This is a genomic window from Hydrosulfovibrio ferrireducens, from assembly GCF_046883345.1.
Taxonomy (GTDB): domain Bacteria; phylum Desulfobacterota; class Desulfobulbia; order Desulfobulbales; family Desulfurivibrionaceae; genus Thiovibrio; species Thiovibrio ferrireducens.
In genome coordinates, this window is record NZ_JALKCW010000020.1 from 55,146 (window position 1) to 112,341 (window position 57,196).

The 57,196-nt window shown below is 57.9% G+C and carries 48 protein-coding genes and 1 tRNA gene (2 of these 49 only partly in view); 33 read left to right on the forward strand and 16 right to left on the reverse strand.

Annotation, left to right across the window (positions count from 1 at the left end; all coding sequences use genetic code 11):
• From MWR57_RS09340 to MWR57_RS09400, 13 genes are all read left to right on the forward strand, one after another.
• Positions 1–262: the 3' portion of an N-acetyltransferase gene (locus MWR57_RS09340; RefSeq protein ID WP_423124544.1), read on the forward strand. 206 nt of this gene lie to the left of the window's left edge; only the last 262 of its 468 coding nucleotides appear in the window; the start codon falls outside the window, past its left edge; the stop codon is at positions 260–262.
• A 119-nt stretch (positions 263–381) separates the two neighbouring features.
• Positions 382–2,931, forward strand: a complete 2,550-nt coding sequence (gene secA / locus MWR57_RS09345; protein ID WP_423124545.1) for a preprotein translocase subunit SecA — start codon at positions 382–384, stop codon at positions 2,929–2,931.
• A gap of 1 nt (position 2,932) precedes the next feature.
• Positions 2,933–4,132, forward strand: a complete 1,200-nt coding sequence (gene argJ, locus MWR57_RS09350; protein ID WP_423124546.1) for a bifunctional glutamate N-acetyltransferase/amino-acid acetyltransferase ArgJ — start codon at positions 2,933–2,935, stop codon at positions 4,130–4,132.
• Between the two features lie 78 nt (positions 4,133–4,210).
• Positions 4,211–5,362: a sensor histidine kinase gene (locus MWR57_RS09355; RefSeq protein ID WP_423124547.1), complete on the forward strand. Its 1,152-nt coding sequence runs from the start codon at positions 4,211–4,213 to the stop codon at positions 5,360–5,362.
• A gap of 16 nt (positions 5,363–5,378) precedes the next feature.
• Complete coding sequence (locus MWR57_RS09360) at positions 5,379–6,722, forward strand: sigma-54-dependent transcriptional regulator (protein ID WP_423124548.1); 1,344 nt, start codon at positions 5,379–5,381, stop codon at positions 6,720–6,722.
• A gap of 191 nt (positions 6,723–6,913) precedes the next feature.
• The gene (locus MWR57_RS09365) at positions 6,914–7,213 is read left to right on the forward strand and encodes a hypothetical protein (protein WP_423124549.1); all 300 of its coding nucleotides are present in this window, start codon (positions 6,914–6,916) and stop codon (positions 7,211–7,213) included.
• Positions 7,210–7,674: a Fe-S-containing protein gene (locus MWR57_RS09370; protein ID WP_423124550.1), complete on the forward strand. Its 465-nt coding sequence runs from the start codon at positions 7,210–7,212 to the stop codon at positions 7,672–7,674. The genes MWR57_RS09365 and MWR57_RS09370 overlap by 4 nt, the downstream gene beginning before the upstream one ends.
• Positions 7,675–7,689: 15 nt before the next feature.
• Positions 7,690–8,130, forward strand: coding sequence for a hypothetical protein (locus MWR57_RS09375; RefSeq protein ID WP_423124551.1), 441 nt, complete (start codon positions 7,690–7,692; stop codon positions 8,128–8,130).
• 31 nt (positions 8,131–8,161) lie between these two features.
• On the forward strand, positions 8,162–9,319 hold the full coding sequence (locus tag MWR57_RS09380; protein WP_423124552.1) for an ABC transporter permease: 1,158 nt from the start codon (positions 8,162–8,164) through the stop codon (positions 9,317–9,319).
• A gap of 148 nt (positions 9,320–9,467) precedes the next feature.
• A complete protein-coding gene (locus MWR57_RS09385; protein ID WP_423124553.1) occupies positions 9,468–10,163 on the forward strand; it encodes an ABC transporter ATP-binding protein in 696 nt (231 codons plus the stop codon).
• Positions 10,164–10,374: 211 nt separating this feature from the next.
• Positions 10,375–11,268 (forward strand): phosphate/phosphite/phosphonate ABC transporter substrate-binding protein, encoded by an 894-nt coding sequence (locus MWR57_RS09390; RefSeq protein ID WP_423124554.1) that lies wholly within the window; start codon positions 10,375–10,377, stop codon positions 11,266–11,268.
• Positions 11,269–11,393: 125 nt separating this feature from the next.
• A complete protein-coding gene (phnD, locus tag MWR57_RS09395; RefSeq protein WP_423124555.1) occupies positions 11,394–12,224 on the forward strand; it encodes a phosphate/phosphite/phosphonate ABC transporter substrate-binding protein in 831 nt (276 codons plus the stop codon).
• 42 nt (positions 12,225–12,266) lie between these two features.
• Positions 12,267–13,883 carry a methyl-accepting chemotaxis protein gene (locus MWR57_RS09400; RefSeq protein ID WP_423124556.1) on the forward strand — a complete coding sequence of 539 codons (1,617 nt, stop codon included), beginning with the start codon at positions 12,267–12,269 and terminating at the stop codon, positions 13,881–13,883.
• A 52-nt stretch (positions 13,884–13,935) separates the two neighbouring features.
• Here the strand turns inward: MWR57_RS09400 and MWR57_RS09405 are convergent, their stop codons facing one another.
• Positions 13,936–14,910: a bifunctional riboflavin kinase/FAD synthetase gene (locus MWR57_RS09405; protein WP_423124557.1), complete on the reverse strand. Its 975-nt coding sequence runs from the start codon at positions 14,908–14,910 to the stop codon at positions 13,936–13,938.
• Positions 14,911–15,060: 150 nt separating this feature from the next.
• Between MWR57_RS09405 and MWR57_RS09410 the strand changes: the two genes are divergently transcribed.
• From MWR57_RS09410 to hflC, 6 genes are all read left to right on the forward strand, one after another.
• Positions 15,061–15,147, forward strand: a tRNA-Leu gene (locus MWR57_RS09410).
• 209 nt (positions 15,148–15,356) lie between these two features.
• Entirely contained in the window at positions 15,357–16,139 is a 783-nt protein-coding gene (locus MWR57_RS09415) for a flagellar motor protein (RefSeq protein WP_423124558.1), read from the forward strand.
• Positions 16,140–16,192: 53 nt separating this feature from the next.
• Complete coding sequence (locus MWR57_RS09420; RefSeq protein ID WP_423124559.1) at positions 16,193–16,987, forward strand: flagellar motor protein MotB; 795 nt, start codon at positions 16,193–16,195, stop codon at positions 16,985–16,987.
• 30 nt (positions 16,988–17,017) lie between these two features.
• Positions 17,018–17,944 carry a rhomboid family intramembrane serine protease gene (locus MWR57_RS09425; protein WP_423124560.1) on the forward strand — a complete coding sequence of 309 codons (927 nt, stop codon included), beginning with the start codon at positions 17,018–17,020 and terminating at the stop codon, positions 17,942–17,944.
• Positions 17,945–18,023: 79 nt separating this feature from the next.
• Positions 18,024–19,139: an FtsH protease activity modulator HflK gene (gene hflK, locus MWR57_RS09430; protein ID WP_423124561.1), complete on the forward strand. Its 1,116-nt coding sequence runs from the start codon at positions 18,024–18,026 to the stop codon at positions 19,137–19,139.
• A 61-nt stretch (positions 19,140–19,200) separates the two neighbouring features.
• Positions 19,201–20,127, forward strand: coding sequence for a protease modulator HflC (hflC, locus tag MWR57_RS09435; protein WP_423124562.1), 927 nt, complete (start codon positions 19,201–19,203; stop codon positions 20,125–20,127).
• On the opposite strand, the gene MWR57_RS09440 is transcribed toward hflC, so the two are convergent.
• A complete protein-coding gene (locus MWR57_RS09440; RefSeq protein ID WP_423124563.1) occupies positions 20,120–20,800 on the reverse strand; it encodes a hypothetical protein in 681 nt (226 codons plus the stop codon). The two genes, hflC and MWR57_RS09440, sit on opposite strands and share 8 nt — an antisense overlap.
• A 2-nt stretch (positions 20,801–20,802) precedes the next feature.
• Entirely contained in the window at positions 20,803–21,492 is a 690-nt protein-coding gene (gene thiE, locus MWR57_RS09445) for a thiamine phosphate synthase (RefSeq protein WP_423124564.1), read from the reverse strand.
• Between the two features lie 162 nt (positions 21,493–21,654).
• Between thiE and MWR57_RS09450 the strand changes: the two genes are divergently transcribed.
• Complete coding sequence (locus MWR57_RS09450; RefSeq protein WP_423124565.1) at positions 21,655–22,959, forward strand: citrate synthase; 1,305 nt, start codon at positions 21,655–21,657, stop codon at positions 22,957–22,959.
• 33 nt (positions 22,960–22,992) lie between these two features.
• Here the strand turns inward: MWR57_RS09450 and MWR57_RS09455 are convergent, their stop codons facing one another.
• The gene (locus MWR57_RS09455) at positions 22,993–23,196 is read right to left on the reverse strand and encodes a hypothetical protein (protein WP_423124566.1); all 204 of its coding nucleotides are present in this window, start codon (positions 23,194–23,196) and stop codon (positions 22,993–22,995) included.
• A gap of 253 nt (positions 23,197–23,449) precedes the next feature.
• On the opposite strand from MWR57_RS09455, the gene MWR57_RS09460 reads away from it, so the two are divergent.
• Entirely contained in the window at positions 23,450–24,754 is a 1,305-nt protein-coding gene (locus MWR57_RS09460; RefSeq protein ID WP_423124567.1) for a pyridoxal phosphate-dependent aminotransferase, read from the forward strand.
• 85 nt (positions 24,755–24,839) lie between these two features.
• Here MWR57_RS09460 and MWR57_RS09465 read toward each other — a convergent pair whose 3' ends face one another.
• Positions 24,840–25,619 carry a hypothetical protein gene (locus MWR57_RS09465; RefSeq protein ID WP_423124568.1) on the reverse strand — a complete coding sequence of 260 codons (780 nt, stop codon included), beginning with the start codon at positions 25,617–25,619 and terminating at the stop codon, positions 24,840–24,842.
• A gap of 271 nt (positions 25,620–25,890) precedes the next feature.
• On the opposite strand from MWR57_RS09465, the gene trpS reads away from it, so the two are divergent.
• Positions 25,891–26,856: a tryptophan--tRNA ligase gene (gene trpS / locus MWR57_RS09470; protein ID WP_423124569.1), complete on the forward strand. Its 966-nt coding sequence runs from the start codon at positions 25,891–25,893 to the stop codon at positions 26,854–26,856.
• Between the two features lie 60 nt (positions 26,857–26,916).
• On the opposite strand, the gene MWR57_RS09475 is transcribed toward trpS, so the two are convergent.
• Both MWR57_RS09475 and dinB read right to left on the reverse strand, forming a co-directional pair.
• Entirely contained in the window at positions 26,917–29,982 is a 3,066-nt protein-coding gene (locus MWR57_RS09475) for a hybrid sensor histidine kinase/response regulator (protein WP_423124570.1), read from the reverse strand.
• Between the two features lie 140 nt (positions 29,983–30,122).
• Positions 30,123–31,301 carry a DNA polymerase IV gene (gene dinB / locus MWR57_RS09480; protein ID WP_423124571.1) on the reverse strand — a complete coding sequence of 393 codons (1,179 nt, stop codon included), beginning with the start codon at positions 31,299–31,301 and terminating at the stop codon, positions 30,123–30,125.
• Between the two features lie 380 nt (positions 31,302–31,681).
• Here dinB and MWR57_RS09485 point away from each other — a divergent pair, with 380 nt between their 5' ends.
• Positions 31,682–32,713 carry a GGDEF domain-containing protein gene (locus MWR57_RS09485; RefSeq protein WP_423124572.1) on the forward strand — a complete coding sequence of 344 codons (1,032 nt, stop codon included), beginning with the start codon at positions 31,682–31,684 and terminating at the stop codon, positions 32,711–32,713.
• A 340-nt stretch (positions 32,714–33,053) separates the two neighbouring features.
• Entirely contained in the window at positions 33,054–34,238 is a 1,185-nt protein-coding gene (locus tag MWR57_RS09490; RefSeq protein WP_423124573.1) for a phosphoglycerate dehydrogenase, read from the forward strand.
• A 174-nt stretch (positions 34,239–34,412) separates the two neighbouring features.
• Here the strand turns inward: MWR57_RS09490 and MWR57_RS09495 are convergent, their stop codons facing one another.
• The 3 genes from MWR57_RS09495 to MWR57_RS09505 are packed head-to-tail and all read right to left on the reverse strand — an operon-like array spanning position 34,413 to position 35,848.
• Entirely contained in the window at positions 34,413–34,742 is a 330-nt protein-coding gene (locus MWR57_RS09495) for a hypothetical protein (RefSeq protein WP_423124574.1), read from the reverse strand.
• Positions 34,739–35,149: a hypothetical protein gene (locus MWR57_RS09500; protein WP_423124575.1), complete on the reverse strand. Its 411-nt coding sequence runs from the start codon at positions 35,147–35,149 to the stop codon at positions 34,739–34,741. The genes MWR57_RS09495 and MWR57_RS09500 overlap by 4 nt, the downstream gene beginning before the upstream one ends.
• Before the next feature lie 3 nt (positions 35,150–35,152).
• Complete coding sequence (locus tag MWR57_RS09505) at positions 35,153–35,848, reverse strand: HNH endonuclease (RefSeq protein WP_423124576.1); 696 nt, start codon at positions 35,846–35,848, stop codon at positions 35,153–35,155.
• 307 nt (positions 35,849–36,155) lie between these two features.
• On the opposite strand from MWR57_RS09505, the gene MWR57_RS09510 reads away from it, so the two are divergent.
• From MWR57_RS09510 to MWR57_RS09530, 5 genes are all read left to right on the forward strand, one after another.
• Entirely contained in the window at positions 36,156–37,565 is a 1,410-nt protein-coding gene (locus MWR57_RS09510; RefSeq protein ID WP_423124577.1) for an MBL fold metallo-hydrolase RNA specificity domain-containing protein, read from the forward strand.
• A gap of 318 nt (positions 37,566–37,883) precedes the next feature.
• A complete protein-coding gene (locus MWR57_RS09515) occupies positions 37,884–40,073 on the forward strand; it encodes an HAD-IIB family hydrolase (RefSeq protein WP_423124578.1) in 2,190 nt (729 codons plus the stop codon).
• Complete coding sequence (locus MWR57_RS09520) at positions 40,066–42,462, forward strand: sucrose synthase (protein ID WP_423124579.1); 2,397 nt, start codon at positions 40,066–40,068, stop codon at positions 42,460–42,462. The genes MWR57_RS09515 and MWR57_RS09520 overlap by 8 nt, the downstream gene beginning before the upstream one ends.
• 84 nt (positions 42,463–42,546) lie before the next feature.
• Positions 42,547–43,524, forward strand: a complete 978-nt coding sequence (locus MWR57_RS09525) for a mechanosensitive ion channel family protein (protein WP_423124580.1) — start codon at positions 42,547–42,549, stop codon at positions 43,522–43,524.
• Between the two features lie 19 nt (positions 43,525–43,543).
• Entirely contained in the window at positions 43,544–44,020 is a 477-nt protein-coding gene (locus MWR57_RS09530; protein WP_423124581.1) for a BAR domain-containing protein, read from the forward strand.
• Positions 44,021–44,086: 66 nt separating this feature from the next.
• Here the strand turns inward: MWR57_RS09530 and MWR57_RS09535 are convergent, their stop codons facing one another.
• The 4 genes from MWR57_RS09535 to MWR57_RS09550 form a co-directional block, all read right to left on the reverse strand.
• Entirely contained in the window at positions 44,087–45,292 is a 1,206-nt protein-coding gene (locus MWR57_RS09535) for a cation:proton antiporter (RefSeq protein ID WP_423124582.1), read from the reverse strand.
• 118 nt (positions 45,293–45,410) lie between these two features.
• Positions 45,411–46,337: an ROK family protein gene (locus tag MWR57_RS09540; RefSeq protein WP_423124583.1), complete on the reverse strand. Its 927-nt coding sequence runs from the start codon at positions 46,335–46,337 to the stop codon at positions 45,411–45,413.
• A gap of 30 nt (positions 46,338–46,367) precedes the next feature.
• Entirely contained in the window at positions 46,368–47,711 is a 1,344-nt protein-coding gene (locus MWR57_RS09545; RefSeq protein WP_423124584.1) for a mechanosensitive ion channel family protein, read from the reverse strand.
• 41 nt (positions 47,712–47,752) lie between these two features.
• Positions 47,753–49,000: an SLC13 family permease gene (locus MWR57_RS09550; protein WP_423124585.1), complete on the reverse strand. Its 1,248-nt coding sequence runs from the start codon at positions 48,998–49,000 to the stop codon at positions 47,753–47,755.
• A gap of 736 nt (positions 49,001–49,736) precedes the next feature.
• On the opposite strand from MWR57_RS09550, the gene clpB reads away from it, so the two are divergent.
• The 3 genes from clpB (at position 49,737) to MWR57_RS09565 (ending at position 54,338) form a co-directional block, all read left to right on the forward strand.
• Positions 49,737–52,325: an ATP-dependent chaperone ClpB gene (clpB, locus tag MWR57_RS09555; protein WP_423124586.1), complete on the forward strand. Its 2,589-nt coding sequence runs from the start codon at positions 49,737–49,739 to the stop codon at positions 52,323–52,325.
• Positions 52,326–52,756: 431 nt separating this feature from the next.
• A complete protein-coding gene (locus MWR57_RS09560; RefSeq protein ID WP_423124587.1) occupies positions 52,757–53,296 on the forward strand; it encodes a C-GCAxxG-C-C family protein in 540 nt (179 codons plus the stop codon).
• Between the two features lie 43 nt (positions 53,297–53,339).
• Positions 53,340–54,338: a tRNA dihydrouridine synthase gene (locus MWR57_RS09565; protein ID WP_423124588.1), complete on the forward strand. Its 999-nt coding sequence runs from the start codon at positions 53,340–53,342 to the stop codon at positions 54,336–54,338.
• 448 nt (positions 54,339–54,786) lie between these two features.
• Here MWR57_RS09565 and MWR57_RS09570 read toward each other — a convergent pair whose 3' ends face one another.
• A complete protein-coding gene (locus tag MWR57_RS09570) occupies positions 54,787–55,728 on the reverse strand; it encodes an OmpA family protein (protein WP_423124589.1) in 942 nt (313 codons plus the stop codon).
• A gap of 17 nt (positions 55,729–55,745) precedes the next feature.
• Positions 55,746–56,114, reverse strand: a complete 369-nt coding sequence (locus MWR57_RS09575) for a hypothetical protein (RefSeq protein WP_423124590.1) — start codon at positions 56,112–56,114, stop codon at positions 55,746–55,748.
• 470 nt (positions 56,115–56,584) lie between these two features.
• On the opposite strand from MWR57_RS09575, the gene cas3 reads away from it, so the two are divergent.
• Positions 56,585–57,196, forward strand: the beginning of a protein-coding gene (cas3, locus tag MWR57_RS09580; RefSeq protein ID WP_423124591.1) for a CRISPR-associated helicase/endonuclease Cas3. Its footprint extends 2,037 nt past the window's final position; 612 of the gene's 2,649 nt are visible here — the first part of the coding sequence; its start codon is at positions 56,585–56,587; the stop codon falls past the right edge of the window.

A 57,196-nucleotide genomic window follows, 5' to 3' on the forward strand; every position in this document is an offset into this window, starting at 1 on the left:
GGCGGAAATCCGCTCCCTGGCCGTGACGGAAGAAGCCCAGCGCCAGGGGATTGGCCGGCAGCTTGTGGAGGCTTGTCTGGCCGAGGCGGATCATTTCGGCATTACCAGAGTCTTCACCCTGACCTATCAGCCTGTTTTTTTTGAGCGGCTCGGGTTCAGGCCTATTGATAAGAACGAACTCCCCCACAAGGTGTGGAGTGACTGTATCCAGTGTCCGAAATTTCCGGACTGCAACGAAGAAGCCCTGATCTGGGAAAGATAAAGGAATAACCGTTCCGCGCACCGCATCCGCGGCCCTGCGGCACGGGGACAAAAAAATGCTGATCGCGCCGGGGTGTGCCTTGTCGCATGCTTTCGGCGTTGACCTTCTGGAGTGGAAATATGCTTGCTTCTGTTTTGAAAAAGGTTTTTGGCTCCAAAAACGAACGGGTGCTCAAGTCCATTCAACCGCTGGTGGCGGCGATCAACCAGTTGGAGCCGGAGATCCAGAAGCTTGATGACGCTTCCCTGGTGGCGAAGACCGTGCTTTTCAAGGAGCGGCTCGCCGCCGGAGTACCCCTCGACAGCCTGTTGCCCGAGGCCTTTGCCGTCTGCCGGGAGGCGGCCTGGCGGGTTTTGGGCATGCGGCATTTCGACGTGCAGCTCATCGGCGGCATCATCCTCCATCAGGGCAAGATCGCCGAGATGAAAACCGGCGAGGGAAAAACCCTGGCCGCCACTCTGCCGGTATATCTCAACGCCCTCACCGGGCGCGGGGTGCATGTGGTCACGGTCAACGATTATCTGGCCCGGCGCGATGCCGAATGGATGGGCAAGCTCTACCGCTTTCTCGGGCTTTCCGTCGGCTCCATCCTGCACGAGATGGATGACGCGGCCCGGAAGGAGGCCTATGGCGCCGATATTACCTACGGAACCAACAACGAATTCGGCTTTGATTATCTGCGCGACAACATGAAGTTTGACCTCAAGGATTTCTGTCAGCGCGAGTTCCATTACGCCATTGTCGACGAGGTGGACTCCATCCTGATCGACGAGGCCCGCACCCCTTTGATTATCTCCGGCCCGGCCGAGATGTCCACCGAGCTCTACGAGCGCGCCGACCGGATCATTCCCAACTTCAAGGTGGACGAGCATTACACTCTGGATGAAAAGGCCCGTTCGGTCTCGCTCACCGAGGAAGGCGTGGCCCTGGGCGAGAAACTCGTCGGGGTGGACAACCTCTACGACCCCCGGAACATCGAATGGCTGCATCACCTGAACCAGGCCTTGAAGGCCAATGTCCTCTTCAAGCGGGATGTGGATTATCTGGTGCGGGACGGCCAGGTGGTGATCGTGGACGAGTTCACCGGGCGAGCCATGCAGGGCCGCCGTTTCAGCGATGGCCTGCACCAGGCCCTGGAGGCCAAGGAGCGGGTCAAGGTGGAGCGGGAGAACCAGACCCTGGCCTCCATCACCTTCCAGAACTACTTCCGGATGTATGAGAAGCTCGCCGGCATGACCGGCACCGCGGATACCGAGGCGGCGGAATTCAAGAAGATCTACAACCTCGACGTGGTGATTATCCCCACCCACAACACCATGATCCGCAAGGATTATGCCGATGTCATCTATAAAAACGCCAAGGCCAAGGATCGCGCCATCATCCGGGAGATTCAGGAGCTGTACAAAAAGGGCCAGCCCGTGCTGGTCGGCACCATCAGCATCGATGTTTCCGAAAAAATCTCCGCCATGCTGAAGAAGGTGGGCGTGCCCCACGCGGTGCTCAACGCCAAGCAGCATGAGAAGGAGGCCGAGATCGTCGCCGATGCCGGACAGAAGGGCAAGGTGACCATCGCCACCAACATGGCCGGCCGCGGCACCGACATCAAGCTGGGCGAGGGGGTTACCGAGCTGGGCGGGCTGCATATTTTGGGCACCAGCCGTCACGAGAGCCGGAGGATCGACAACCAGTTGCGCGGCCGTTCGGGCCGTCAGGGCGATCCCGGTTCTTCCCGTTTCTATCTGTCGCTTGAGGACGATCTGTTGCGGATCTTCGGCTCGGACCGGATTTCGGGCATCATGGACAAGTTGGGCATGGAAGAGGACGAGCCCATCGAACACACCATGATCAGCCGGGCCATTGAAAACGCCCAGCGCAAGGTGGAGGGGCATAACTTCGATATCCGCAAGCACCTGCTCGAATACGACGATGTGATGAACAAGCAGCGCGAGGTTATCTACCGCCAGCGCCGCGAGGTCTTGGGCTCGGATGATGTTCACGAGGTGATCACCGACATGTTCCCGGAACTGGCGGAAATGGTGGCGGGCGAGTTCGCCGAGACGAGAATCCCCTCGGAGGAGTGGGATTGGAATGGGGTTGCCGAGAGAATGTTCGCTCTGTTCGGCTTTGCCGGGGAGTGGAGCGAGGAAGAGAAAAAGGATCTCGAACCTGCCGCCTTTGCCGACCTGATTCTTGCCGCCTTGACAGACCGTTTTGCCGCGCGGGAGGAGGAGATCGGCGAATTGAACATGCGCCACCTGGAACGGGTTGTCCTGCTGCAGATTGTGGATCACCTCTGGAAAGAACATCTGCTCAACATGGATCACCTCAAGGAAGGCATCGGTCTTCGGGGCTATGGCCAGAAGAACCCGTTGGATGAGTACAAGAAGGAAGGCTTCAACATGTTCGGCGAGATGATCAACGCCGTAAAAACCCAGACCGTCAGCACCCTGTTTCGCCTGCAACTGGTACGGGACGAGGAGGTGGCCGAACTGGAGCGCGAGCAGCGGGAGCAGCGCCAGCCCATGCAGCTCAGTCGCGGCGCCGAGGGAGAGGACGAGCACAAGCCGTTTTCCCGCGAAGGCGACAAGGTGGGGCGCAACGCCGACTGCCCCTGCGGCAGCGGCTTGAAATACAAACGGTGCTGCGGCAAGAGCAGCGGGAAGACGTGATATGGCAGCGGAAAAGTTTTCAGTTCAGGGGTTCAGGGCGGCGGCGGTCAACTCCGGCATTCGCGGTAAGGATCGGCTCGATCTTGCCCTGATCGTCAGCGACAAGCCGGCCGTGGTGGCCGGGGTGTTCACCGCCAGCCTGGTCAAGGCGGCGCCGGTGCTTCTCGACATGGAGCGGTGCAAAACCGGCAAGGGGCAGGCCATTTTGGTCAATTCCGGCATTGCCAATGCCTGCACCGGTGAGGAGGGCATGCGTCTGGCCCGGCTGACCACGGCCATGGCGGCGGATGCCTTGAATATCGCCCCGGAGCTGGTGCAGGTTTGCTCCACCGGCATCATCGGCCAGCAACTGGAGCTTGCCTGTTTTCAGCGGGGGATTCCCAAGGCGGCCCAGGCTCTTGCCGTCGATGGCCTTGTTGATGTGGCCCAGGCGATCATGACCACCGATACCTTCCGCAAGATTGCGGTGCGCACCGCCCTTATCGACGGCAAGCCGGTCAAGCTTCTCGGGATGGCCAAGGGCGCGGGCATGATCATGCCCAACATGGCCACCATGCTTTCCTTTATCCTCACCGATGCCAAGATCGATCACGATCTTCTCCAGAGCACGCTGAAAAAGGTGGCGGCCAAAACCTTCAACGCCATCACCGTGGACGGTGACACCAGCACCAACGACACGGTGCTGGTGCTGGCCAACGGCCTGGCGGAGCACCCGCCCATTGCCGAGGACCGTCCCGAGGCGTTGCGCGCCTTTGGCGCCGCCTTGGAAGATCTGTGCAAGGAGCTGGCCCTGATGATCGTCCGGGACGGGGAGGGCGCGACCAAGCTGGTGACCATCCGGGTCCGGGGCGCGGCTTCGGACCTCCAGGCCGATCAGGCGGCCCGGACCGTGGCCAATTCCAATCTGGTCAAAACCGCCTTCTTCGGCGAGGATGCCAACTGGGGCAGGATCATCGCCGCCCTGGGCCGCTCCGGCGCGCAATTCGACCAGCAGCAGGTGGATATCGCCTTCGACGAGGTGTTCATGGTGAAGCAGGGGGTGGGCCAGGGCAGTGAGGTGGAGAAACGCGCCACCGAGGTGCTCAAAAAACCGGAGTTCGTGGTGACCATCGACCTGCATGCCGGCGAGGGGAGCAAGGATATCCATACCTGCGATTTTTCCCTGGATTACGTGAAGATCAACGCGGATTACCGGTCATAGGGCGACGCCCTATGGCTGAGTGCTGAGTAACGAGCACTCGGAACTCAGCACTCGGAACTCGGCGTATAAGGGCTGTTGATGAATAAACTGAAAAGCACAATTTATTCATCAACAGCCCACAAACTCCTTTTTTTTGCCCTGCTCGTCGCCGTCATAGCCATCGGCCTGCTCCATCTTTTTACCCCCGGCGATCTGCACTTCTATCACAACACCTACCGGCGGCTCAGTTATTTTCCCATTGTGCTGGGCGGTCTCTGGTTCGGCGTGCGCGGCGGCCTGGGTCTGGCCCTGCTCTCCTCCATCGCCTTCATCCCCCATGTCCTCCTCTATGTCGGGCACGGCTCGCAGGCCGTGAGCGAGCTGATGGAGATCATCCTCTATCTGGCGGCCGGTCTGCTGGTCGGGGTGATCTCCGGACGGCAGACCCGGTTGCGCGAACGCTATCGGCAGTTGTCCGAAAAACTGCAGGCTTCCTATGTCCGGCTCCATGATGAAACCGTTCAGCTCATCGAGGCGGAGGCCCGGCTGGCCGCGGCCCAAAAGTTCTCCGCCCTTGGCAAATTGTCCGCCTCTCTGGCCCATGAGATAAAGAATCCCCTTGCCTCCATCAAGGGCACGGCGGAAATTCTTCGCGATGAATTTACCGGGGATCATCCGAAGCGGGAATTCGTGGATATCCTGTTCAAGGAAACAGGGCGGTTGCACGACACGGTGGAGGAAATCCTCCGTTATGCCAAGGGGCGGCCCCAGGAAAGAGAAGAGGCCTTGGAGCCGCTTGCCGCGGTGGCGCACCATGTCGGCGCTTTGCTGGAAAGGCAACTGCGGGAAAAACAGGTGCATTTTTTCCTGCCGGAGAACGATGAGGCCCAGCATCTGCTGGTGGAAAGCGCCAAGTTCTCCCAGATTCTCTTGAATCTTGGCCTCAACGCCCTGGAAGCGGTCGATCCGGGCGGCCGGATCTGGCTTTTGGCCGAAAACGGTGCGGACGGAGGGTGGCGGATTGCTGTCTGCGACGACGGACCGGGCGTGCCGGAGGCGGAAAAGGAACGGATATTTGAGCCGTTTTATTCGGGCAAGGGGGACGGCACCGGGCTTGGCCTGCTGATCAGCAGGAAAATAGTGGAGAGCTACGGCGGCAGCCTTCGGGCCACGGACCGGCCGGGGGGCGGGGCGTGCTTCGAGATTCTGCTCCCCCCGAAAAACGGCGCGGATCCTGGACAGGCAGGCTAAGGGCGGAGGCGAGGCGATGAAACCCCGGATACTGTTGATTGATGATGACGCAAGCCTGCGGCGGGTTACGGAGTACAACCTGAGCAGCGGTGGTTTCACCGTGCTTGGCGCAGCATCGGGCCGGGAAGGACTGGCGCTTTTTCATCGGCACAACCCGGATCTGGTGATCACCGATGTGCAGCTTGGTGACCTGGACGGCTTGCAGGTCCTGGCCGCGGTGAAAAAGGAGTCGCCCCATACTCCGGTGCTGGTGATCACGGCCTTCGGCTCCATCGAGCTGGCGGTCAAGGCCATGCAGGAAGGGGCCTTCACCTTTCTGGCCAAGCCATTCGACCGGGAGGCTCTGCGGCTTTCCTGCCGGAAAGCCCTGGAGATGCGGCAACTGCACGAGCAGAAACAGCAGCTCAGCGGCGAGGTCAACCGGCTCACCGGCACCGAGGGGATGGAAACCGCCAATTCGGCCATGGCCGAATTGCTCGATACTGCCAAGCGGGCGGCCAACAGCGAGGCCACCGTCCTCATCGCCGGAGAATCCGGCACCGGCAAGGAGGTGCTGGCCAGGCTCATCCATCAGCACAGCCCCAGGGCGCAGGGTCCCATGGTGGCGGTGAACTGTGCGGCCATCCCGGAAAACCTGCTGGAAAGCGAACTCTTCGGCCATGTCAAAGGCGCCTTCACCGGGGCGGTGAGCAATCGCAAGGGAAGGTTTCAAGCCGCGGCCGGCGGCACCCTATTTTTGGACGAAATCGGCGAGTTGCGGCTGGATCTGCAGGCCAAGCTGCTCCGCGCCATCCAGGAGAGAGTGGTCTCCCCGGTCGGCGCGGATGCGCCGGAAGCGGTGGATGTCCGGTTGATTGCCGCTTCCAACCGGGATCTCTATGCAGCCATCGGCCAGGGAACCTTTCGGGAGGATCTCTATTATCGGCTGGGGGTAATTCTTTTGCATCTTCCGCCTCTGCGGGAACGGCGGGAGGATATTCCAGGGCTGGTGTCACATTTTCTCCTGAAAGTGGGCGCTCCCGCCGGGGTGCGCTTTTCCGCCGAAGCCTTGGCCAGGCTCAAGGCGCATCCCTGGCCCGGCAATATCCGGGAGCTGCAAAATATTGTCGAGCGGGCGGTTATCCTGCGCCGGGGGCTGCTCATCGAGGCGGATGAACTGCAGCTTGCTGCCTGCCCCCAGCCTGCAATGGAAAACGGGATTCCGGAAATCCCGGATGAGGGGCTTTCCCTGGAAGCGGTTGAGCAGGGGTTGATTAAAAAAGCCCTGGCCAAGGCCAACGGCAATCGCTCCGAGGCTGCCCGGCTGCTGAAGATTCCGCGCCATGTCCTGATCTATCGTCTGGAAAAATTCAAAATCTGATTGTCCTTGTTCAGTGGAGAATATTCTGTAAGCATCTTGGCGAATATTCTCCATAACTTCACTGTCTCCATCGCTTTCATTTTCGAGTCACCCCTGTAAAACCTGCCGGGAAAAGGGCTGCCGTGCTCTGTGTCGCGGTGGCATGGGCCTTGCTTTGTCTGGATGGCATTGCAAGGAGGCAGGCGGCGGGAATGGGTGCAAGAACCGGACGCGTGAAGCGATACATCTTCGGAACAGTGGGGTTGCTCGGCATTCTGGCCGGAATCTGGTGGGGGATTGGCAATACCCATTTCACTGCCTGGAAGTCAAAAAACACCATGCTTGCGGTGCGGGCGCACCCTGGAATGACCGGCGAAGAGCCAAGGGCACAGGCCTGCTCCGATTGCGATCAAAACGTCTGTCCTGCAACGGCGGCGTCCTGGCGTGAGCTGTTCAGGAAAAGGTTTGGCGATACTGATGCCGAAAAAAGGAAACAGGGAGATGCGCGATGAAAAAAACGGCTGGAGTGCTTGTGGCGGTAACGATGTCTGTGGTGCTGGCCGGTGCTGCCATGGCCGGTTTGTGGGGGGGCAAGGTGAAGACCCTGACCCCGGCCAAGGGGAGGCTGGAAATCCCCGTGGCGTCCATTGCTGACGGCAAAGCCCACCATTTCAAGGTGCAGGCCGGCGATGGGGTGATGGTGACTTTTTTTGTGCTGAAAAGCAAAGACGGCGTTATCCGGTCGGCCATAGACGCCTGCGATGTCTGTTACCGCGCGGGCAAGGGCTACGAGCAGAGCGGTGATGAGATGGTCTGTCTCAACTGCGGCATGCGTTTTGCCTCGAACAGGATCAACGAGGTGAAAGGAGGCTGCAATCCGGCTCCCCTGGCCAGAACCATTGAAGGCAACACGCTGGTGATTGCCATGGCCGACATCGACCGGAACAGTTGGTATTGCACATATAAAAAGTAAGGAGCAACACTACGGATGGCGTACGATCTTGAAAAATACCGGGAAAAGCGGGAGCGGGTTCTGGGGGTGAAAAAACGGGGGATGGGGTTCGGCCGCGTGGCCACCCTGGTCTCCCTTGCCATTCTTCTCGGCCTGGGAATGGTTGTCATCCCCAGGTCCATCGCCTTTTTGAAAAATCGCCAGCTTGAGGACGCAATTTACAAATTGTCCGGAGAGCGGGCCGCATCGGAACGGGTGCTGGCGGAACTCACAAAGCAGGAGGGGGTGCGCGAGGTGGTGATGGACGGTCACGGTTCGCGGGTTGTCATTACCTTCAACAAAGGGGTGCTTGACACGGCAAGGATTTCCGCTTTTTTCCTGCAGCAGGGGGCGCAGGCGGTGCTGCTCAATGAGGTCGGCCACCACCAGCGGCTGCACACCATGAAAAAGGAGGCTGAGGCGACCGGCGGCCAGTAGCGGCGGCCGCGCTTACGCGGAGAAAAAACAGATGAAGCTCTATCATATCTCGTATAGCAACCTCAAGCGCCGCAAGGGCAAGGTGATTTTTCTCGTGCTCGGCCTGGTGCTGGGGATCGCCACCATTGTTACCCTGTTGTCCATTACGGAGAGCATGACCCGGGACATCGAGGAAAGGCTGGACCGGTTTGGGGCCAACATCGTCATGGTTCCCAAAAGCGAAAATCTTGCCCTGAGCTATGGCGGCATCACGGTGGGGGGCGTGAACTACGCAGTCCAGGAGTTTAAGGAACAAGACCTCACGGGTATCCGAGAAATTGAAAACCGCGAGAATCTCGGGGCGGTAGCCCCCAAGGTTCTCGGCGCGGCTCAGGTCATGGGGCGGCAGGTGCTCCTGATGGGGGTTGATTTTGCGGTGGAGCTGCCGCTGAAAACCTGGTGGCATCTGGACGGCGCCGCTCCGGCGGCTTCGGGGGATCTGGTTGCCGGGGCGGAGGCGGCTGCGGCATTGCATCTTGCCATCGGCGATACCCTGCCGCTTGGCCCCCGGACCTTCACGGTGACTGCCATCCTCCAGCCTACAGGTGCCGCGGAAGACGGCATGATCATCGGCGATCTTCATGCCGTGCAGGAAGTCCTGGGCAAAAAAGGCGTCGTTTCCCTGGTGGAGATCGCTGCTTTCTGCCGGGATTGTCCGATCACCGAGCTGGTTTTGCAGATCGCCGAGAAATTCCCCAACGCCAAGGTCACGGCGCTCAGGCAGGCGGTGATGGCCAAGATGCAGTCCATCGAGCTGTTCAAGGCCTTCAGCTACGGCGTTGCCGGGCTGGTGATCTTCATCGGTTCGCTTTTGGTTTTTGTCACCATGATGGGGGCGGTGAACGAGCGGACCCGCGAGATCGGCATTTTTCGGGCCATTGGTTTTCGACGGGGGCATGTCATGCAGATCATTCTGCTGGAAGCCATTGTGGTCGGTTTTGTCGGCGGCTTTTTGGGTTTTGCCGCCGGCAATCTCATCGCCTGGTCGATCTTGCCTGTGGTCATCCCCAGCGGAACCTTTGCCGGGGTGAATCTTCCGCTCGGCGGACTGGCCATACTGCTTTCCATTTCCCTCAGCCTGCTGGCCAGTCTCTATCCGGCCAGGAAGGGCAGCAGTCTTGACCCCAGCGAAGCGCTGCGGGCCTTGTAAGGAGATAAGCGGCCACAGGGCACCGCATCTGCTTTGTCATCGACCTGTCCGCATACCTGATGTATAGCGGACAGGTCTCTTCCGCGCATCTGCGGCACCCTGTGACCGCTTATTTCGGGGGTATCATCAGGCCCTGTAAGGAGGAGTCATGCCAGCAAAAGAACAGGCAGCACAGCATCTCATTGAGATCAGGGATATCGGCAAGGATTACCAGGTCGGGGCGAACACGGTGAGCGCCATCCGGCACATGCATTTTCAGGTGGACGATGGCGAGTTCATCAGCATCATGGGACAGTCCGGCTCCGGAAAAAGCACCTTGCTTGCCGTGCTCGGCGGGCTCAATCATCCGAGCCGGGGGCAGGTTCTGGTCGATTCCCTGGATGTCTATGGGCTGAGCAGCGAACAGCGAGCCGATTTTCGCAGCGAGTATATCGGCATCATCTTTCAGTCCTTTCAGCTCATCCCCTACCTGACGGTACTGGAAAACATCAAGCTGCCCATGGCCATCACCGGCATCTCGGCCAAGGAGCAAGACGGCATGGCCCGTTCGGTTCTTGAAAAGGTCGGGCTCGGAGCCAAGGCACCCCGCTTGCCGGACCAGCTTTCCGGCGGTGAGCAGGAACGGGTCGCCATTGCCAGGGCCATTGTCAACCGGCCGCCCATCCTGTTGGCCGATGAGCCCACCGGCAGCCTCGACAGCGAGACCGCGGAAGGAGTTATGGGGCTGCTCCGCCAGTTGAACCAGGAGGGGTTGACCGTCATCATGGTGACCCATAATCCGGACGCCTGCCGCCATGCCGACAGGACCATTCTGGTTCGGGATGGTCTCTGTCTGCCCCAGTGAATTCAGCGCTGTTTTTTAGTATCAAAGGATAATTACCTTTGACACTATTCTCCTGAAAATTATACAATAAATGCTGTGTAGGTGTTACTACCTATCCATTGTGCTTTCGGCGTCCGGCTTTCGGTCGGCGCAGGAAGGTTCCTTGTCGTGTCTGTATGGGGCTCCGGATTCTCCGGAAAAAGCAAAAAACAATACAGCGAGGAGAGATGTTATGGGAAGCAGCATGAAGAAAATCGGGATGATGGGTCTGGCTCTGTTGGCCAGCGCCATGTTTGTTGCAGCGGCGCACGCGGAAATCAAGGTCGGAATCCTGGCCCTGCGGGGCGCGCCCAAGGTCATGGAGGAATGGGCTGCCACCGGGGAGTATCTCACCGGCAAGATGGGTGAGCCGGTCACCATCATGCCTCTGGAGTTCAACGCCATTGAGCCCATGCTCAGGGACGGAAAGATCGATTTCATGCTGGCGAACTCCGCCTTTTTCGTGGAGATGGAAAAGCTCTACGGCGCCAAACCGGTGGCCATGCAGGTCAACTCGGCGGGCGGTAAGCCGGTCAAGGAGTTCGGCGGGGTGATCTTTGTGCGCAAGGACAGCCCCATCAATACGCTCTCTGATCTCAAGGGCAAGAAGTTCATGGTGGTCAAGGCTTCCTCCTTTGGCGGCGGCCAGATGGCCCTGCGGTTGTTGCTACAGAATGGCATCGACTACAAGAAGGATTTCGCCGAGTTCAAGGAAGGCGGCAAGCATGACAACGTGGTTCTGGCCGTGAAGAACGGGGCCATGGACGCCGGCACCGTGCGCACCGACACCCTGGAGGCCATGACAAAGGAAGGCAAGATCTCCATGGCCGATTTCAAGATCATCAACCCGATCAAAGACGGCTTCCCTTTTGTCCGCAGCACCGAACTGTATCCCGAGTGGCCCATGGCCGCGGCAAAGCATGTTGACGCCGCCAAGGTTAAAAAGTTCGGCGACGCCCTGTTGGCGGTAAAATCTGATTCCGATGCAGCCAAAAAGGCTGGGATCATCGGCTGGGCGCCGCCTGCGGATTTTAAAAGCGTGCGGGAATGTTTGAAGGCGCTTAAATATGGGGCGTTTGCCAACTAGACCGAGGTGTTGAGGATTCACGCCTTGCTGCGCGGTGTTGGCAAGCGGGGGGCGCCATTGCGGCCGCCGGGCGAGGCGTGGTCCGCTAAAAAATAGTATCTGTTATCACCCACAAAGGAGAACGCATGCGCATCAAAATTATTCTCGCAACAGCCCTCATCATTGCATGTTTCGCTGCCCCCCTATTTGCGGCGGAAACCTATGTTTTCGGAGTACATCCCTATAAAAATCCGGCGGAGCTGGCAAACATTTTCAAGCCTTTGATCTCCCTGCTTGAGGCGGAAACAGGCGCAAAAGTCTCTTTTCGCAGCGCCAAGGATTACGAAGCATTCAATCAAGCCATCCTCAAGGGGGAGATTGACATTTTTTTCATGGGGCCGTCGATCTACGCCGAACTCTCAAGCTTGCATCCGGACAAGGTGCGCCTGGTGGCCACGGCTCTCAGCAAGGGCAAGCCGACCTTTAAGGGTGTGATTGTGGCGAAGAAGGATGGTCCCATTAATTCCCTGGCCGATCTCAAGGGCAAGAAAATGGCCTTTGGCGACCGCGATTCCACCCTTTCCTGTTATATCCCCGCAGCAATGCTGATGGATGCGGGAGTCTTTGATTCCATGAAGTATGATTTTACCGGGAAGCACGAAAACGTGGCCAATTCCGTATTGCAAGGTGGGCATGACGCCGGCGGCCTCAAGCCGGATGTCGCCGAGAAATTCATGGGCCAGGGACTCAAAGTGATCGCCGAGAGCGCGCCCGTGTACGAGCATGTCATTGGCGTTGGCCCAAAAATTGACGGCGCCACCATGAAAAAGATCCAGGCTGCGCTGATCAATGGGAAAGATCCGAAGGTGTATACCTCGATCCAGAAAGATTATACCGGTTTTGCCGTTACCAAACCGAGCGATTATGCCAGTCTGTTTGGCATTATCAAAAAGGTTGACGCCAAGATGGCCAAATAATTCTGCAACGATACAATCGCATATCCAGCAAGGGGATCGTGAATGGCTTCGAAAAATAGAGGAATTGCCGCCAGATTCATTCTCATCGTTTCAATCCTGGCGCAGGCTCTGATGGTGGTGCTGGCGGTGGTGGCTATCTTCACCGCCAGCAGTTCACAGAAAAAGCAGGCGGACGGGTTCATCAACCGGCTGAAATCCGAGCAGGCGGAACAGGAAAAACTGCTGGCCGGGAAATTGAGGCAAAAAGGGGAATCCGTCGCCGCGCTTCTGGCGCAAACCGGATCGGCTCTGATCATCGGCTATGATTTCGATTCCATGACCAGGCTTGCCGTCAACGCCAAGAACGACGAAGACGTTGTTTCCGTGGTTTTTTACGGCAAGGACAAGAGCGTGCTTGCCGAGGCCAAGGGCCAGGAGCAAGCCAAGGAGACCCTGCACAAGGAAATCCTCTTCGACGGCAAGGGAATCGGATTTGTCGAGGTGGGCTTGAGCTTTGCCGGGGTGGAGAAAAATTCCGAGGAAGTTTCCCTCCGTATCGAGGAAATGGTGCGGACCACCCAGGAGGAACTGACCGCGGCTTCCTGGCGGTTGGGGATTGTCATCCTTCTTTCCATCGGTTGCGTGGTGCTGGCCCTGTGTTTCGCGGTGTATTGGAGTCTGTCCCATTTTGTCATCACCCCGGTCGGCAAAATCATTAATGGGTTGGAGGACTGCGCCACTCAGGTGACTTCCGCCTCGGGTCAGCTTTCCTCTTCGGCGCATACCTTGGCGGAAGGCGCCTCCGAGGAGGCTGCTTCCCTGGAAGAGACTTCCGCCTCCCTGGAAGAGGTTTCGACCATGGCCCGGCGCAATGCCGACAATGCCGCCGAGTGCAATTCGCTCATGCGCGAGGTGAATACGGTGATGGGCAAGGCCAATCAGTCCATGGCCGCGCAAACCGTGGCCATGGAAGAAATTTCCAAGGCCAGCGAGCAGACCTCGAAGATCATTAAAACCATTGACGAGATCGCCTTCCAGACTAACCTGCTGGCCTTGAACGCCGCGGTTGAGGCGGCCCGGGCCGGCGAGGCCGGGGCGGGATTTGCCGTGGTCGCTGACGAGGTCCGCAATCTGGCCATGCGGGCGGCGGAAGCGGCTCGCAACACCGCGGAGCTTATCGAAGGCACGGTGAAGAAGGTGAAGGAGGGAGAGGAGTTGTTGGTGCAAACCAACGAGGATTTCTGCGAGGTTGCCGAGGTCGCGGCCAAGGTGGGCAGTCTGGTTGACGAAATTGCCATTGCCTCCGGGGAACAGACCTCCGGGCTTGATCAGGTCAACGCGGCGATCACCGAAATCGACCGGGTGACCCAGCAAACCGCAGCCAGCTCGGAAGAGGCGGCCAGCGCCTCGGAGGAATTGAGCGCCCAGGCGGAGTACATGAAAAATCATGTGGAAGATCTGGCGGTGCTGGTCAGCGGCGGGGTCAAGAAAAGCAGCAGTGCGTTAAAACGACCGCCGGAGGCAGGCAGGCAAAAGACCTCCCGCCAGGGCGCACACAGGGCGCTGGCGGCGCCGCCAAAGGCGAAGGTTGCCGCCAAGGCTCTGCCGCCAGCCGCAGCCGGCAAGAAAAAGGCTGAAGAAGTGATTCCCTTTGAAGATGAAAAGTTCGAGGATTTTTGATCCCTGCCTGTGAGAGCAAGAAAAAGCCCGCCTTGAAAGAGGCGGGCTTTTTTTATCGGTTGTACTTCTCCTCGCAGGCGAGAAGGATCTCCTGCCGGGCATCGTCAAGCACCTTCCTTGCCTCTGTCACATCCTGGCCGATCTGGGCTGCCAGTTCTCCCGCGCCGGAAAATTTCTTTTCCCCGCGCAGGAAACGGAGCAGGTTTATCTTGATCGGTTTTCCGTAGATATCCTGATTGAAGTCAAAGATATGGGTTTCGGCGGAAAGTTTTTGCCCCTCAAAGGTCGGGTTGTAGCCGATGTTGAGCACGCCGCCGTAGCATTTGCCGTCGTAGATCACCTGGGTGACGTACACGCCCAAACGCGGGCAGAGATCTTCCTCGGCAATGGCGAGGTTGGCGGTGGGAAAGCCCAGCAGGGGGCCACCCCGTTGCTTGCCCATTTTTACCTCGCCCCGGATCTGGTAATAGCGGCCCAGCAGTTTCTTGACATCGGCCATCTTGCCCAGCCCCACCAGCTCCCGGATTTTGGTGCTGCTGGCCAGCATCCCGTCCACATAGTAGGGCTCCACCACCGAGACCGTGAACCCCTTGGCCTTGCCTTGCTCCTGCAGAAAGGGGATGTCGCCCTGGCGGCTCTTGCCGAAAGCGTAGTCGTACCCCACCACCAGGTCCTGGACGCCGATGGTTTTGCGCAGGACTTGGTCCACAAAGGTCTCGGCCGGGGTGTTGGCAAATTCCCTGGTAAAGGGGAGGATGATCAGCGCATCGATATTGGCCAGGGCGATGAGCTCTTTTTTCTGTTCGGCGGTGGAGATGAGCTTCAGGCCGATGTCCGGACGGACCACCTTGAGCGGATGCGGCTCAAAGGTCACAACCACGCTGGTGCCCTTGTTTTGATAGGCGCGGCTCACCACCTCGGAGAAAAGAATTTGATGGCCCAGATGGACGCCGTCAAAGTTGCCGATGGTGACGGCGGCCCTGGGGAAAGGGGCTGGTATGTCGCTGATGTTTGTGAATATATCCATGGTGATGGGCGTCCTGATTGAGTGTGCGCATACAATAGGCGACAACCGGGAAAAGGTCAAGCCGCCGGACAGAGAGATTTTTTATGAAGGCTCTTGTAAATTTTCTTGACAAACACCACCCGGAAAAACTATTATCGCCTCTCACGATGTGCCGAAGTGGCGGAATTGGTAGACGCGCTAGGTTCAGGGTCTAGTGGGGGTTTCCTCGTGGAAGTTCGAGTCTTCTCTTCGGCACCATCTTGAAAATTTGTGCGGTGAAAAATCTGGTCATGCTTCGGCATGGCCTTTTTTTTTGCCCTGCGCGATGATCTCTTCTCCCGGCCGGCGAGCGCCTGCCCTTTCGGTTTCCCCACGTTTCCGCCTCTCTTTTTGTTGACCTGGCATGGGGGATCCATGCTATAATACCGGCATTTCCCCAAGGATATCTCAACGGAGCCGCACAGTATATGGATATAGCTACCCTTATCGGCCTGGTTATGGGCTTCGGGGCCGTGATCGGCGGCCAGCTTCTTGAAGGCGGCCACATCGATGCCCTTCTTCAGCCCACCGCGGCCCTTATTGTTTTGGGAGGAACCTTTGGCGCAACCTTTGTCTCCTTTCCCCTCCCGGATCTGCTGCGGGCCTTCAGCAGCGCAGCCACGGCTTTTTTCCCCCAGGAAGAAGACCCGGAGGATCTGATCGGCAAGCTGGTCGGTTTTGCCAGCACCGCCAGAAAGAACGGCCTCATAACCCTGGAGCAGGACGCGCAGCGGGTCAAGGACCGCTTTCTGGGCCAGGGACTGGAAATGGTGGTGGACGGGATGGATCCCGAGGAGGTCATGGCGGTCCTGCAGATCGAACTCACCAATTTCGAAGAGCGCCACAAGGTCAGCGCCGAGGTGTTTGAGGCCGCCGGCGGTTTTGCCCCGACCATCGGCATCATCGGCGCGGTTCTGGGCTTGATCCATGTCATGAACAATCTCTCCGACACCTCCAAGCTCGGAGCGGGAATTGCCGTGGCCTTCGTGGCCACGATCTACGGCCTGATGACCGCCAACATCGTCTGCATCCCCATCAGTACCAAACTCAAGAAACGATTGAAGGAGCAGATCCTGCAACGGGAAATAGTGATTGAGGGGTTGCTTGCCATCCAGAAAGGCGAAAATCCCCGGATGATCGAAAAGCGGTTGCGCGGCTTCACCCTGACCAGCGGGGTGCTGATCTACAGCAGGGGCGCCGGCGGTTCATGAGCAGTAGCCATTGAATGGCTACCGAATTGTAGTGATCTTGGGGAACGATTGTCATGAGCAGACTGAAGAAGAAAAAAGCCCATGAAAAGGAACCGAATCTGGAGCGGTGGCTTGTTTCCTACGCGGATTTCATCACCCTGCTTTTCGCCGTCTTTGTCATGCTCTATGCCATGTCCATCGTGGACCAGAAGAAGATGGAGGAGGTGCAGGCCTCCATCCAATCCTCCTTTTCCGGGCCGCAAACGTTAACTCCGGCCCTCAAGGTTATCGGCAACAAGGATTTTGGCCTGATCCCCGAAGCGGTGGAGCCGCCGGTGCCGGTCCAGTCCCAGGATGAGGCCACTGCCGCCGCCGAGGCCCAGGAGTTCAGCCAGATCAAAAATGATATCCAGAACAATCTCCAGGAGTATGGCGCCAAAAACGAGGTGCAGTTGACTGTCAACGAACGGGGGCTGGTGATCAGCCTGAAAGAGGCTGGGTTTTTCCCCTCCGGCACCGCCAAGGTGCAGCAGCATGCTCTGCCCCTGCTGGACAAGATCGCCATCTCCATCGCCCGCTATGACAATACCCTCCGCATCGAGGGGCATACGGACAATGTGGCGATCAACTCCCCGGCCTTTCCCTCGAACTGGGAACTCTCCACGGCCCGCGCCAACAGCATTGTCCATTATCTCATCGAGAAACACGGTTTCAAGGGAGCCAAGCTTTCGGTGACCGGGTATGCCGAATACCGGCCGATTGCCGATAACGCCACCGAAGAAGGGCGGAAGCTCAACCGGCGGGTTGATATTGTCATGCTCTCCAGCAAGGGAGCCCAAGGCGAGGCGCTGAAATTCGACGGGGAATAACGGATGCGCTGGCACTCCGGGGAGAGGGTCGTGCGGAAGCATGATCCCGGCTCCCAGTGGGTGCCGGTGGGGGTGACTCCGGAGGAGGAGTTGGCCAATCTCTGGTCCCTGGTGCTGCATGCCGCGGATATCGAGCATGGTCTCCGCCATGGCGAAACGGGCTGGCAGCTCCTGGTTGCGGAGGAAAACATCTCCGAGGCCAGGGAGGAATTGCTTCTTTTCTCGGAAGAAAACCGGAATTGGCCGCCGGAACGGACAGCACGGTCCGGGCAGGAGGCCATTGTCGAGAACTCGCCGCCCGTGCTGCCGGTCATGGGGGCGCTGGTTGTTTTTCATGCCGTCACCGGCGGCGGGGAGGGGCGCGGCCTCTGGTTCGACCTCGGCGCCCTCGACAGGGCCCGGGTGATGGACGACGGCCAGTGGTGGCGTCTGATCACCGCCCTGACCCTGCATGCCGACAGCGCGCACCTTCTGGGCAATATTTTCTTCGGCGGGTTGCTGGTCCACGCCCTGTGCCGGCATCTAGGCAGCGGTATTGCCTGGTTCTCGGTGTTGCTCGCCGGGGTTCTTGCCAATGCCATCAATGTACTCCTGCACGGCGAATCCTATCGTTCCGTTGGTTTTTCCACTGCGGTTTTCGGCATGGTCGGCATGTTGAGCGGCATGCGTTTGCGCAGGATCGGCGGTTGGCAGGAGATGGTGCTTGCCTTGGGCAGCGCGGCAAGCTTGCTGGCGCTCATGGGGGCCTCCGGAGAGAGAACCGATCTGGGCGCGCATTTTTGGGGGGTTGCTGTCGGCCTGCTGGTTGGGGTGCTCCTTGGCGCGCTCGGATTTGCCGGAAAACGGGTTCTTGCTCCCCTTGGCCAATGGCTGCTTTTTACCGGCAGCCTGGCAGCGGTGCTCTGCTGCTGGCTGTACGCCCTGTATCCTTGGGAAGGGTGGTGGTTTGTCAAATGATGTGCTACGGGCATGGGGCAATCTCGCTCCGGCCGTATAAAAACCGGTGGAAATTTTTTCAAAAAAAGGAGTCGAATCGATGGCTTGGGATGATCAGCAGCCACCTTGGGGCAAGAAAAAAGGCCCGCAAACACCGGAAGAGGTTATTGCCCTCTTGCTCACCAAGATTAAGGAATTTTTCGACGGCGGCGAGAAGCCAGCAACCGGCGCATCCGGTGGACCGGGGCCGAATATCCCCAGGGGTGGACTCTTTGCCCGCTTCGGCCGGGCCGGACTGCTCATCGGCGTTTTTCTTCTGGTCAATATCGCCTACTCCGCCTTTTACACCATTGCTCCGGGCGAAAAAGGCGTGGTGCTGCGTTTCGGCAAATACGTCAAAACCACCTCCTCGGGCTTGAATTTCAAGCTGCCCTTCATGGACGAGGTCATCAAGGTGGATGTGGAAAACGTCCGCAAGGAGGAGTTCGGCTTCAGGACCAAAGTCGCCGGCCAGCGCAGCGAGTTTGAGAAGACCGGCTACGAGGGCGAATCGCTCATGCTCACCAGCGATCGCAATGTCATCGATCTGGAGTGGGTCATCCAGTACAAGGTGCAGGATCCCATTTTCTTTGCCTTTAAGGTCAAGGATGTCAAACAGGCGGTTCGCGATATCTCCGAGGTGGTCCTGCGCCGCATCGTCGGCAACATGACCTTTGATTATGTGCTCAGCAATCGGGAAATTCTCGCCGCCGCCACCCAGCGCGAGGTGCAGGAGTCCCTGGACCGCTACCAGACCGGGGTGAAGATCGTCACCGTCCAGTTGCAGGATGTTAACCCCCCGGAGCATGTCAAGCCTGCCTTCAACGAGGTCAACGAGGCGGATCAGGATATGAAACGGCTGGTGAACGAGGCGGAGGAGGCCTATAACCGGGAGGTGCCCAAGGCCCGGGGCGATGCGAAAAAGATGCTGGAAGAGGCGCAAGGCTATGCGGTGGAACGGGTGAATCTGGCCAAGGGCGAGACCTCCCGTTTCCTGGCTATCCTCAAGGAATACAAGGGGGGGCAGGACGTCACCCGGAGACGGATGTATCTGGAAACCATGCAGGAGGTTCTGCCCAAGGTCAACGAGATCTATGTGGTTGAAGGCGACAAGGGGGGAGTTTTGCCGTTTCTCGATGTGAGGGGCGGAGCCAAGGCCACGCCCAAAGCGCAATGACAATGACGGGCATCTTCGTACAGACTGCGGCGCGGGTTAAGAATACAGACAGGGGAAACCAGTGAATACTATATTGCGTGGTGTTGTTATAGCGGCGGTGGTGGCGGCGGGAGTGGTGCTGGCCAATGCGTTTTTCGTTCTGCCCGAGGGCAAACAGGCGGTGATCACCCAGTTCGGCCGCCCGGTGGGCAAGCCCATCACCCAGGCCGGTTTGAAATTCAAGACTCCTTTTATCCAGGAGGTGACTTTTTTCGACAAGATGATTCTTACCTGGGACGGGGATCCGAACCAGATTCCCACCAACGATAAAACCTTTGTCTATCTGGATATCACGGCGCGCTGGCGGATCTCAAACGCCCTGGTCTTCCTGCAGGCGGTCAACAACGAGAACCGGGCCATGACCATCCTCGATGATATCATCGACGGCACGGTCCGGGATCTGGTCAACAAAAACGATCTGGTGGAGATCATCCGCAGTTCGGATTGGAAACCGGAAGAAATGGGCTTTGGCCCCGTGGGCCCGGATGAGCAGATCCGCTACGGGCGGGACAAGATTTCCGCCCTGATCCATGCCGCCGCCTCCAAGGTTACGCCCCAGTACGGCATCGAGCTGGTGGATGTGATGTTCAAGCGGGTCAACTATATCGATACGGTCCAGCAGCGAGTGTATGAGCGGATGATTTCTGAACGCAAGCGCATCGCGGCGGAAAAGCGCTCCACCGGCGAGGGGCAGAAATCCGAGATCCTCGGCAAGCTCGAGCGCGAATTGAGGGAGGTCAGCTCCCGGGCCGTCCGCGAAACCCAGGAGATCAAAGGCAAGGCCGATGGCGAAGCCGCCAGGATTTATGCGAATGCCTATAACCAGGATCCCGAGTTCTACGCCTTTTCCAAGACCCTGGACGCCTACCGGCATACCATGGGGGAAAACACCCGGTTGGTTATTTCTCCGGACTCACCGTTTTACCGGTATCTGAAAACCGTCAAGTAGTCGGCGGCTCCAAGTCGAGGGGAGTGATCGGGTACGCGGGCCGGTGTTCCTCGGCGGAAAAGGGGAGCCTCCCCTTTGTGTTGAGCAGGGTCAGCAGTTCTTCAAGCTGGCCTTCGCTTCTCAGGTCTGATTTGCCCAGCAGGGTGAAGCGGCAGGGGCAGGAGGTCAACTGCCCGCCGCACCAGGGGCAGATCTCCACCGGGCATCCCAGGGTGTGGATCTCGCCGTCCGCCACATGGCAAAACGGGCAGAGATCGCGGTGAAGATGGGCCGGGACATAAACCGGAAAGGAGGCGAGGTCCGCATATTTTTTGAGAAAGGCCTCGCGGTTTTCAAGGTTGAAAAAAGCCAGGACCTCCTCCTCCCAGATGCCCTCCGCAAGAGATCCCAAAAATTCGGCCTGTTCGGTGGTGGCCAGGTAGAGGTAATCGGCTTGGGTTGCGGTGGCGCAGATCAGGAAGGCGCCCTGTCTGCGGTCCAGCAGCCGGAGAACGGTAATGGCGTCTTCCAGCCCCTCGGGCAGATAGCTGTAAAAAGCGTGAAAGATGTTCAGGCCCACGCGGTCCGTGGCGTATTTTTCCGCCAGGACAACAGTCTTGGCCAGGTCGTCCGGGGGAACTCCGTATTGCATGAGCAGCTTGATGTCGGCGAGTCGTTGGGTAAGGGTGGGCACGGTTATTCCTTTGTCGTTTCCTTGCCTTGGGCAAGCGTGATCGCGGCCAGCCAACCGCTGGTTTCCGCGGCGATATCGTCGGCGCAGGTTAAAGCCGTGACCACGGCCAACCGTCTGGCGCCCATGGCGACCAGCTCCGGAATATGCTCTTTTTTGATGCCGCCCATGACCGTGAAAGGCAGACCGCACCGGGCGCTGAATTTCGGTATCGCCGCAGGCCCGAGAAAGGCGGAGAGTCCGTCCTTGGTCTGGGTGGCGTAAATTGGGCCGATGTTGAAGTAGGAGGCCCCGCGCCTTTCGGCGGTGGCGGCCTGCTCTTCGGTGTTGCAGGATACGCCGATGATAAGCTCCGGGGCCAGGGCGCGGACTTCCGGGGCCGGGATGTCGCTGTTGCCGAGGTGGACCCCGTCGGCGTCGCTGAGAAGGGCAATATCCACCCGGTCATTGACGATGAACAGGGCGCCGGCTTCCAGGGTTTTTTGCCGGAAGATCCGGGCCTTTTCAAAGAGGCGCAACCCGTCGGACTCCTTGTCCCGTAACTGGACGATCTTGGCCCCTCCTGCCAACACCGCATCAAGCCAGGCAAGATCATCGCGTCCCTTGGCCAGCCGTTCGCAGGAGACCGGATACAGGGTGACTTCTTCGATGAATTTCCTGAGCCGCTGCTGATACAAATCGGTTTTTTTGTGCATTGCCACGGCTCTCCTAGCGGGCGACGAAGCCTCGGGTTCTTACTTGTTGAAAAAAAAAGGCATCCAAGTATACTAATCGATTGGAGATAATCTTTCATTACGGTTTTTAGAAAAGAGAAGCGAGCTGCCTGTGCACAAGCGGCAGCGCAGCGAAGGGTACTTATGGAAAATGTGGTTGTCGGTCAAGAAACAGCAGAGTTGAAGCTTAACGGCAAGGTCTACCAGTTGCCGATCATCGTCGGCAGCGAGGGGGAAAAGGCTATCGACATCCGGACCTTGCGCGTCCAGTCCGGCTACATTACCCTGGACAGCGGCTTCATGAATACCGGTTCCTGTTGCAGCAGCATCACCTTTCTCGACGGGGAGCAGGGAATTCTCAGTTATCGCGGCTATGCCATCGAGGATCTCGCCGAGCATTGCACCTTTGTCGAGGTCGCCTATCTCCTGGATCACGGCAATCTGCCCACCCAGGCGGAACTGAGCAGGTTCAGCCAGATGCTCGGCAAGTATGCCATGGTCCATGAGGACATGATCCGCTTCTTCGACGGCTATCCGCCCAACAGCCCGCCCATGGCCATTCTTTCCTCCATGGTCAACTCCCTGTGCAGCTTTTATCCGGAAATGCTGGACAATCCCTTGGAAAATATCGACAAGATGGCGGCCCGTCTTATTTCCAAGGTGCGGACCATCGCTGCCTTTTCCTACAAGAAATCCATGGGCCAGCCCCTGGTTTATCCGCGGCATGACCTGAGCTACTGCGCCAACTTCCTGAACATGATGTTCGATTCCCCTGTCAAGCCGTATGAGATCAACGATACGGTGGTCAGGGCCCTGAACAAGCTGCTGATCCTCCACGGCGATCATGAACAGAACTGCTCCACCGCCACGGTTCGGGTGGCGGGCAGCGCCCGGGTCAACCTCTACGCTTCAATCTCCGCCGGGATCAACGCCCTGTGGGGACCGCTCCACGGCGGGGCCAACCAGGCGGTGATGGAGATGCTCACCCAGATCCACGAGGAAGGCGGGGGGTATAAAAAGTATATCGCCAAGGCCAAGGATCCGGCGGATCCCTTCCGCTTGGTCGGCTTTGGCCACCGGGTCTACAAGACCCACGACCCGCGCTCGCGGATCATCAAGAAGGCCTGCGACGATGTGCTGACGGCCCTGAATATCTCCGACCCCCTGCTGGACATTGCCAAGGAATTGGAGGAGGTCGCTCTCCGGGACGAGTATTTCGTGGAGCGCAACCTCTACCCCAACGTGGATTTTTACAGCGGCATCATCTACCGCGCCATCGGCATCCCCACCAACATGTTCACGGTGATGTTCGCCCTTGGCCGTCTGCCCGGCTGGATTGCCCATTGGAAGGAGATGTGGGATGATCCCGACTGGCGGATCAGCCGGCCCAGGCAGGTGTATGTCGGGCCCAAGCGGCGTCCCTTTGTGGCTCTTGCCGACCGGACGTAGGAATTATTATCTGGCGAATGGTGTGGGCAGCGTTCAGACGCTGCCGCACATGGCCTGGTAGTTTTCACATTCCCGCAGGCAAAGAAAGGGGCAGGGCTCCTTGTTGAACCATTTTTTTCGCGGGCACCAGTAACGGTCCTTGTATGGTTCGTTGCATCCGCAGTGCGTGATCTTTTGCCGCTTTCTGGCTCCGAAGTGCACCACCTCGCCGAGAATCGAAAATCGAATGATTGCCATTCCGAGTCCTCCTGCCTGTGTGGGCTGATCATGGGCCTTTTCGCCCACCTGTTACCCTCTCTATCGGCAATGTGGCCCCCCGAATAAAGGACTTATTGACTTCTGGCAAGGGCTGGTGTTAATAAATACCCTTTATCCTTGCGCCTGGGCGAGGTGCTCTGCCACACCGCAGAGTGTATTCTCCTGATTTTATTGCAGATTAGCCGGTCGCAACAAAAAAAGAGCCACGTTTTTTTCAAGGGAGATTGCGTAGATGCGTACTGATATCCTGCATGTCGGAGCAGGGGAACTGACCTATGAGATCCGCAACATCGTCAATGTGGGCGAGAAGTTGCAGAAGCTGGGGACCAAGGTCTATTGGGAGAATATCGGCGACCCCATTGCCAAGGGCGAAGAGATCCCCAAGTGGATGAAGCAGGTTGTTTCCGATCTGGTCATGGAGGATGCCACCTACGGCTATTGTCCGACCCGGGGCATGCTGGCGACCAGGGAGTTTCTTGCCGCCAAGACCAACAAGCGCGGCGGGGCGCAGATCGGCCCTGACGACATCATCTTTTTCAACGGTCTGGGCGACGCGATCAGCAAGGTTTTCGGCCTGTTGCGGCCGACCGCCCGGGTGGTGGTGCCCTCGCCCAGTTATACGACCCATTCCTCGGCGGAGGCAGCCCATGCCGGAGACCGACCGGTAACCTACTGGCTGAATCCCAATAATTACTGGTATCCGGATCTCGATGATCTGGAAAAACGGATCAAGTACAACCCGGCCGTGGCCGGCATCCTGATCATCAACCCGGACAACCCGACCGGCGCGGTCTATCCCGAGGAGATTCTCCGGGGCATGGTGGCGCTGGCCCGGAAATACGACCTGTTCGTGATCTGCGACGAGGTGTACCAGGCCATTATCTACAACGGCCAGAAAACCCTGCCCCTGGCCGAGGTGATCGGAGATGTGCCTGCCATCTGCATGCGGGGCATTTCCAAGGAAATGCCCTGGCCCGGCTCTCGCTGCGGCTGGATCGAGGTCTACAACGGCGACCGCGATCCCATGTTCGCCAAGTATGTGACCTCGATTTTGAACGCCAAGATGGTGGAGGTCTGTTCCACCACCCTGCCGCAACGGGCGATCCCGGCCATCCTCAGCCACCCGCAGTATGTTCCCTATCTGCAGGAGAGGATCAGCCGCTACGAGAAGTTGTCCAACATCGCCTACGATGCCCTCAAGGATATCGACGGCGTTCTGGTGAACCGGACCAACGGCGCGTTCTACATGAGCGTGGTCTTTAAGGAAGGGAGGCTGAACAGCCGGCAGACCTTGTCCATCGGCAGCAAGGAGGTTCGCACCCAGGTGGAGAGTCTGGTGAACGGGCCGAATGTGGCCCATGACAAGCGGTTTGTGTATTATCTGCTGGGGGCCACCGGCGTATGCGTGGTGCCGCTTTCCTCCTTTGCCACCGAGTTGCAGGGTTTTCGCATCACCCTGCTTGAGCGCAACGAGGAGCGGTTTACCGAGATTTTTAAGATTATTGCCGATGGGATCACGCAGTACCTGAATTCATAGCCTTGCAGTTGCGCCACAAAAAAAATCCTCTTCCCGGTAAGGAAAGAGGATTTTTTTTGTGGCTTGGCGCTTATCCGCCGACGGGTTACTGCTTTTTGGTGGAAAGCACGATCTGCTGCATCTCGAGTTTCAACTGCCGGTTTGTTATCTCGGAGAGACTGTACGAGGCAACGGTGTCTCCGATGAAGATGTGGTACACCTGGATCGGGCCCGGAAGCTGCTTGTGTCTGCATTTCTGGACCACAACTCCGCCGTTGTTCCCCCGGTAGCGTTTCTCGATGACGAGGTTGGGGAACTGTTTTTTGGTCAGCAGCACGTCAAGGGGCGTTTTTCCCTGCGCTGGCCGCGTATCGGCAAGGCCAAGGACGGATTTTATTTTTTTACCGATTGTTCCGGTGAGGCTGTCTTCCGGTACATAAAAATGGCCTGTTTGCGCGCCCTTGTCTTTATCGGCGGTCAGGGTGACAAAGCGGGCGGTGAGTTGGGAATGCCCGTCCCGGCCAAGGATGGGTCCGTCTCCGTGGGTGGAGACCAGGTGCCAGGGCCGTTGGTAGGTGAAGGTCAGACCGGTATTGTAGTCCGTGAACACCTGTTTCTGCGGCAGAGGCGGCGGCTGGGGCAGGGGCGGCGCCGGTGGTGGCGGTGTTTCCTTGGTTGCTTGTGCGGCGGTTTCCTTGGGGATGAGGGAAACACGTTTTCCCTTTGTCTCGGGAGGCGTCGCGGCGGCGGGTTTTTCCGGCTGGGTGCTTTTGCTCGCCGTCTCTTTGCCGAGCTGGGAAGTCGGATCCTTCACCGCGGGCAACGTGCAGCCGCCGGCAAGCAAGAGCAGGGTGAGTATGGCCGGGATTGCGGCAATTTTTTTCATGGAGTCTCCAAAAGCTCAATCGAGTGGCAATACATGCCAAGGTGTACCGTTGGGCGCGGAAGCTGTCAATTGTAAAAAAAGAAGGGAAGGGTTGGAGGCAGAAAAAGATTGCCCCTCCGGTCTTTTTTTTTTAACATCCACTGCCTCCGAGCATGCACACGATGTGCAGCGATAATCCGACGGATTGAGGAATCGCGGGGGAAAGATTTTCTTTTTTGTGACCGGCCTCTTGCCGCTTCCTAATATCCGTCCGATACCAAGCGAGAACATAATGAGAATTCTATCCGGAATCCAGCCTTCTGGCCAGCTTCACATCGGCAACTACTTCGGCATGATGCGCTCCATGATCGCAAGCATGGATGCAAGCGAGTTGTATGCCTTTATCGTGGATCTCCACGCCCTTACCTCGGTGCAGGACCGGGAGCGGCTGTCGCGCGGCACCCTGGAAGCGGCCACGGATTTTCTTGCCCTGGGTCTTGATCCGGAACGGTGCATTTTTTGGGTGCAGTCCGATGTGCCCGAGGTTACGGAGTTGGCCTGGATTCTGTCCACCCTTACGCCCATGGGATTGCTGGAGCGCTGTCACTCGTATAAAGACAAGGTTGCCAAGGGGATTGTTCCAAGCCACGGCCTGTTTGCCTATCCGGTGCTCATGGCCGCCGATATCCTGCTCTTTCAGGCGGAACGGGTGCCGGTGGGCAAGGATCAGAAGCAGCATCTGGAGGTGGCCCGCGATATCGCCATCAAATTCAACAACAGCTTTGGCGAGACCTTTGTCGTGCCCGAGCCGGTCATCGACGACACTCTTGCCACCATCCCGGGGTTGGACGGGCAGAAAATGTCCAAATCCTACGGCAACACCATCCCCATCTTCGCCACCGAGAAGGAGTTGAAGAAAAAGGTCATGGCCATTGTCACCGACGCCACCCCGGTGGAAGCGCCCAAGGACCCGGAGAAATGCAATCTCTTCAGCCTCTATAAATTGTTTGCCCCACCGGACCGGCTGGCCGAGGTGCATACCCTCTATGTGAACGGCGGGGCCATGTACGGCAAGATCAAACTGGAGCTGCTTGACCTGCTCTGGGAGTACTTCCGCGAGGCGCGGGAGAAGCGGGAGCGGTTGCTGGCCGACCCTGGCCAGGTGCGGGATATCCTCCACCGGGGCGCCAGCAAGGCCAGGGAAAAGGCGATCGTCACCCTGGATCTGGTCCGCGATCGGGTGGGGCTTACGTACTGACCGGCTTGCGCAGGGGGAAAATTCCGAGAACCGGCGGGCGTTAACGGCCTGACATCCCGGTTATTTTTTGGGCAGGTTGTTTTGGATCGCCTCAAGAAGCTCGTGCTGTGTCACCGGTTTGTTCAGATAGTCGCATATCCCCATGGCCCGTGCTTTTTGCCTGTCAATCAGGGCACTGTGTCCGGTGCAGAGAATAACCGGAATGTCAGGCCGGAGGGAAAGGACCTTCTGGGAAAACTCGGCGCCCGTCATGTACGGCATGGTCATGTCCGTGACCACCAGGTCAAATCGGCTGGGTTGTTTTGCAAATTCGCGCCATGCCTCCACGCCAGTGGGGAAAACCGAGACTTGGTATCCGTGGTTTTGCAAGGCCAGACCGAGATAATCGCAAATCTGTTCCTCATCATCAACAACCAGAATCCGCTCTCCATGCCCAAGCAGGTTTTCAGCAACTTTCTTTTCCGCTAGCGGCACCGCCTTTTGTTCGGCCATCGGCAGGTAGACGTGGACGCTCGTGCCTTTACCCACCTCGCTGTGCACGGTAAGATGGCCGTGATGGCTTGTGATGATGCCGTGCACCACGGCAAGTCCCATGCCGGTCCCCTCGCCCTGTTTCTTGGTGGTGAAATAGGGCTCGAAGATCTTGTTTCGTATCTCCTGAGGAATGCCGCACCCGGTGTCGTGTACCTCGAGCCGGAGATATCGGCCTGGCTTTACCTCGGCATACCTGTATTCTTCCATCCCCAGCTCCACCTCATCCAGGGAAATCGTGAGAATCCCTCCGGTTTCCCGCATGGCATGGTAAGCATTGGTGCAGAGATTCATGATAACCTGATGGATTTGGGTGGGATCCGCCAGCACTGTCCCCTCGGAGTTGATATTGTGCTTGATCTCGATGGTGGTGGGGACGGAGGCGCGCAGCATCTTCAGCGCCTCCTTGGCTATCAGCGAGATCTGTAGGGGCTGCTTTTGGTGCTCGGTTTTGCGGCTGAAGGCCAGGATTTGCTGCACAAGCTCCTTTGCCCGCTCTGCTCCCTTCAGGACCTGATCGAGTTCCTGCCGCTGTTTTTCCGGGTCGTTACCCTCCATCATGGCCAATTCGGTATACCCGAGGATGATGGAGAGAATATTATTGAAGTCGTGGGCGATGCCGCCGGCCAGGGTGCCGATGGCCTCCATCTTTTGGGACTGACGGAGTTGGATTTCCAGTCTCTGCCGTTCCCCCTCTGCGCAGTTCCGGTCGCTGATATCGCGGGCAAAGGCGCAATCGTATATCTTGTCGTTATAGATGACGCGGGTGGCGCTCACCTCCACCGGAAAGTCCTTGCCTTCCTTGGTGCGGTGCACGGTTTCAAGGGTTGCGGAGCCTTTCTCCATGAGTTCTTGCCAGTGTTCCGGCCATTTTCCCGGTGGGAAGGCGGGGTCGATATCAAAAACCCGCAGGGCAAGAAGTTCTTCCTTGGAATAGCCGAGACGCCGGCAGGCGCCTGTGTTGACCAAATGGAAACCTGCCTTTTCATCGATCAGGAAGATGCTGTCCTTGGCACTGTCGATGGTAAACTGCGCCAGATAGAGCTGCTCCTCCCGCTTCTTTTTTTCGGTGACGTCTTCATAGACCCCGAGCACGCCATACACTCGGCCCTGTTTGTCTTGCAGCGGCACCTTGGTGGTGTCGATCCAGATCCGGGAGCCGTTGGCCTGTTGCAACGGTTCGATGATGGACCGCTTGGTCCGGTTGGATGTGATGACCTCCTGGTCATCGGCCCGGTATGCCTCGGCTTCCTCCGTTGGCCAGGGCAGATCGAAATCGGTTTTGCCCTTGATCTGTTCCGGATCATCCAGCCCGATGGCCTTGGCAAATACCGCATTGCACCCCAGATAGACGCCCTCTCGGTCTTTCCAGAAAATGGATTGGGGGGTCATGTCCAGAACCTGCCTGAGCATGAGGCGATGCTGGCCCAATGTTTTTTCGGCTTGCCTTTTTTTTTGGATATTGGTGAGCAAACCCCCTATGGCACAGAGCTGCAAAAAGACAAAGCCCACAAGGCACCATATTTCCACCCGGTAATTTTCATACAGGCTGACCGGTTGGTTGATGACGATACTGCCTTGGGGCAGGGCCGAGGTCTTGAGGCCAAAGCGCTTGAGCTGGAGGAAGTCGAACATGGGCTGTACCGGTGGCTCGGTCACAATGGGAATAGAAGCCGCCGATTCGCCGGCCAGGATACGCAGCGCCAGTTGCGCGGCCTGGGCTCCATGTGCCTTGCCCCCCAGGAGATATCCGCCCACCACGCCAGCGCCCATGCGCTCCTCCTGGATGACATAGACCGGCGCAGGGGAATTGTTGCTGACCAGTCGGGCCAACTCCGGCAGGTCAAAAATTCTGCCGTTTTTGTCCCTGGCAAAGCTCAGGATGAGCACCAGGGTGGAAGGGGGCAGATTCCTTGTCTGTTGCAGCACCTCTTCGATGGAGAGATTTTCCGTGAAGGTCGTCTTGATCTTCTTTTTTAAATCAGGGAGCGCGGCCTCGGTAATCTTGCGCTGCTCCTTGCCGGTCAAGGTGGTGTCCACCACGACGTAAATCTCCTGTGCCGCAGGATGCAGGCGCAGCATGGCGGCGATGGTGGAGCGCACATCATGCCGCTCGACAATGCCGGTGATGGCGTCGAGGTCGCCGAGAAGGTCCGGGGAGAAATTGCTGACCCCGCAAAAAACCATGGGGGTGTTGCCGAAAAGCGGTTTGCCGAATTGGGCGAGGAACTCAAGGGCCGCGTTGTCCGCGGCAAGGATGACGGAGAATTGGGCGTCCTTGTATTTGTAGGCAAGGGTTCCAAACACATGGCTGTAATGCTCGGGCTTGGGGAAGTTCTTGGTGTCGAGGTATTCGATGTGAAACTGCGCCTCAGGGAGCTGGGCGTGCAGCGTTTCCAAAATCCCGGCCTGTTCGCCGTCGGACCAGAGATAACCGGGGTGGTAGGAGTTGAGGATGAGGATATGTGGCCGGTTTGGGTTGTCTTGCGCCGATAAGGTTTTCGGTCCGGTCAGCAGGCAACCGAGCGTGGCGCAGGCGATGAGGAGAGAAAGGGCCGCACGGTGTAGAGATTGGCATGCTGGCAAGCGCTTCATGGGAACCGATCCTTTTCCTGAATGGGGCAATGGCAAGAAATCAGGAGGCAAGGATAGTATCGCACAGGAGGGGAAGCCGGGACAATCTTAATCTCCGGAAAATGGGTCTCTCGGTAATTTCGCGGCCTTGTGGTGCTGTCTCAACCGTCCACCAGCGTGGCCGGGAGGATGGCGTCCTTTCCGTAGCGGTCATTGATGGCGTCCAAGGCCCGGTAAAGAGAGTCTTTCCTGCGCCGGGCCCGGTTGTCATCGAACAGGGACAACTGGCCTGAAGCCTCGGCCGGGCTCAGGTTTGCAAGGGATATCCCCAGTAAGCGGATGGGGCGCAGGGTGATCTCGGTTTTGGCAAGCAGCATCCGCCCCGTCTGGTAGAGGGATGTGTCGTCCGCCACTGGTTCGGCCAGGGTGAGCGAACGGGTCACCTGCACGAAATCCCGGTATTTGACCTTGATGGTGACGGTTTTGCCAACCAAGCCCTTATCCCGCACCCGTTTGCCCACTTTGCAGCACAGGGCCAGCAGTTCCTGTTCGAGCCTTTTTTTATCGCGCAGATCTTCCGTAAATGTTTCTTCGTGGCCGATGGACTTGGTCTCCTGCCTCGATTCCACCGGGCGGTGGTCGATGCCCCGGGCTGATTCATGCAGCATGAGTCCGGCCTTGCCGAATTTGGCAATAAGGATGGCTGGGGGCATGCGGCTTAGATCGCCGATGGTTTTTACCCCGATCAGGGCCAGCGCCTCCCGGGTGGTCCGGCCCACCCCCCACAACCGACCGATGGGCAAGGGGGCCAAAAAAAGTTCTTCCTGGCCTGGCGGCACAATGGTCAGGCCATCGGGTTTGTTGAGATCCGAGGCGATCTTGGCCACCAGTTTTGAAGTCCCAACCCCGGCCGAGACGGTGAGGCCGATGGTTTCCCGGACCAGTTTTCTGATCTGTTTGGCAATATCCTCAGCCGTGCCCATCAGGCTCTGGCTGGCCGTGACATCCAGAAACGCCTCGTCCAGGGAGAGGGGCTCCACCAGCGGGGTGAAGCGCAGGAAGATTTCCATGATCCGGCGGGAAATCTCCTGGTACCGGGCCATGCGGACCGGGAGAAACACCCCCTGCGGGCAGAGTTTTCTGGCGGTGAGGATGGGCAGGGCGGAGTGGACTCCGAATTTCCGCGCTTCGTAGGAGGCGGCGCACACCACCCCGCGGTTGGAGTCGCCGCCCACCACCACGGGCAACCCCCGGAGGGCTGGATTGTCGAGAATCTCGACCGAGGCATAAAAGGCATCCATGTCGAGATGGATGATGCGGCGGCTGTCTGGGGTCGGCATGGGTGCGGGGTTACTCCCTGGCATGAGCTGGGTGGGATTGTTGTATGCATGATATCCCCTTGGTGTGCAGATGCAAGAAAACGATTGCTCGGGGGCGGAACAAAGTGTCGTGAACATGGCGGCAAGGTCGGCCGGGTGTCATTATGCCGACAGGGTAAAGGGGAAAATTTTTCCCTCTGCGCGTGGGGAGGATCTGTTGCCGGGCCTTTGTGCGCCTTGGGATTTCGTTTTTATTTATTAAGTAATTTCAATATTATACTGAATATTTTTTGCGTCCGCCCTTGCGGGGTAAGGCTTTGGAGAAGAATGTTTCGACGGTCTGGCATGAAAATGGCATAGATTCTTTCTAAACAATCTTTTCAATGAAAGGAGCCGTTGCAATGAACACCGCAATCTCTCTCTCTGATAGGGAAATGACAGGGCCGATGAACCTTGACCATCTGATGGTCGAGCTTGATCGCTACCGCCGCCAATCGGAGTGGTTAAAACAGGTCAACGAGTTGCACGGCAGACTGGCCGGCGCCACCGACCTGCAGGGCATGATCGAGGCTTTTTCCGTGTGGCTGATGCCCCTGGTTGAGCACGATCTGATCGCCTACCGCAGCCTTGACCGGAGCCGGGTGCATATTATCTGTTCGTGCCACGGACCGGAACGGCGTCTTGCCATGCAGACCGCCGAAGAGGTTTTTGAGAAGATCGATTGTCAGTTGGATGGCTCCTGCTGTGAATGGGGCCCGTTTTTCGTGCAGCAATGGCAGATGTCCTTTGGCGCTGATCCGGCTGCCGCCAACGAGGCGTGCCTGATGCTGCTGCGTCGGGGGACCTGCATTGAAACAGAGGAAGCCAAGATCCTTGAGGACGCACTGGAGATTCTCGGCGAGCCCCTGCAGCGCGCCCTTATGTATGAGGATCTGTTTGCCCAGGCCAGAAGGGATATGCTCACCGGTCTTGACAACCGCAGGGTCTTTGAGGAGCGCATCGGCTCCATGCTGGAAACCGCCCGTCGCCACAACCGGCCCATAACCGTGGCCAGCATGGATTTGGACCATTTCAAGCAGATCAATGACACCCTGGGGCATGCCGCAGGCGATAACGCCTTGCAGATGGTGGCCAAGACCTTGACCCGGATGGTGCGCAACAGCGATCTTTTGGTGCGCATGGGCGGGGACGAGTTTGTCCTGGTTTTGCCGGATACCGCCCTTGAGCCGGCCAGGTTGTTGGCCGAACGGCTGTGCGGTGCTGTTGACGGCCTTGAACTCAATGCCGGGGACGGCAGCAGGCTCGGGGTGAGCATCGGCCTTGTCCAGTGGAGTCCGGAAATGAGCAAGGACGAGTGGCTGCAGCGGGCCGATGAAGTGCTCTACCAGGCGAAAAAGACCGGGCGTTGCCGGGTGTGCGTGGAGGAAGCGTAACTCTCTGCAAGACCTCGTAATAATAATGGTAAAAAAAGGCCATGGTTGATTGGAGCAGAGGGGAAATCTGCTACAATCAACCATGGCCTTTTTTATTGGCGTTATTCTATTTCTAAACCAAAAGTGTCTTTTCCAAAAATTCCCTCCCCCTTGGGGGGGGAGGGTTAGGGAGAGGGGGGAAGTAGCCATGGAATCAGCAGGTTGCAACTTCACCCACCCCCAACCCCTCCCGTCAGGTAAGCGTAGACTCCGAGGGAGGGGAGATTGTTTCTCCGAACGAGTTGCGTGAGTTAGCTCTTGATTTAGAAATGGAATTACACCGGGCAGACAAGGAGGGAGCATGACAGGTTACCGGATCAGGGTGCTCAATAAACTCGCCCCGGAAGGGCTGGCCCTTCTTGCGGAGCGGTTTCAGGTAAGCGCGGACGAACCGGACCCGCACGGCATTTTGGTGCGCAGCGGGCGGGTGGATACGGCGGACTATCCCTCACTGCTCGCCGTGGCCCGGGCCGGGGCCGGGGTCAACAACATCACGGTGGCCAAGGCCAGCGAGCAGGGGATCTGCATCTTCAACACCCCCGGCGCCAATGCCAACGCCGTGGCCGAGCTGGTCTTCGTCATGCTGGGAATCCAGGCGCGCAACATCCATCGCAGCTTCGCCTTTGCCCAAGGGCTGGCCGGTCTGACCGACCAGGAGATTGCCAGCCGCATCGAGCAGGAGAAATCCGCCTTCAAGGGATTTGAGCTGGCCGGGAAAACCCTGGGTGTCCTGGGTCTGGGGAAGATCGGCATCCGGGTGGCCAATGGCGGCATCACGCGGCAGATGCGGGTGGCCGGTTTTGATCCCATCCCGGCCCTGGAGAATATCCACCATCTTTCCCCGGAGGTCGCCCTCTCCCGCTCCCTCCATGAAATGGTGGGCAAGAGCGAGATCCTCACGGTACACACCCCGCTCAACGAGAAAACCAGGGGGATGGTGAACGAAGAGCTGCTCAAGCGGCTGCCTGCGGGAGCGATCCTGATCAACTATGCGCGGGGTCCCATTGTCGACGAACAGGCGGTGCTTGCTGCCCTGACCAACGGCCGGTTGGCCGCCTACATCACCGATTTCCCCTCCGTCGCCACCCTCGGGCATCCGCGGATCATCGTCACCCCGCATCTGGGGGCCAGCACCGAGGAGTCGGAGGAGCAATGCGCTTGCATGGCAGCCTTGGAGCTGCGCGGCTATCTGGAATACGGCGCCATCACCCACAGCGTCAATTTTCCCTCCGCCGAACTGGTGCCCGCCGCCAACGTGCACACCCGCTTCATCATGATCAACCGCGACATCCCGGGTATGATCGGCTTTGCCTCCCAAGCCATCGGCGCCAGCGGCATCAATATCGCCAGCTACCTCAACGAGTCCAACGGCACCATCGGCTACAACATTATCGACCTGGAATCGGAGATCCCGCAGGCACTGGTGGCGGAGATCGAAGCGCATCCGGGGGTGATCCGGACCAGGACGATCTCTTTTGCGGGTTGAGGGTGTTCTGATATGGGTATGGGGTAACGATTCGCGGCCCGTATTTCGTAGGTCGGGTAGAGCAAAGCGAAACCCGACAATTTTCAGTCGGGGTGTGGATGATGTTGTCGTTTAAACGTCGGGTTTCGTTCCTCTACCCGACCTACGAAGCTGCACTTTTTGTGTTGAATCGATTTATTTATTCTCGGAGCCTATATGAGGCATAGAGTACGCTTGGATTGACGCTACTATTTTCTTAATGCTTTGACCGTCAATGACCACCTCAATACGCCCAAGGTGCTGGGCGCGTGCAGTCTCCACGAATGAAAAAGACAGCTCCGCTTGTTTTGATAGCATCGTTATATGAAGATTTTCTAGCATGCTCCGAAGTTCGCGCTTGCAACTTATAGCAAGGGCGCAAGACTCTTTTGAGCGGTCGTTATGCACCAAAAGCAAGTCTATGTCGCTGTACTCAATGCTACCGTTAAAGAATGAGCCGAAGCCGTAGACGTCAACGTGATTCATGATGCCTGGGATCTTTTTAGGATATTCCTTTCGTGCTCGGTCATGTACTCCCAGTAATTTGGCTTAGTTATTGCTGCCATGAACCCTTTGATGTCGAATATGCCAACTTTTTCTTTCATTCTGGCAAGCTTTGTGTCGAAATCGTAGCCACACCAATTGGAGCTAATGATCACAGCATTCACGGGGCCATAATTTCCAACTGTTTCATGGTAGTCGGCATCGCCGAAAGCGTAACATTCGCATATAAATACTCTCAGTATCGGGCCATCAGTGAGATGAACATCATAAAGGCCAGTATTGATTTGCTCTATGCTGGATACCTTGCTGTGGTCGAACATTCGTTCTTCAAAGAAGTTGTAGTGCCCATAGTAGCTTAGCCACGGAAAAGTGCTGTTATGTGCTGGCATGGCTCATCCTCGAATAAGTGCATCGAACTCTACTGGAAAGCGCTCGACAGCTTGATATGGGATGTCATCGCTAACCCATAACTCATAGCTCTTCGCGTGCGACATAAACTTGCTAACGATGGACTGCTCGCTAGGTATGAAAAGCATTCGGTGAGTGTTTAAGAGCTTTGCTATGGCTCTATTATTTGGGACTATTGTTGACAATCGCTCGGATGTCCATAGCTGGTGAAGTGAGTCGCTATTTGGATTTTGTAGCGCAAGACGGGAGGTTGGCCCGTATTTCGACCATGCTTGATGATTGTCAGCCAACAGTCTTGCAATGTTATTCTTGAGTTGATCAATGGTTGTTATTTTTTCTTCAGTAAGTGCCGAAATGACCCAATGTTCGTGCTTTGATTTTGCATCCATCAACCATCCAACCGAATATTTGCTTTCGTTCTCTGGCTTATCAATTTCGGTGTGATGATTGGGGCAAAGTAGGATTAAATTTTGGTAAAGATCCCGCTCCTCGCTGCTCTGGTTGCTGTCATATCTGTTTGATCCGGGATTCTTTCCTTTAATGTGCGCCATTTCGCCGAGCGTGTATGGGTCAGTCTCGGCTGCGTGCTCTACTGTGAGTCGCATATTGCAACCCGGAAAAGAACATCGTCCGGCAGCATTCGACCAAAGTAGCTTGATTGATTTGTCGCTTATTGTCATGACTGCGGTTCTTTTTTTCGGCCATTGCAAGACCTATATGGTGAGGCCTAACAATAATATTATCGAGCAAGCTATATAGTTCCGGCTAATTTTAGCCAGGGTGTTATCTGTCTACCTGACACCATGTAGCAATTCAAGAATTATATTCTTTTCAGGCGGGCTGGGAAAAATCAGGATCGGGTGACGGGCGGAATGGTTCGCCGCCTGGGCCTCGCCAGAGCCATGTTTGCCAAATCTTCTCTTCTGTTTCCCCCGCCGGTTTTGTATGCTGAAACCAAAGCACATCAACCAACAAGGGAGCACAACCATGAAAATTACCTTCCACGGCGCGGCGAAAACCGTTACCGGTTCGCAGCACCTGCTTGAGGTCAACGGCAAACGCATCCTCCTTGATTGCGGCCTGTTCCAGGGCAAGCGCAAGGAGGCCTTTGAATTGAACCGCACCGGATTTTGCGCGGGCAAGGATCTTGACTGCCTGATTCTTTCCCATGCCCATATCGACCATTCCGGCAATATCCCCTGTCTGGTCAAGAAAGGGTTTACCGGGGACATCATCTGCACCTCGGCCACCCGCGACCTCTGCGCGGTGATGCTCATGGATGCCGCGCATATCCAGGAGCAGGATGTGGAGTTTGCCAACAAGCTGCGCAAAAAGAATAAGCAAAAGGAATTTGAGCCCCTCTACACCAAGGAGGATGCCGTGGTCGCCATGGACCAGTTCGTCGGCATCAGTTATAACCGCAAGCGGGAGATCCTGCCCGGCGTGCATCTCACCCTGGTGGATGCCGGCCATATGATGGGCAGCGCCAATGTGATTCTCGACATCCACGACCAGGAGAAGAATCGCGATCTCCGCCTGGTTTTCAGCGGGGATATTGGGCGGGCCGGAATCCCGATCATCAATGATCCGGCCGTGTTGAGCGAGGGCGCGGATATCCTCATCATGGAGTCCACCTACGGCAACCGTCAGCATCCGCCGTACCCGGAGTCGGAAAAGGAATTGGAGCGGATTGTCAATGAGACCTACCGGCGGGGCGGGACGCTCTTGATTCCGGCCTTTGCCGTGGGAAGAACCCAGCAACTGGTCTATGCCTTGCACAGGCTGTTTTTGAAGCGCGACATCCCCAATGTCCCCATCTATGTGGACAGCCCGCTGGCCACCCGGGTTACGGATATTTTCCGGCTGCACCCCGAGACCTACGACAGCGAGATCCGGGAATTTTTATTGAAGGACAACCACAGCAATCCCTTTGGTTTTGACACCCTGCGGTATACCCAGAGCGTGGAGGATTCCAAGGAGCTGAATTTTTTGCGGGAGCCAGCCATCATCATCAGCGCCAGCGGCATGATGGAGGCAGGGCGCATCCTGCATCACCTGCGCAGCCGCATCGGCGACAAGAAAAACACCATTCTGGTCACCGGCTGGCAGGCGCCCAATACCCTGGGCCGCAGGATTGTCGAAAGGCAGGAAACGGTGCGGATCTTTGGCGAGGAATTTCCGCTGAGGGCCAAGGTGGAAACCCTGACCGGCTTCAGCGGCCATGCCGACCGGGATGGTTTACTGGCCTGGGCCAAGGCCATGCACAAGAAACCAACCCGCACCTTTGTGGTGCACGGCGAGGAGGAGGCTGCCAACGCCCTGGCCGAGAGCCTGCGCACGGAACTCGGCTTTCCGTTGGTGGAGATCCCGGAGCCCCACCAGGCTTTTGAGGTATAGCCCCATCTCGGTGCCGGAACGGTCCCCTGCCGAAATCCCGGTGGGGGGCGGTCCGGCACCTGAATAACGCCCAAAGGGGTGGGCGAAATAGGGGGGCGGAAAAAAAATTATTTTTATTTCCCCTGCAATATCAAGCAGTAGCGCGCGTCTGCTCTGCCCCCTTGCATGAAATTTTTTTTCTTTCCTGTTAGCCTGTAAGCTCCATGACACAACGAGTCCATTGTGCAACAACTCATGCAGCTATCCAATTTAACGTGAAAAATGGAGGATATGTTCCTTTGCTGGATAGCTGCGAAATGTTTGACTGGGAGGTAACGCATGCACTCTTCAGGATTGTATCTCCAGCTTTTCAGTATCCATGGTTTGATCAGGGGAACCTCGCCGGAGCTTGGGCGCGATGCGGATACGGGCGGCCAGGTGAAATATGTGCTGGAGCTGGCCCGGTCCCTGGCCGCCCATCCGGAGGTTGCCCAGGTGGATCTCGTAACCCGCCTGATTGCCGATAAAACTGTTTCCTCCGATTATTCCCGGCCCATCGAACCGCTCTCTGAAAAGGCGAGAATCGTCCGTATCCAGTGCGGCGGCCGGAAATACATCCGCAAGGAACTGCTCTGGTCCCATCTTGACGAGATGGTGGACAAGACCCTCAAGTTCATCAAAGCTTTCGGCCGGGTGCCCGATGTTTTCCACGGGCATTACGCCGATGGGGGCTATGTTGCCGGCGAATTGGCCCGGATCTTCGGCTCCCCCTTCATCTTCACCGGTCATTCCATGGGGGCCCACAAGAAAAAGACCCTGCTTGAAGAAGGGCTGACCAGCGAGGAAATCAACCATCGCTGCCATATCGACCACCGTATTCTGGTGGAAGATCGGATCATCAAGGATGCCGAGCAGATTTTCGTCAGCACCAACCACGAAATCGACAAGCAGTATTCCCTGTACGCCAATTTCAAGGCGGGACGGTATCAGGTGAATCCGCCGGGCATCGACGTGGAAACCTTCTACCCCCACTATGCCCCCCAGTTGGACGCGGATGCGGGGGATGAAACCACCAGACAGGCCAGGGTGGTGTTGCTCCGCGAACTCCACCGCTTCTGGGTTTCCCCGGAAAAGCCTTTTATCCTGGCTCTTTGCCGGCCGGACCAGCGCAAGAATATTGCCGGGCTGGTCACGGCCTACGGCGAGGACAAGGAACTACAGGCCATCGCCAACCTGGCGATCTTTGCCGGAATCCGGAAAAATATCGCCGAGATGGAGGAGAACGAGCGCAATGTGCTCACCGAGATGCTGCTTCTCATGGACCGCTACGATCTCTACGGCAAGCTGGCCATTCCCAAAAAGCACGATTTTTCCATCGAGGTTCCCGAGTTGTACCGGCTCTGTGCCGACAGCTACGGGGTTTTTGTCAATTCCGCACTGGTGGAGCCCTTCGGCCTGACCCTGATCGAGGCCGCTTCCTGCGGCCTGCCCATTGTCGCCACCCGGGATGGCGGGCCGACCGACATCATTGCCAACTGTGACAACGGGATTCTGATCGACCCCACCAACAGCCGGGAGATTGCCTCCGCCTGCAAAAGCATCCTGGTGGACAAGGATCTCTGGCAGCGGTATTCGCAAAACGGCATCAACCGGGTGCAGCGCCATTATTCCTGGCCTTCGCATTGCGAGCGCTCCCTTGCGGCCATTGCAAAAGTGCTCACCGAGATGCCGGCTGTCCAGCAATCCGAAGCAAGCGGGAGGAAAACCGCCATCGGCAAACGGCTCACCGCGGTAAACCGCATGCTGATCAGCGACATCGACAACACCCTGATCGGCGATGACGATTCCCTGAAGGAACTTCTTGCCCTGCTCAAGGCCAATGCCGGAAATATTTGCTGGGGCGTGGCCACGGGCCGCTGTCTGGCAAAAACCATGCATATCCTTGAAGAACATGCGGTGGATCGGCCGGATATCCTCATCTGTTCGGTGGGCACGGAAATTTATTATGGCGCAACCCTTGCCCCGGACAAGGGCTGGCACCGTCATATCGCCTATCGCTGGCGGCCGGATGAGATCAGGGAAAGATTGAAGACCCTGGATTTTCTGGAAATACAGGAACCGGAAAAGCAAAAACCCTTCAAAATCAGCTACTACCTGGAGGATGACCCGGAATTGCTTGCCATGGTGCACCAGACCCTCCAGACCAAAAAAATCCGCTACCATCTCGTCTATTCCCACGGCCAGTTTCTCGATATCCTTCCCTACCGGGCTTCCAAGGGCAAGGCGATCCGCTATCTCAGCTACAAATGGAATATCCCCCTGGCCGCTGTCATGGTCTGCGGTGATTCCGGCAACGACGCCTCCATGCTCCGGGGGGACACCAACGGCCTGGTGGTGGCCAATTACAGCAAGGAGTTGGAGGAACTCAGGGGAATGCGGCGGATCTTTTTCAGCAAGAAGGAATATGCGGCCGGAATCATCGACGGGATGCTTCATTACGATTTTATCGGAGGACAAAGCGATGGCTGATGCACTGAGCAATTTCATCGATGAACAGGAAGCGCCCTTTCTGCTGGAGTTCATTTTTTCCATTCCCGTACCGGAAACCTCCATCCTGCTCCGCAACGACGTCCTGCTCGCTTTTGAGGCCTGGAGCACGGAGCAGGGCAAGGCGGAAACGCTCCCCGGTTCCTGGCGGTTTTTGCGCAAGGTTCAGGAGATTCTCTGTCTGCCGGAGGAGCGAATCGTGGTCTACCGCCACCGGAAAGCCAGTTGTAGGTTTTTTGTCATGAAAAAAGAGAGCGAGGCATTGTCGCTCCTGAACGCCCGGGAGTTTCTCGCCGTCAAGGAGCGGCTTGTCAATCCGGGGTTGCCAACGCAGCAGAGAACCATGGAGTTGAATCTCGCGCCGTTTTACGATTACGGGCCGAGCCTGAAGGACCCGAATACCATCGGGCACGGCATCCGGCATCTCAACCGCTACCTTTCCGCCAACCTGGCCAGCCAGCCGGAAAAATGGCAAAAAGCCCTGTATGAATTCCTCAAACTCCACCAACTGCACGGGGTGCAGCTCCTGCTGGACGGCGGTGTCATCCGCAACGTCGGGGAGCTGGAAACCGCCCTGGAATACGCGATGGACGCGGTGGAGCGAACCAGCGGCCGCGACGACATGGTCCGGTTGAAGAACAAGCTGCGGCCCCTCGGATTTTTGGACGGCTGGGGCAACAGCCCGGCCCGGATTCTGGAGACCATGAATCTGCTGCAGGATATTCTCGAGCAGCCCAACGAGGAAACCCTGGAAGAGTTTCTGGCCAGAATCCCCATGGTTTCCAAGGTGGCCCTGATCTCGCCGCACGGCTGGTTTGCCCAGGAAAACGTCCTCGGCCGTCCGGACACCGGCGGGCAGGTTGTCTATGTCCTTGACCAGGCCAAGGCCTTGGAGCGATTCCTTGCCGATGATTTGAGGCATGCCGGCCTGGATATCGATCCGATGATTCTCATTGTCACCAGGCTCATCCCGGACAACGAGGGCACCACCTCAAACCAGCGGCTGGAAAAGGTGCACCAGACCAAGAATGTCTGGATTCTGCGGGTGCCCTTCAAGAAAGCAAACAACGAGGTGCTGGGCCACTGGCTTTCCCGCTTTACGGTGTGGCCGTACCTGGACCAGTTCGCCATCGATGTCGAAGCGGAGCTGCGCCGGGAGTTCGGCGGCAGGCCCGATCTTATCGTGGGCAACTATTCGGACGGCAATCTGGTGGCCACGCTGCTTTCCCGGAACATGGGGGTTACCCAAGGCAATATCGCCCATGCCCTGGAAAAATCCAAGTACCTCTTCAGCGATCTCCATTGGGAAAATTTCGAGGCGGAATACCATTTTTCCGTGCAGTTCATGGCGGATCTCATGGTCATGAACTGCGCGGACTTCATTATTTCCAGCACCTCCCAGGAGATCATCGGCACGGACCAGGTCATCGGCCAATATGAGTCGTACCAGTTTTTCACCATGCCCGGCCTGCTCAATGTGACCAGCGGCATCAACCTGTTTCATCCCCGCTTCAACGTCATTCCTCCCGGGGTTGATCCGGGAACCTTCTTTCCCCATACCCAGCAGAAAAGAAGGGAAAAGAACCTGCGCCGGGAACTCGATTCCCTCCTGTTCAGCCGGGAGGATGCGGACTGCCTCGGGCGTCTGGCCCGCCCGGATCTGCCGCCCATCTTCTCCATTGCCCGGCTGGACCGGATCAAGAACCTGACCGGCCTGGTCGAGGCCTACGGCAAGGACCGGGAGCTGCGGGCGCGGGCCAACCTGATCGTCATTGCCAGCGTCCTGGACCCGGAGCGTTCCCGGGACGGAGAAGAGGCGGAGGAGATCCGCAAGATGCACCGGCTGCTCGAGCAGTACGACCTCCACTCCAGCGTCCGCTGGATCGGCAAGCTGCTGGGCAAGGAAGCCACCGGCGAAGCCTATCGGCTCATGGCGGATCGCCGGGGGGTTTTTGTGCAGCCCGCCCTGTTCGAGGCCTTCGGCCTGACCATTCTGGAGGCCATGCACTCGGGTTTGCCGGTTTTCGTCACCATGTTCGGCGGGCCGGTGGAGATCGTCGAACACGGCAAATCGGGCTTTCTCGTCAATCCGACCAACCCTGAGGCAATGACTGCTTCCCTGGCTGATTTTTTTGTGGGCTGTGCGGAAAATCCCAAATACTGGCAAACCATCGCCAAGGCCGGGTTAAAAAGGGCCCAGACCAATTTCACCTGGGAACTCTATTGCCGGCAGTTAACCAGGCTTGCCAAGGTGCATGGGTTTTGGCGGTATTCCCAGTCGGAACATGCCAAGGCGCGCATGCGGCAATGCTGGAATCATCTCTATCATCTCTACATCAAGGAGCGCTCAGCCGCGATTGCCCAACCCTGAAAAGGGGAGGGTCGCAATGAGCGCCTGTAAACCCGTCTGGATGCTTCTTTGCTTCGGGGCAAACGGACCAACGGATACGGTGTTATGGATTTACTCAACGAATATCTGGGAATTTTTGACTGGAAACTCCTTGCCCAGACCAGTTTCCGGCTGCTGTTCATCGTGGTTGTCGCCTGGTTTTTCCGCTCGCTTCTCGACAAGCTGCTGGGCAGGCTGAAAAACCGCCTCGATGAGCGGGCCCAGGCCGCCCATGAAGCGCGGACCGAGTATACGAAACGGGTCGAAACCCTGATCCTCCTGGTCCGGCAGGGGGGGATCGTTGTCCTCTGGCTGGTTGTCGGCCTGGTGATTCTGAAGGAAGTGGGGGTTGAAATCGCGCCCATTCTGGCAAGCGCCGGAATCGTCGGCCTGGCCGTGGGGTTCGGCGGCCAGAATCTGGTCCGGGATGTTATTTCCGGGTTTTTCATCATCCTGGAAGACCAGATCCGGGTGGGGGACGTGGCGATCATCAACGGCACCGGCGGGTTGGTGGAAGAGATCAATTTTCGCACCATCATCCTGCGGGATCTCGGCGGGGTGGTGCATATCTTTCCCAATGGCGCGGTCACTAGCCTCAGCAATCTCACCAAGGAATGGTCCGCCTATGTCTTCGATATCGGGGTGGCCTACAAGGAAAACACCGATGCGGTGGTCACGATTCTGGAGGAGGTCGGGCGGGAGCTGAAAGAGGATGCGGTTTTCGGCCCGATGATCCTGGAGGAGCCCGAGATTTTCGGGGTGGACAAGCTGGATAATTCGGCCGTGGTTATCAAGGGCAGGATCAAAACCGTGCCCATCCAGCAATGGGCGGTGGGCCGCGAGTTTCTGCGCCGGGTCAAGCAGGCTTTTGACGCCAGGGGCATCGAGATTCCCTTTCCGCATCAGACCGTTTACTTCGGCGAGGCAAGCAAGCCGTTTGCGGTGCATCTGCTTGAGCGCAAAAAGAGAGAGGAAAACAGCGGAGAAGTATCGTCCCCTGAATCCGGGGATACCCGGAGAGAGCCAAGTTGGGCAACAACGTAAAAAAAGGAGAGTGGTCACAATGAAGGTGCGTACACTGTTTTTGCTGATTGTCCTGGTTGCAATTGCTTCTTTTGCCGCGCTCAACTGGAGCGCCTTCATGGCGCCGGCCACGCTTTCCTTGGGGGTCGCGAACATTCAGGCGCCGCTCGGCCTGGTCATGCTTGGGATGACGGTCTTTCTCGTGGTGCTGTTCTTGGTGTTCGTGGTGTATTTGCAGACTTCGCTGCTGCTCGACACGCGCCGGAACGCACGGGAATTGCAGGCCTGCCACGAGCTTGCCGACCAGGCCGAGGCATCGCGGTTCACGGAACTGCGCGGGTTTCTGGAGGAGGCGTTGAAAAAACAGGCCGATGCGGACGCTGAAACGAGGGCGGCCATGCTGGCAAGGCTCGCTCAGCTCGACCGGGATCTGCGCTCCGCGATAGAAGAGTCGGGAAACACGCTCAGCGCCTACATCGGTGAACTGGAAGACCGGCTCGAAAGAACCAAGGGATGATGTGGGGGGAATTTCCGGGAAAGCCTTTTTTTAGGAAAATCCGGGAGGGATCATAGTCGTTGGGGTTCAATGCCCACCCTTTGTTGGCTCCTTTTTGCCGGCAACAAAGACCCCCACCGTCATGATGAGATTGGTGAAGATAATGATGGCGAAGGTCAGGTCCGTGAAGTATTCGCTGCCCCTGATGTTGGCTGATGCCGGCAAGGTCGCCAGAACCGCGGAAGCAAGCCCGCGGGGGAGCATGGACATCATCAGGCCCCGGTCGTTCTTTTTTTCCGGGTAGAGCGCAACCGTAACCCCGACGCTCATATACCTTACGACAACGATGATAAGGAGCAGGGCGAGACTGCACAGCACGAAGTCCAGGTCGATCCAGGAAAAGGAAACCATCATGCCGATGTAGACAAAAAAGAAGGTCCTGATGAAAAAGGTCATTTCCCCATGGAAGAATTTGATGGTGCTGTTCACAAGGGAAGTGTTCTTGATTTTCAGGAATTTGCTGAAGTCATGGCTGTTGCCGAGGATTATCCCGAAAACGAGTATCGCCATGGCGCCGCTTCCCCCCAGGAAGCTGACCGCGCCGAAGGTTGTGAGCACCGCCGCCAGGGTGAACATGTATGCATATTTTCGTGCGCTGAAGTGATTGAGAATCTTCAGCCAGAACAATCCCGCGACAAGGCCCAAAACAATGGCGATGGAAAATGAGCTGAAAATGGTGCGAAACGGGGTTTTGATCCCGATGTAGCCGAGGGTGATGATTTCTATCAGGGATATGGTGCAGATGACGGCAAGAACATCGCTGAGCGCCGATTCGATGGAAAGAAGGGTCTTTGTTTCCTCCTTGATCCCCATTTTGTTGATGATGGGAATGACCACCGGGGCGCTGGTGCAACCGAGGATGGCGCCAAGGAGAAGGCTCAGCAGCAGATCCCAGCCCCGAACAAAATGGAGAAAGCAGGCCAGGGAAACGGTCGAAATGGTAAAGGACAGGAGGACCAGGAGCGAGGCTGTGCCGAACTCCTTGAGCAGCTTGTCAATATCCATGTCCATCCCGCCCTCGAAGAGGATGATGATGAGGGCGAGGGTGCCGAAATATTCGGCGAAGGGCGCAAGGATCTGCGGTTCTATAAGGCCGAGCACGGGGCCGAGAAAAATGCCGATGCAGAGAAGCAGGAGGACATCCGATATTTTGGTTTTTTCGAAAAAAACATTGCCGAAGAATCCCGCCATGATGATTATTCCGGCAATGAGAAAAACGAAAGCAACGTCCATTTATGCGCCTCATCGTGTGGTTTTGCGAAAATGCCTGAATGAAAATCTTTCCCCAAGAGCCGTTTTTTCCGGGGTTGCCTGACGCCGCTGTCTTTCCGCACTCCGCGTGCGGCAGAGGCTAGGCGATTTCTCGTTGGGCCAGGGCGATGGCTCCGCAGATGCCGGCGTCATCCCCAAGAAGCGGCGGCACGATGAAGCGGTCGATATCCTCTTGCAGCGGTGGGGAAACGAGGTAATCGTTCAGGGCGATTCGCACCCGCGCGCGGACCATCTGGAAAAACCGGTCCTGGCCAAGCTGCCCGCCCTTTCTGACGCTGCCGCCGATGATCACCCGTTGGGGGGATAACACGCACACCAGATTGGCAACGGCGTAGGCAATGTACTGCGTCTCCCTGTCCCAGGCTTCATGCTCCGGCGGAATCGCTTCCGCCGCCATCTTCGCCCGCGCCAAAAGCGCCGGGCCGGAGCACAATCCTTCCCAGCAGTCGCCATGAAACGGGCATACCCCGGCAAAGGCATCGCCCGGAATGCGGGGCAGCCGCAGGTGTCCCATCTCGGAATGGACAAGTCCGTGCAGGAGCTGCCCCCCCACCATGACTCCCCCGCCGATGCCCGTGCCGATCGTGATGTAGATGAAATCGTGCAGGCCTTCGCCGTTGCCCCAGTAAAATTCGCCGAGGGCGGCGCCGTTCACATCCGTGTCGAAGGCCAGGGGGATATCCGGGAATACCCTGCGCACCGCGCCGAGAATGTCGGTGTTTCGCCAGCCGGATTTGGGGGTCGAGGTGATCTGTCCGTAGGTCGGGGAATCCCGGTGGAGATCGATTGGGCCGAAGGAGCCGATCCCAATGGCCTGGAGCTTCCCGCGCCGGCGTTGTTGCTCGCCAAGCCAGTCCGTGACCTGGGCAAGGACGTGCTCGGGACTATCTCCGGACGGAAACTCGATCCGGTCCAGGTCCTGCGGGCAGGTGCCCACCGCGCAGACGAATTTGGTGCCGCCGGCCTCGATTGCTCCCACCAGCGCATTTTTGAGACTCTTGTGCATGGGACTCTCCCGTGATGGTGTCTCGACCCCTTAGCCGGGCAGGGTATTGCCGGCAGGGGGTGGCTCCGGCGCTTTCCCGGCCATGCCTTCTGTGCCGGGCGGCATGGTTCTGATGTGGACATCCCGTTGCGGAAAGGGGATTTCCATGCCCTCTTTCTGGAAGGTTTCCCAGATCTTCAAAAGAACATCGCTCTTTACATTCTTGACCCCGTTGGCCGGATCGTTGATCCAGGCGCCCAGCTCCAGATCGACGGAGCTCTCGCCAAAGGCGACGAGCAGGCATCGGGGCGGCGGATCCTGGATGATCCGCTCCGTCTGCCGGGCTGCCTCCTCGCAGAGGGCCATGGCCTTGCGCACGTCCGCGTTGTAGGAAATGCCCACCGGAATAATCAGGCAGACGGTGCTGTTGCTGAACGACCAATTTTCCACCTGCTGGGTGATGAGATCCTCGTTGGGGATCAGGAATTCCTTGCCGTCCGGGGCAATGAGCGAGGTGTAGCGGGCGCCCAGGGAGTTGACCCAGCCATAGGTCTCGCCCACGGTGATCACGTCGCCGGGCTTGATGGATTTGTCCAGCAGGAGGATGATGCCGCTGATCAGGTTGGAGAAGATCTTCTGCAACCCGAAGCCGATGCCCACGCCCACCGCGCCGGTGAAGATGGTGAAGCCGGTGAGGTCGAGGCCGACGATCCGCAGCCCTACCAGGATGGCGGCGGTGATGAGGGTGATCTTGGAGAGCTTGATGAACAGCACCTGGATGGAAGGCGAAAGCGTCGAGTTTTCCCGGATGCGCTTTTCCAGCAGATGGGAGAGGAGGCGGGCTCCCCACAGCAGCAGCGCCAGGGTCAGGAAACCTGTGAACACGGTGAGCAGCGAAAGGCGCAGCCCGCCGAACTTGAGGGCAAAGCGATCGAGCAGACTGATGGTCGGTCTCAGCAGATCCAAAATGTTGAGGGCGGCAAGGGTCCAGGCGAGGACGGCAATCAATCTGATCCAGGCGGTGTTGTTAAAAAACAGGGAGGCGGTTCGGATAACAATCCAGGCAGCCAGGAGATGGACGACAATGGTGAGCAGATTGTGCGGCCACTCGGCTTCCACGGCGACCAGCAGCGAAACCAGTTGCAGGAAAAGCCAGAGCAGAGGCGTGGCCAAGGGCAGCACGGCAACGAGAAATTGGCCGAAACGTTTTTGCGGCAGTTCGGGCGTGGAAAATTTCCGGTTGATTCTGTTGCCGACCAGAAAGGCGATGAGCAGGGCCGCGATGATAAGCAGCGCTTGAGCAAGGTTGTCGTAGGTCAGGACATGCCGGAGCAGCCAGTCGTGAATCACTGTAAGCTTTTTTTCGCGGATTGCGGAAAGCCAGAGGCTTTTCATAAAGGATGTTTCCGTGGGAGAGAGGAGTAAGGGTGTGGATGCTATCCCTGCAGGAGCATGAGGGAATACCGCAAGTATACCAGCAAAACCAGGATGAGCAGAGAAAAAAGCGTAATCGGGATGCCAACCCTGGCGTGTTCCTTAAAGCTGATCTCGATCTGGAATTTTCTGGCCTGCTCGATGACGATGAGATTGGCGATGCTGCCGATGATGACCAGATTTCCGGCAAAGGTGCTGGACAGGGCGAGAACGTACCACTGTTCCGGCACCCCGGGGTCGAGGAACTTGACCAGGAGCATGGCGGCGGGCACATTGCTGACCAGGTTGCTCATCAGGGTGGAGATTCCGGTGAGGGCAAAGAGGTTGGTGATGGTCAAGCCTTGTCCGGCCATGGCTTCCATGAGCAGACGGGGGATCTCGCGGCTGGTTATGCCGTGGACCACGATGAACAGGGCGCAGAACAGGGTGATCAGGTGCCAGTCCACCAGTTCCATGATCCGGCGGGAGTGCATTTTCCGGCTGCACAGCAAAATCCCGGCCACGGTGATGGCGGAAAGCTCCCTGGGGATGGGCGTGAAGAACAGCCCAACCAGGGCCAGCATGGCCAGAAGCCCCTTACCGCTTTGCCAGCGATCGAGCTCGGGCCAACCGGGTGTTTGTTCCGCGGTTTGGCGAGCCGTGGCAATGGCAAAACGGCCCGTGTAGGTGCGGCAGAGAATACCGTAGGCGCCGGCCAGGGCGATGAGCGTTGGCGGTCCGCACCAGAGCAGGAAGCTGCCGAAGTGCAACTGGCCGACCTGGCCGATCAGCATGTTCTGGGGGTTGCCGATGATGGTGGCGGCGGAGCCGATGTTGCTCGCGGCGGCAAGGCCCAGGAGAAAAGGCAAGGGGTTGAGCCCCTTCTTGAGCAGGACGAGGCAGAGGACCGGGGTAAAGGCCAGGCAGACAATGTCATTGGCCAGCAGGGCGGAAAGCAGGGCCGCCGTCAGCATGCTGGTGAGGAGAAAAAGCCGGGGGTGGTCCAGTATCCCGGTGGTGCTGTTGATGACCCAGGTGTAGAAGCCGCCCAACCGGAGCTGGGCGGAAAGCACCATCAGCGAATAGAGCAGAATGATGGTGGGCAGGTCGATGGCGGTCATGGCTTCGGTGAGCGGCACGATGCCGCAGGCGATCATGGCGATTGCCCCCAGCAGGGCGATGCCGGTCCGGTCCAGCATCAGGCCGGGAATCCGGCCGAGGGCCACGCCGAAATAGGTTATAATAAAAATGATCAGGGCAAGATCTGGCATGTGCTATCCTGAAGATAGAGTTGAAAGACGGGACAAGCTTTATATATCCCCGAGGGCTTGGTTAAGGCAAAGGGTATGTGGGGTGGATGGGTAAAAAAAGGGTTCCTTGGAACTTTTGGGGGCTGCGGAATAAAATCAGTTTGTTCATTTCTTTGCTTGCCCAAAGAAACGAACCAAAGAAAGGGCCCCCGTGTCACTTGTCCCGCCGAAGGCGGGATGCCCGGAGTTTATGCCCCGCATGGGGTACTCCTCGATGCTGCCGGGGCTTTGCAAACTCGCTGCGCTCAGACAGTGCAAATCCCCTTTTCGGCAGCCTCTCCGGTGCTCGGCGGCGTGCCAATGGGAATTTTCTTCTTCTCCCCCATTTGTCCTGCCGCGCCTCGCAGACGGGGGCGGAAAAAGACGCTAAAACTGTTTGAGGGCGAAGCCCGAGTTTTTTAGCGTCCCGCCCTCGTCGAGAAGCAAGGGAAGCCCGCAGGGCCAGGACTGGCTGGGGTGCCTTTTTCTTGTTTCTTCTTTTGGGCACGCAAAAGAAGAAAGAAAAACTGCAGAACGACTCCTTCCCCCATTTCTTTAGGAATTACCAAAGGAGCCAACAAATCCGCCGCAATTGCCTCTGTCAAAAGTTTGACGTTTCCGCCCTTGACAGCGGCTGGGGGCGAGCTTACGGTAGTTGCAGAACACGGCCGGGGGGGTGCCTGGCTGATCATCTTCTTCTGTTTAAGGAGCAACGGCTATGCAGTTCGATAAATTCACGGTGAAATCGCAGGAAGCGGTGCAGTCTGCCCAGAATCTGGCCCAAAGCAAGGGGCATCAGGAGATCCAGCCCGAGCATCTCATGCGGGTTCTTCTTGATCAGCCCGATGGGGTGGTGGTGCCCATTCTGCAGAAGATGGGGGTGGACCCGGGTCTGCTGAGGCAGGAGATGGATGCGCTGTTGACCAAGCTGCCCCAGGTGAGCGGCGGCGGCTATACCCAGGCCTATGCCGGAAAACGGTTCCAGGCCCTGCTGGACCGGGCCTTCAAGGTGGCAGGCGAAATGCAGGACGAGTACGTCAGCCTGGAGCATCTGATTCTCGCCGTGCTCGACGACAAGGACTCCCCGGCGGCCCAGGCCTTCAAGCGCAAAGGGGTAACCCGTGAGGCCTTTTTGCAGGCCCTGGTCGCCATCCGTGGCAGCCAGCGGGTCACCGACCCCAACCCCGAGGAGAAGTACCAGGCCCTGGAGAAATACGCCCGCAACCTCACCGATGTTGCCCGGCAAGGCAAGCTCGACCCGGTAATCGGCCGGGATGACGAGGTGCGCAGGGTGATCCAGGTCCTTTCCCGGCGGACCAAGAACAACCCGGTCTTGATCGGCGAGCCAGGCGTGGGTAAGACCGCCATTGTCGAGGGGCTGGCCCAGCGCATCGTCAACGGCGATGTGCCGGAAACCTTGCGCAACAAGCAGGTGCTCTCCCTCGATCTGGGCGCGCTGGTGGCCGGGGCCAAGTACCGGGGCGAATTTGAGGACCGGCTCAAGGCGGTCTTGAAAGAGGTGGAGAAACGGGCCGGCGAGGTGATCCTCTTCATCGACGAGATCCACACCCTGGTCGGGGCCGGGGCAGCGGAAGGGGCCATGGACGCCTCCAATATGCTCAAGCCCGCCCTGGCCCGGGGCGAGCTGCACTGCGTCGGCGCCACCACCCTGAATGAATACCGCAAGTACATCGAAAAGGACGCGGCCTTTGAGCGCCGCTTCCAGCAGGTCCTGGTGCAGGAGCCGTCGCTCGACGACACCATCGCCATCCTGCGCGGGATCAAGGAAAAATACGAGGTCCATCACGGGGTGCGGATCAAGGATTCGGCCACCGTTGCGGCGGCGACCTTGTCCAACCGCTACATCACCGACCGTTTTTTGCCGGACAAGGCCATCGACCTCATCGACGAGGCTGCGTCCCGTCTGCGGATCGAGATCGATTCCATGCCCACCGAGATCGACGAGGTGGATCGTAAGCGGATCATGCTGGAAATCGAGCGGGAGGCCCTGAGAAAAGAAAGTGATGTGGGCTCGAAAGAGCGGCTGGCCAAGATCGAGGCGGAGCTGGCCGAGCTGAACGAGAGTCTGACCGCCATGAAGGGCCACTGGCAGTTGGAACGGGATATCATCCAGAAGATTCGAAAGGTCAAAAGCGATATCGACGAGGCGCGGGTGGCCGAGCAGCAGGCCGAGCGCCAGGGCGATCTCAGCAAGGTGGCGGAGATCCGCTACGGCAAGATCGTGGAACTTGAAAAGCAGCTTGGTGCCGAGAATGCCCATTTGGCCGAGATCCAGCAGGATCGCAAGATGCTCAAGGAAGAGGTGGATGAAGAGGATGTGGCCCAGGTGGTGGCCAAGTGGACCGGCATCCCGGTGGACCGCTTGCTCTCCGGGGAAAAGGAAAAGCTGGTCCATGCCGATACCGAGCTGGCCCGGCGGGTGGTGGGCCAGACCGAGGCGATCACCGCCGTGGCCAACGCGGTGCGGCGTGCCCGGGCCGGGCTCCAGGACCCCAACCGGCCCCTGGGCTCTTTCATCTTTTTAGGCCCCACCGGGGTGGGCAAAACCGAGCTGGCCCGGAGCCTGGCCCATTTCCTCTTTGACACGGAAAAGGCCATGATCCGGATCGACATGTCCGAGTTCATGGAAAAGCATTCGGTCTCCCGCCTGATCGGCGCGCCTCCGGGCTATGTGGGCTACGAGGAAGGCGGCTATCTCACCGAGGCGGTGCGGCGCAGGCCCTATTCGGTCATCCTTTTTGACGAGATTGAAAAGGCCCACCCGGATGTGTTCAACGTCTTGCTGCAGATCCTGGACGACGGCCGCTTGACCGACGGCAAGGGCAGGACCGTGGATTTCAAGAACACCATCCTGATCATGACCTCGAACCTGGGCAGCCAGTTGATCATGGAGCTTGGCGAGAGCCGGAGAGCGGAGATGCAGACCCAGATCGACGCCATCCTCCATGCCCAGTTCCGGCCCGAGTTCTTGAACCGGATCGATGAGATCATCATCTTCCATTCCCTGGGCAAGGAACATCTTGCCCGGATCATCGACATCCAGGTGGGGCTGCTCACCCAGCGGCTGGCCGAGCAGAAGTTCAGCGTCAGCCTGACCGACGCGGCCAAGGAGTACCTGATCGAGGTGGGCTACGACCCGAGTTACGGGGCAAGGCCGCTCAAACGCGCCATCCAGCGGTATGTTCAGGACGGGCTGGCCATGAAGATCCTGGACGGCACCTTTGGTGAGGGCGACACCATCGTGGTGGATCGGGGCGAGGCAGGGCTTACCTTCGGCAGGGGATGAAGATAGGTTAAAGGTTAAAGGTGCAAGGCAAAAGGCAGAAAAAAGTTCCCTCGCCCCTCGCCCCTCGCCCCTCGCGGGAGAGGGATAGGGAGAGGGGGAAGATGCCGAATGCACAAGAACAACCGGACAGTACTGGCCGGAAGTGAAAAATAGGCAAAAGAAGCAGGCGCAAAGCAAAAGGGTGACCGGGATTGTGGATGATCCGGTCACCCTTTTGTGGTATATGGGGTGGTTTGTGGAAAGGGTGGGATGGTTCGGATCTGGGATCTTTTGTGGATGCGTAAAAAAGAGCCCTTCGGCAGGCTCAGCACGAACGGGAGTTGTCCTGAGTTCATTGACTCTTTCCGTTCGTGCTGAGCCTGTCGAAGCACCTGTAGTTGGGAGATTTTGTTCTTTTGCGCGCCTTTTATCTTTAGTCATGGGTAGAACATATGGAAAATCAGGAAAACACACCCCGCATTGTTGAGCTGGTCGGCCAACGAGCGGCCAACATTTTTTCAGCCCGGGGCTACTGCTGCTCCGAAACGGTGATTGTCGTCATCAATCAGGGGTTTCGCGGCGATCTCAGCCCTGAGATGGCCGTGCGCCTGGGCTCCGGTTTCTGCCACGGCATGGGCGGTGCCGGCTGCACCTGCGGCGCGTTGGCCGGGGCGGAGGTCGCCATCAGCCTTTTTCTCGGGCCGCGGCAACCCGGCGGAATGAAGGCCAAGGAGTTTGAAAAGGTTGCCAAGGAGATGCACGACCGTTTCCGGGCCCGCTTCACCGCCACCTGCTGCCGGGTGCTGCTCAGGCGGCGCAAGGAAAAGAACGGCGCCACCTGTAAGGAACTGACCGTGGGCGGGGCCGAGATCGCGGCGGAATTGATTCTTACGCAGCGGCCGGAGTTGGCGAGCAAGTTTGATCTGGATTTTCTCACCACTCGGGAATCAAAGGTCGGGGCTTTGGCCAAAAAACTGCTGGGCCGGGAATAAATCATGTTCTGTTTTTTTAAAAAAATGTGCCGGAAAGCCCTCCATGGATAAGGTGCAATCCATCCGGCTGAAGGGTCTGGAAATTTCCCCCCCGCTCTTTCTGGCCCCCATGGCCGGACTCACCCATTCCGCCCTGCGGCGGCTCATTCTGGAGCAAGGCGGCATCGGCCTGTTGTCCACCGAGATGCTCTCCGCCAAGCGGCTGCCCATGGAAAACGCGGCCCTCTCCCCCTATCTGGTCCGTGCCCCCCAGGAAATCCCCCTTTCGTATCAACTGCTGGTCAGCCGGGTGGAGGAGGTCGCCCCTGCGATTGCCAAACTGCACGCATTGCAGGCAGAGGCCATCGATCTCAATCTGGGCTGCCCGGCCCCAACTGTGCGTCGCATGGGGGCGGGCAGCCGCCTCATGGATGAACCCGCCCTGGTGCGGGCTCTGGTGGCGGCGGCCAGAAAGCAGACCGACCTGCCCCTTACCGCCAAGATCCGGCTGGGCGAGACCCTGGATGAGGACAAACTGCGCGATTTCTGCCGGATGCTGGAGGGAGAGGGGATTGATCTGCTGAACGTGCATGCCCGGCTCCGGGGCGAACCGTTCGTGCGCAAGCCGCGCTGGCCATGGGTCGGCAAGGTGAAAGGCTGGATGAATATCCCGGTTGTGGCCAACGGCGGGATTTTTTCGGTGGAGGACGCCAAAAACTGCCTGGCCCAATCAGGGGCGGACGGCCTCATGATCGGCCGGGGTGCGGCGATCCGACCCTGGATCTTTGCCGAGCTTGCCCGCGAGGTGTACGGCCTTGCCGTGGAAGTGCCGGTGCTGAATAAAATGGCGCTCTACCTGCGCTTCATCGAGCTGCTGGAGGAAAGTTTTTTGCCGGAGCGGCGCTTGGGCCGTCTCAAGGAGTTCACCCATTATTTTGCCAAGAACTATCCCTTTGGGCATCATTTGGCCTCGGCTGTGCAATCCAGTAGTTCCCTGGCGCAAGCAAGGGAAAGGGCCTGCGCCTTTTTGGCCAAGAGCGAGGCGCCTGCCGGGGATCACTGAGCGGAGAGCTGCTCGCAACTCTGTATTTTCATGTCGATGAGGCCGTCCGGCTGACTTTGTAATCCATCTGTTCTTCCCGGCTGTTCCATGGCTCCTTTTCGACACCTGTCATTTTCGTATTGAATTATTGTTATGGGTCATGACTAGAACAGCACTTTGTCGAGGCCCAAAACCGTTGTCTGGCCATAGAGGTCAAGGGTTCCGCCCGCTGGGAAAAAGAGGATCTGGCAAGCCTCAAGACGTTTGTCGCCCGCCCCCCCATTGTCCCGCCGGTATCCTGGCCTATAACGGTACCACCCCGGTCCGGCTGGGGGATAAACTCTGGGCGATTCCCCTCTCTTTACTCCTTTCATAATTCCCCTCAGATTATTTGATCGGTCCACAAGAGGGAATGGGGATATTCTTGACGAAGAATGCCCCCATTCCCTCTGAAATATTATTTTCCAGCCTACGGGTTGGATGCCGGGAATTCACGCTCAATGACAATCTCTACCCGGCGGTTGTTGGCGCGTCCCTCGGGAGAATTATTATTGGCGATGGGGGTGTCCTCACCCATGCCGCGGGCCTGGATGCGATCGGCCGGGTATCCTCTCCGGACGAGGTAATCGCGGACCGCATTGGCCCGACGCTGGGAGAGACCCTGGTTATACGAACCGGACCCCTGGGAATCGGTGTGCCCTTCAACAAGGAGGTTACGCGTCCGGACCGATTGCAGAGCATTGCCCACCTGATCAAGCTTGGCCAGCGCCGAAGGCATTAAGGTCGCCTCGGCGGAGCGAAAGAGGACTCCACCGGAGAGGGTGACGACCAGACCGCGTTGCTCTTCCTTGACTGCGGCAATGGCGGCGAGTTCAGCCAGAGCGGCGGCGTTTCGCTTCTCGGCGTCGCTCAAATCCTGCTTTACCTTGGCGATTTCGGCCTGCTGCCGCTGATAATCGGCGTCAGCTTGGTCTTTGGCAGCCTGGACCGCGGCCTGTTTGTCGAGTTCAGCCCGCGCATCGGCGGTCTGTTTCTCGGCGTCGCTCAAATCCTGCTTGCCCTGCTTGACGATGGCGGTCTGCTTCTGAGCAAAATCAGCTTCCGCTTTCTCCTCCCTTGCCTTGCTGGCGGCTGTTGCCCCGAGAGCCATCGCCTGCTCGGATTTGCGCAGGGCCACATAAGCAAGATCCTTGGTCTTTTGGGAGTCTGAATCATCCTTAAATGACTGTTCCGCCAGATTGAGCGATTCCTTCGCCTTGTGTAATTCCGCCGGCACCAGTTGTTTGGCATCTCCCTCGCTCGCCTGTTGATACGCAAAACGGGCGTTGGTCAGTTCAATGGGCGGCACGGTTGCGCAGCCGGCAACCAGGGCGGCGGAGATAATTGGGATCAAAAAATGTCGTGTTTTCATAAAAGTCTCCTTTGGGGTCATTGGTTGTCTTTCCGGAGTTGACGAACGCGCTCCAGTGCTGTCTGGGCCTCCACCCTTTGGGCATCCTCGTGGGAGAGCGCCAGAGCCAGTTCTGCGTCAGCTTCGGCCCGCAACAGCATGGACGCGGCCTCTTCCTTCTCGCCCTTTGCCGCCAGACCCCTGGCAAGTTCGAGTTCTTCCCTTGCTAATTGCAAATGAAGTGAGGCCTGCGGAACTTTGGTCGCCCCGGCTTCCTCGGCGGCACGGATTCCAGAAGTTGTGGATTCCGTCCGTAGCGGGACGTTTTTTGCGCATCCCGAGACAAGTGCCGTGGCCACAAAGGCTACGGCAACCATCATTTTCCCGATCTGTAATTCCTGTCTCATTGAGTCCTCCTTTTGTCCTTGAATACCTGGTTGGATCATTGAATCTTCTTTGTCCCGCTATGGTAGAGCAGAATGCGTGCCAGGAATGTCCTTGGATGAATATAAGTTCTTATCCTGCCGGAAACATTGGCTTGCCGGAAGTGATAATCTTAAGGAAAGGCGGAAGGGGGAATGGCCCTGTTTCCTGATATGTCAGAAGATCACTGACATATCAGGTATATTTTCGGCTCCCTGGGTTTCCCGCTGTCTCCCGCCTTTCGTAACTCCCCTCGGCTGGTCTCATTTTTTTTGCCCATCTAGGACACCATTTGTCCCAGGTGGGGTGGTATGCTCTGCACATGGTCGGGGAAATTTCCGGCCTCGGGATACGGAAAAACTACGGGGAATCCCTTTGTTTCTTGCCGGAACTTTCGGGGTGCAATACTGTGAATCCTGACAGGGATTTTGTGCTTTAAAGAAGAGGGCCATCTATGGTTGCCACCTACTATAAATATTGGGGGAAGGCGGAAAAGGCCGAAGAAGGCAAGCCGATCCGTTATCACCTCCTTCCCTATCACTGCTTGGATGTGGCGGCTGTGGTGGCAGTCTGGTGGAATGCCAGCCCGGCGATCCGTCGTAGCTTTTGTGATGGTGCCAAATATCCAGAAGAGCAGATGCGGGCCTGGGTGCTCTTTTTTGCCACTCTCCATGATTACGGAAAGTTTGACCTTCGTTTTCAGCACAAGGTTCCCGCCGTTTGGCAATTACTTCACCCTCTTGCCGGACGTGGGTTGCCACTTCCGTCGCAATTCGATTGTCTGAGCTACCGACACGGCGAAAACGGATTGTCATGGTTCAAGCAGGATTTTTTTGCAATCTCAGGCTGCGATAAACCCCCAAATACCCTTTTCATAGATGAGTGTGAGCCTTCGCAATGGCTGACGTGCAAATCTTGGATCGAGGCAGTAGCCGGTCACCACGGGCATATAAAAAAGGCGGAATATGTTGCCGATGCTGCGTTGCCGTCAATTTGCGATAGTCGATTTGCCGAGGTTGATCGAATAGCACGCCGTGATTGGTTGACGGCGCTTGAAAAACTCTAC

What these genes read in the sequence shown, in the direction of transcription:
- secA (WP_423124545.1), top strand. Translation starts at nt 382, where the DNA reads ATGCTTGCTTCTGTTTTGAAAAAGGTTTTTGGCTCCAAAAACGAACGG.
- argJ (WP_423124546.1), top strand. Translation starts at nt 2,933, where the DNA reads ATGGCAGCGGAAAAGTTTTCAGTTCAGGGGTTCAGGGCGGCGGCGGTC.
- MWR57_RS09355 (WP_423124547.1), top strand. Translation starts at nt 4,211, where the DNA reads ATGAATAAACTGAAAAGCACAATTTATTCATCAACAGCCCACAAACTC.
- MWR57_RS09360 (WP_423124548.1), top strand. Translation starts at nt 5,379, where the DNA reads ATGAAACCCCGGATACTGTTGATTGATGATGACGCAAGCCTGCGGCGG.
- MWR57_RS09365 (WP_423124549.1), top strand. Translation starts at nt 6,914, where the DNA reads ATGGGTGCAAGAACCGGACGCGTGAAGCGATACATCTTCGGAACAGTG.
- MWR57_RS09370 (WP_423124550.1), top strand. Translation starts at nt 7,210, where the DNA reads ATGAAAAAAACGGCTGGAGTGCTTGTGGCGGTAACGATGTCTGTGGTG.
- MWR57_RS09375 (WP_423124551.1), top strand. Translation starts at nt 7,690, where the DNA reads ATGGCGTACGATCTTGAAAAATACCGGGAAAAGCGGGAGCGGGTTCTG.
- MWR57_RS09380 (WP_423124552.1), top strand. Translation starts at nt 8,162, where the DNA reads ATGAAGCTCTATCATATCTCGTATAGCAACCTCAAGCGCCGCAAGGGC.
- MWR57_RS09385 (WP_423124553.1), top strand. Translation starts at nt 9,468, where the DNA reads ATGCCAGCAAAAGAACAGGCAGCACAGCATCTCATTGAGATCAGGGAT.
- MWR57_RS09390 (WP_423124554.1), top strand. Translation starts at nt 10,375, where the DNA reads ATGGGAAGCAGCATGAAGAAAATCGGGATGATGGGTCTGGCTCTGTTG.
- phnD (WP_423124555.1), top strand. Translation starts at nt 11,394, where the DNA reads ATGCGCATCAAAATTATTCTCGCAACAGCCCTCATCATTGCATGTTTC.
- MWR57_RS09400 (WP_423124556.1), top strand. Translation starts at nt 12,267, where the DNA reads ATGGCTTCGAAAAATAGAGGAATTGCCGCCAGATTCATTCTCATCGTT.
- MWR57_RS09405 (WP_423124557.1), bottom strand. Translation starts at nt 14,910, where the DNA reads ATGGATATATTCACAAACATCAGCGACATACCAGCCCCTTTCCCCAGG.
- MWR57_RS09415 (WP_423124558.1), top strand. Translation starts at nt 15,357, where the DNA reads ATGGATATAGCTACCCTTATCGGCCTGGTTATGGGCTTCGGGGCCGTG.
- MWR57_RS09420 (WP_423124559.1), top strand. Translation starts at nt 16,193, where the DNA reads ATGAGCAGACTGAAGAAGAAAAAAGCCCATGAAAAGGAACCGAATCTG.
- hflK (WP_423124561.1), top strand. Translation starts at nt 18,024, where the DNA reads ATGGCTTGGGATGATCAGCAGCCACCTTGGGGCAAGAAAAAAGGCCCG.
- thiE (WP_423124564.1), bottom strand. Translation starts at nt 21,492, where the DNA reads ATGCACAAAAAAACCGATTTGTATCAGCAGCGGCTCAGGAAATTCATC.
- MWR57_RS09450 (WP_423124565.1), top strand. Translation starts at nt 21,655, where the DNA reads ATGGAAAATGTGGTTGTCGGTCAAGAAACAGCAGAGTTGAAGCTTAAC.
- MWR57_RS09455 (WP_423124566.1), bottom strand. Translation starts at nt 23,196, where the DNA reads ATGGCAATCATTCGATTTTCGATTCTCGGCGAGGTGGTGCACTTCGGA.
- MWR57_RS09460 (WP_423124567.1), top strand. Translation starts at nt 23,450, where the DNA reads ATGCGTACTGATATCCTGCATGTCGGAGCAGGGGAACTGACCTATGAG.
- MWR57_RS09465 (WP_423124568.1), bottom strand. Translation starts at nt 25,619, where the DNA reads ATGAAAAAAATTGCCGCAATCCCGGCCATACTCACCCTGCTCTTGCTT.
- trpS (WP_423124569.1), top strand. Translation starts at nt 25,891, where the DNA reads ATGAGAATTCTATCCGGAATCCAGCCTTCTGGCCAGCTTCACATCGGC.
- MWR57_RS09475 (WP_423124570.1), bottom strand. Translation starts at nt 29,982, where the DNA reads ATGAAGCGCTTGCCAGCATGCCAATCTCTACACCGTGCGGCCCTTTCT.
- dinB (WP_423124571.1), bottom strand. Translation starts at nt 31,301, where the DNA reads ATGCCGACCCCAGACAGCCGCCGCATCATCCATCTCGACATGGATGCC.
- MWR57_RS09485 (WP_423124572.1), top strand. Translation starts at nt 31,682, where the DNA reads ATGAACACCGCAATCTCTCTCTCTGATAGGGAAATGACAGGGCCGATG.
- MWR57_RS09490 (WP_423124573.1), top strand. Translation starts at nt 33,054, where the DNA reads ATGACAGGTTACCGGATCAGGGTGCTCAATAAACTCGCCCCGGAAGGG.
- MWR57_RS09495 (WP_423124574.1), bottom strand. Translation starts at nt 34,742, where the DNA reads ATGAATCACGTTGACGTCTACGGCTTCGGCTCATTCTTTAACGGTAGC.
- MWR57_RS09500 (WP_423124575.1), bottom strand. Translation starts at nt 35,149, where the DNA reads ATGCCAGCACATAACAGCACTTTTCCGTGGCTAAGCTACTATGGGCAC.
- MWR57_RS09505 (WP_423124576.1), bottom strand. Translation starts at nt 35,848, where the DNA reads ATGACAATAAGCGACAAATCAATCAAGCTACTTTGGTCGAATGCTGCC.
- MWR57_RS09510 (WP_423124577.1), top strand. Translation starts at nt 36,156, where the DNA reads ATGAAAATTACCTTCCACGGCGCGGCGAAAACCGTTACCGGTTCGCAG.
- MWR57_RS09515 (WP_423124578.1), top strand. Translation starts at nt 37,884, where the DNA reads ATGCACTCTTCAGGATTGTATCTCCAGCTTTTCAGTATCCATGGTTTG.
- MWR57_RS09520 (WP_423124579.1), top strand. Translation starts at nt 40,066, where the DNA reads ATGGCTGATGCACTGAGCAATTTCATCGATGAACAGGAAGCGCCCTTT.
- MWR57_RS09525 (WP_423124580.1), top strand. Translation starts at nt 42,547, where the DNA reads ATGGATTTACTCAACGAATATCTGGGAATTTTTGACTGGAAACTCCTT.
- MWR57_RS09530 (WP_423124581.1), top strand. Translation starts at nt 43,544, where the DNA reads ATGAAGGTGCGTACACTGTTTTTGCTGATTGTCCTGGTTGCAATTGCT.
- MWR57_RS09535 (WP_423124582.1), bottom strand. Translation starts at nt 45,292, where the DNA reads ATGGACGTTGCTTTCGTTTTTCTCATTGCCGGAATAATCATCATGGCG.
- MWR57_RS09540 (WP_423124583.1), bottom strand. Translation starts at nt 46,337, where the DNA reads ATGCACAAGAGTCTCAAAAATGCGCTGGTGGGAGCAATCGAGGCCGGC.
- MWR57_RS09545 (WP_423124584.1), bottom strand. Translation starts at nt 47,711, where the DNA reads ATGAAAAGCCTCTGGCTTTCCGCAATCCGCGAAAAAAAGCTTACAGTG.
- MWR57_RS09550 (WP_423124585.1), bottom strand. Translation starts at nt 49,000, where the DNA reads ATGCCAGATCTTGCCCTGATCATTTTTATTATAACCTATTTCGGCGTG.
- clpB (WP_423124586.1), top strand. Translation starts at nt 49,737, where the DNA reads ATGCAGTTCGATAAATTCACGGTGAAATCGCAGGAAGCGGTGCAGTCT.
- MWR57_RS09560 (WP_423124587.1), top strand. Translation starts at nt 52,757, where the DNA reads ATGGAAAATCAGGAAAACACACCCCGCATTGTTGAGCTGGTCGGCCAA.
- MWR57_RS09565 (WP_423124588.1), top strand. Translation starts at nt 53,340, where the DNA reads ATGGATAAGGTGCAATCCATCCGGCTGAAGGGTCTGGAAATTTCCCCC.
- MWR57_RS09570 (WP_423124589.1), bottom strand. Translation starts at nt 55,728, where the DNA reads ATGAAAACACGACATTTTTTGATCCCAATTATCTCCGCCGCCCTGGTT.
- MWR57_RS09575 (WP_423124590.1), bottom strand. Translation starts at nt 56,114, where the DNA reads ATGAGACAGGAATTACAGATCGGGAAAATGATGGTTGCCGTAGCCTTT.